A 57,671-nucleotide genomic window follows, 5' to 3' on the forward strand; every position below is an offset into this window, starting at 1 on the left:
TCAGGAGCCGTCGGCCTCCCCCAGAAACACATCGTTTTGACGACACCGACGAGCTTAGCTGCTCTCGCCGAGTGTTTGGCCAACATACAAGGAGCTGGCTTGCCAGCTCCTACAAGGGGAATGTGATCAGGGCTTCACCTTGCGCCCAACCATATGCTTCAAATACCCCACCAGCATGCCCAGATCCTCGTCCGGCAACACCTCGGCCGAGAATCCGGGCATCTTCGCTTGCGGCCACTGGCGCAAACTCTGCGGATCACGGATATAGCGCTTGAGGAAGTCCGCGCCGAAGTACTCGGTCGGATTGTAGGGAATATTCAGGTCCGGTCCGAATTGCGCGTCACCGGCACCATTGAGGCGATGACAGGCCAGGCAGTTTTTCTGAAACAGTGCAAAGCCCTTGTTGACCGGATCGTCCGCCTTCAACGCAGGATCGGGTAGCAGGGCAGGGAAGCGTTCGGCCACCGGAGCCATGCGCTTGATGCTCGCGACTTCGAACGGCCACTGCTCCGGGCTGATATTGCCCGCTTGCGGGTTGGTCCAGACCAGGTAGAACGGCCCGGCGCTGGGCTTGCCTTCGGACAGCGGCGGCCAGGGTTTGGCCGGATCCTCGATCGCCAGCCAGGCGCGCGCGCCTTGGGTATTGAGCAGCGGGGCAGCGGCCATCTCGGCGGCAAAACCGTCCAGGGCCACGGCTTGCAGATGGTCATCCGGCTGAATGCCGGTCAGCAGTACAGACAGGGGCACGGCGCGATAGCTCATGTCCCGTTTATAGGAAACGTCGTTGGTGATCGTGATGGTCTGGGCTTGAGGATGCTTGAGCAGCTCCTCGGTCTGCCAGGTGCGATGGCTCGCGCCCAGCTCAAGGTTCAGCTGTGCGGCATACAGGGGCGTGCTGATGAGCAAGGCCCCGAACAGAATGAGCGTTTTCAAGGGATCGCCGTCCATGTCGTGGAAGTGCCACAAAGGTTGGCACAGCCACGCTGGCCCGGGTAGCGAGCCAGTCACATTTTTTAACGTGGCGATCTAAAACTCTGGTGCCGTATTGTTTGATGACCGACTAGCCGATCACCTTGGTCAGGTTCGGCAAAATCAACAGCAATGTGGTGGCGAAAAGAATGAGCCCGGCTTGACGAACTTTCGATTGTTTGAACATGGCTTGACCGCCTTTTTTGTTATTTCCTGATGCCTGCCTACATATCTCCATGACGGCAAGCGTTGCACTTCCTGTAGGACGAGCGCCTCGGCAAAACCCGACGACAACTTCGTATAACTTCACCTTAGAGCCCGCGTCTCGCTTGATTTAGATCCATTTCGTATGGAAATCCAACTAGATGCTATTAAAAAGGCATGAGGCCTATTGCCAGCTTCTTGGGCGGCCTTTTGCTAGACGCTTGCGTGTCCGCAAGCAGCCAATTGTGTCGCGGACTACCGTCCGTCTGAGCGTGTCCGTCAACGCCAGTGAGCGCTGCGGTCATTGAATCCCTTGCGTCCGGGGACAAGAGTGGGGGCTCTGTGTTTACTCACCTGCACTGCGGTTCGAGGACGTCATGACCCAAGCTTTGATTTTCGACGCGATACGCACGCCCCGTGGCAAAGGCAAGGCAGATGGCGCCTTGCACAGTGTCAAACCGGTGAACCTGGTGGCCGGGTTGTTCACGGCGCTGCAACAGCGAACTGATCTCGATACCAGCCAGGTCGATGACGTGGTGCTTGGCTGTGTGACACCGGTCGGCGATCAAGGTGCCGATATTGCCAAAACCGCCGCTCAGGTGGCCGATTGGGACGTCAGCGTGGCGGGGGTGCAGATCAATCGTTTCTGCGCGTCGGGGCTGGAGGCGGTGAACCTCGGGGCCATGAAGGTTCGTTCCGGTTTTGAAGACCTGGTGGTGGTCGGTGGCGTCGAGTCCATGTCCCGAGTCCCGATGGGCAGCGATGGAGGGGCCTGGGCACTGGACCCGCAGACCAATCTGCACAGCCACTTCACGCCCCAGGGCGTGGGAGCCGATCTGATCGCGACCCTTGAAGGCTTCAGCCGCGTGGACGTCGATGCCTATGCGCTGCATTCCCAGCAAAAAGCCGCGCGGGCGCGGGCCAATGGCTCGTTCAACAAATCGCTGGTGCCGGTTCAGGACCAGAACGGCATCATCCTGCTCGATCACGATGAATTCATCCGTGCCGACTCGACCCTGGAGGGCCTTGGCAAACTCAAGCCCAGTTTCGAGATGATCGGGCAGATGGGCTTCGATGCCACCGCGCTGCGGGTCTACAGCCATGTGGAGCGGATCAATCACGTGCATACACCCGGCAACAGTTCCGGGATCGTCGATGGCGCGGCGTTGATGTTGATCGGCTCGGAGGCCAAGGGCCGGGCGTTGGGCTTGCAGCCCCGGGCGCGGATTGTCGCCACGGCAGTGACCAGTACCGACCCGACCATCATGCTCACCGGCCCCGCGCCCGCCACCCGCAAGGCTCTGGCCAAGGCCGGGCTGCGGGTGGAAGACATTGATCTGTTCGAGGTCAACGAGGCGTTCGCCTCGGTGGTGTTGAAGTTCATCAAGGACATGGCCGTCGACCCGAACAAGGTCAACGTCAATGGCGGCTCCATCGCCATGGGCCATCCGTTGGGCGCCACCGGCTGCGCGATTCTCGGCACTTTGCTCGATGAACTGGAAAGCCGGCGCCTGCGCTATGGCCTCGCGACCCTGTGTGTCGGCGGCGGCATGGGCATTGCCACCATCATCGAACGCCTCTGAGCCCCGAATTCAAGGACAAGTGACATGACCCAAGCCATACGTTACGAAAAAGGCCAGGACCAGATTGTCGTGCTGACCATCGACATGCCGGGCCAGAGCGCCAACACCATGAACGCGGTTTACCGTGAAGCCATGGCAGACTGCGTCGCCCGTCTGGTCGCCGACAAGGACGCCATCGCCGGCGTCATCATCACCTCAGCCAAGAAAACCTTCTTCGCCGGCGGCGATCTCAATGAGCTGATCAAAGTCGGCAAGCCTGAGGCCAAAGCCTTTTACGAAATGGTGCTGACCCTCAAGGGACAACTGCGCACCCTGGAAACCTTCGGAAAACCGGTGGTCGCCGCGATCAACGGCGCGGCATTGGGCGGTGGCTGGGAGATCTGCCTGGCCTGCCATCATCGCGTGGCGCTGGATCATCCGTCGGTCCAACTCGGCTTGCCGGAAGTGACCCTGGGTCTGCTGCCGGGCGGCGGCGGGGTGGTGCGCATGGTCCGCATGCTCGGCCTGGAAAGAGCCCTGCCGTATCTGCTCGAAGGCAAAAAAATACGGCCACAGCAGGCAATGCAGGTGGGGTTGATCGACGAGTTGGCAGCCGATCACGAAGAACTGATGGCCAAGGCGCGAGCCTGGATTGTCGCTAACCCGGTAGCGCTGCAACGCTGGGACGTGAAGGGTTATCAGATTCCCGGTGGCACGCCATCGAACCCGAAAGTTGCGCAGATGCTGGCCATTGCGCCGTCGATCCTGCGCAGCAAGACCCAGGGCTGCCTGCCGGCGCCGGAGAAAATCCTTTGCGCCGCCGTGGAAGGCGCCCAGGTGGATTTTGACACCGCGCATCTGATCGAAACGCGCTACTTCACCGAGCTGACCACCGGCCAGGTCTCGAAGAACCTGATCGGCACCTTCTGGTTCCAGCTCAATGAAATCAATGCCGGTGGCTCGCGGCCCCAGGGCTTTGCCCCGTACGTCACGCAGAAGGTCGGGGTGCTCGGTGCCGGGATGATGGGCGCGGGCATTGCCTTTGTCAGCGCCTCTGCCGGCATCAACGTGGTGCTCAAGGACATCAACCTCGCGGCAGCAGAGAAGGGCAAGGCGCATTCGGCGGCGCTGCTGGACAAGAAAGTCGCACGCGGGCAAATGAGTGCCGAGCAGCGAGAAGGCATTCTGGCGCGCATTCAGACCACTGAAGACGATGCAGATCTGGCCGGTTGCGATCTGATCATTGAAGCGGTGTTTGAAGACCGCGAACTGAAGGCCAAAGTCTCCCTGGCTGCGCAAAAGGTCGTCGGCCCGGACGCGGTGATCGCTTCCAACACATCGACCCTGCCGATCAGCGGCCTGGCCACGGCGGTGCCGGACCAGAGCAAGTTCATCGGCCTGCATTTCTTCAGTCCCGTGGACAAAATGGCCCTGGTGGAAATCATCAAGGGGGCCAACACCAGCGATGAAACCCTGGCTCGCGGGTTTGACTTCGTCCTGCAAATCAAGAAAACCCCGATTGTGGTCAACGACAGTCGTGGTTTCTTCACGTCGCGGGTGTTCGGCACGTTCACCAATGAAGGCATCGCCATGCTCGGTGAAGGCATCAGCGCACCGATGATCGAGACCGAAGCGCGCAAGGCCGGCATGCCCATCGGTCCGTTGGCGATCTCTGACGAGGTTTCCCTCAGTCTGATGAGCCATATCCGCCAGCAAACCGCCAAAGACTTGCAAGCCGAAGGCAAACCGCTGGTCGAGCATCCGGCCTTCGCTGTGATTGACCTGCTGCTCAATGAGTACAAGCGCCCGGGCAAGGCCGCAGGAGGTGGTTTCTACGACTATCCCGCAGGCGGCCAGAAGCATCTCTGGCCAGGGTTGAAAACCCGCTTTGAGAAGATTGACGGACAGATTTCACCCAAGGACGTGCGCGATCGACTGCTGTTCGTGCAGGCCATCGAAACCGTGCGCTGCCTGGAGGAGGGCGTGTTGACGTCGACGGCGGATGCCAATGTCGGCTCGATCTTCGGCATCGGCTTCGCGGCGTGGACCGGCGGGGCACTGCAGTTCATCAATCAATACGGGGTCCAAGACTTTGTCGCCCGTGCCCGGTACCTGGCCGGACAATATGGTGAACGCTTCGCGCCGCCGGCACTGCTGCTGGAGAAAGCCGCCAAGGGGGAGGCGTTTTAAGGGGGGATTGATGCATGCCGGGGCTTGCCTTGCCACTGTGTTTCAAGGCAGGCTCTGGGGTGTGCATTATTCCCATCACGTGTCAGGTATTTTTTATGTCGTTACGCATCTGCATTCTGGAAACCGACATCCTGCGTCCGGAATTGGTTGACCAGTACCAGGGCTACGGGCAGATGTTCAAGCGCCTGTTTTCGCAGCAACCCATCGCCGCCGAGTTCACCGTCTACAACGTGATGCAGGGTGAGTACCCGAGCGATGAGCTGACCTTCGACGCTTACCTGGTCACCGGCAGCAAGGCCGATTCCTTCGGCACCGACCCCTGGATCCAGACCCTCAAGACCTACCTGCTGACCCGCTACGAACGTGGCGACAAGCTGCTGGGCGTGTGCTTCGGTCATCAATTGCTGGCCCTGTTGCTGGGCGGCAAGAGTGAGCGCGCCATCCAGGGCTGGGGCGTCGGCACCCATCAATACAAACTCGCGGCCAAGGCGCCGTGGATGAGTCCGCTGAAGGAAGAGCTGACGTTGTTGATCAGCCACCAGGATCAGGTCACGGCGCTTCCGGAAAACGCCACGGTGATTGCCTCCAGCGATTTCTGCCCGTTTGCCGCGTACCACATCAACGATCAAGTGCTGTGCTTCCAGGGCCACCCCGAGTTCATCCACGACTATTCGCGGGCACTGCTGGAAATTCGCCAGCAAGCGCTGGGAGAAGAGATTTTCTCTAAAGGTATCCAGAGCCTGGAGCATGAACACCACGGCACCACGGTGGCCGAGTGGATGATGCGATTTGTGGCACACAAGCCGGAAAATCAGGCGGTGTAAGACGGCGGCATCACACCTGTGGCGAGGGAGCAACTTCCCTCGCCACAGCGTTTGTCAAAGCCAGCCCGACTTCTTGAAACTCGCCCACAAACCCACACACCCCACCGTAATAAATCCCAGCACCGCGAAATACCCGTAGTGCCAGCTCAGCTCCGGCATGTTCTGGAAGTTCATCCCGTAAATCCCGGCCACTGCCGTCGGGAACGCCAGAATCGCCGCCCATGCCGCGAACTTGCGCTGCACCACGCTCTGGCGTGAAGCCTCCAGCAATACCCCGACCTCGATGGTCTGGCTGGCAATATCGGCCAGGGTCGTCAGGTCTTCCAGCTGTCGGGTGACATGGATTTGCACATCGCGGAAGTACGGGCGCATGTTCTTGTCGATGAACGGGAAGTTCAGCTTTTGCAGTTCCTCACCTATCTCCACCATCGGTGCCGCGTACCGGCGCAGCCGCAATACGTCCCGGCGCAGGCTGTGCAGGTTCTGGATGTCGCGCTCATTCAGCGAGCCGCACAGGACGTTGCGTTCCAACTCATCGATACGGGCATGAATGGCTTCGCCCATCGGTTGGTAGTTTTCAATGACGAAATCGAGGATGGCATAGAGTACGAAATCTTCCCCGTGCTCCAGCAACAGCGGACGCGCCTCACACCGTTGCCGGACATGGGCGTAGGACGCCGAATGTCCGTTGCGGGCCGTGATGAGGTAGCCCTTGCCGGCAAAGATATGAGTCTCGATAAACTTGAGTTTGCCGTCCTCCATGATGGGGGAATAGGTGACGATGAACAGTGCATCGCCGAAGGTTTCCAGTTTCGGCCGGCTGTGTTTCTCCAGGGCATCTTCAATCGCCAGTTCGTGCAGGTTGAACTGGCGTTGCAGGTTATACAGTTCTTTTTCGTTCGGCTCTTCGAGGCCGATCCAGACGAAGTGACCCGGCTTTGCAGCCCAGGCCGCGCCTTCGTCGAGGGTGATATTGGTGACTTTCTTCCCGGCGCTGTAAACCGCAGCAGCAACAACTCTACCCATGATGTTTTTTCACTTCTTATTGGCAGCAATCTATTGGCAAATGGCCGTGGCAGGCAGTGATCAGCTTAATCCTGTCTACTGCTTGAGAGTCAGTGAAATCTGCTGAGTTCGCGAGCAAAAGCAAGCAGGGTAAAAGAAAACCCGCACAAGGCGGGTTTCTGTCAGGCGGCTTGCAGTTGCCGGTCCATCGAGTCGATGCATTCGCGCATCTGCTCGCGGCACCGGGCCATCAGCATCGGCATGTCATCCAGGCTCAAGCCCGCCGTGGGAATGGCCGGTAGCGAGCGAATCAGAATTTTCCCACTGCGCCAGCGGTTCAATCGCATGTGCTTGACGTAACTGCTGACACACACCGGCACGATCGGCACACCGGCAGCGATCGCCATTTGGAAGGCGCCTTTCTTGAACGGCAACAGCTCTTCGCCCAGATTGCGTGTGCCTTCCGGGAAGACCCAAATCGAGGTGTCTTCGTTTTGCAGGGTGTGGGTGGTGGTCAGCATCGATTGGCGTGCCTTCTGCGCATTGCCGCGATCGATCAGCACATTGCCGGCCAGCCAGAACAACTGGCCGAACAGGGGAACCCATTTCAGGCTCTTTTTGCCGATGCATACGGTGCGCCGGGGCACCACGTTGCCAAACACGAACAGATCATAGTTGGACTGGTGGTTGGCGATGATCACGCAGCTGTCGGGTTTGTTCATCAAGGGGCCGACATCGGCTTTAACCCTCAGGCGCAAAATGCACATTGCGGGCCATGCATAGAGGCGCGCGCATAAACGGCTGTTGTCCGGATTGAACGGGCGGCACAGGCCGAGCACCACACCCAACATGCCTGCCAGGATAAAGTGCAGGCCCATCAATGACATACGTAAAGCAAACAGCATTTGCAGGCCCCACCGGGACAAAAGGTGGCGCAGTGTACGGATGTGCACTGTTTTCGGCAATTGCCGTTATATAGGTAGGAGATAGACGATGTTTGAGCGCATGTTTCCGACTGATGGGTCAGACGCATGCCAGAGCGGTTGCAGGCTTTTTCAACGGAGCAGGTGCGAAAAAGCCCGACGCGACGGTCGGGCTCTTCGTTATTGCCGGCTTGGATTAGCCCAGATGTTCCTGGTCCAGGATGATCGCGTTATCCAGGGCTTCCAAAAACGCTTTGCGCACTTTCAGTTTGGTGTTCTTGTGCGCCGTCATGTTGATCTTCTTCAACTGACGAGCCGCGGCCAATGCTGCGCCTTGCAGTTCTTCGGCCGACACCACGACGTCGAGGAAGCCGGCATCCACGGCGCTCTTCGGGTTGAACATCTCACCGTTGATGACCGAACGCGGGAACGCCGATTTGCTCAAGCGATCACGGGCGATCTCGATGCCGGCGTGGTGCATGGTCATGCCGATCTGCACTTCGTTCAGGCCGATGCTGAACGGGCCGTCCGTACCGATACGGTAGTCGGCCGACAACAGCAGGAAGGCACCCTTGGCCACCGCATGACCAGTGCACGCCACAATCACCGGGAATGGGTGCGACAACAGTCGACGGGCCAGCGTCGAGCCGGCAGTCACCAGCGAGACCGCTTCCTTGGGGCCGGACGTCATCACTTTCAGGTCGTAACCGCCCGAGAGAATCCCGGGCGTACCGGTAATGATCACCACCGCACGATCAGTCACCGCCTGATCCAGCGCAGCGTTAAACGCAGCAATCACGTCCGGAGAGATGGCATTCACCTTGCCATTGCTCAAGGTCAGGGTCGCGATACCGTCTTCGAGATGGTAGGAAATCAACTCACTCATGACGCTAGTCCTTTTAATAAAGTTGGGCAGACGTTACCCAGCGTCACAGGCCAGGTAAAGCGCCGTGACTGACCCGCCAGTCACGCTTTGCGTGCCCGGCAAGCAGGCTGCGCCACGCCCGCCATGCATTGCCCTCTATATAGAAGGGCGGCCGGAGCCGGAGAATGGCCGGTTTGCCATTGCCTTCATCGGTTCGAAACCCCCGATCGAGTTAAGCGCATGAAAATTCTCAAAAAAATGTTTGCCAACAGAAAAGCTTTCGACTACATTAGCGCGCCTCGACAGACAGAACATGTTTGAAGAGATACGGTGAAGTGTCCGAGTGGCTTAAGGAGCACGCCTGGAAAGTGTGTATACAGGAAACTGTATCGAGAGTTCGAATCTCTCCTTCACCGCCAAATTCGATGTAAACAAAACCCCTGGTTTCGAAAGAAGCCGGGGGTTTTGTGTTTTTGGCGGGTCAATTTCTGATGGGGCATGGCTTCAAGCAAAGGTGCTTTCGGTTTGATGGAGGACAAGGGGCTGACGTGTGATATGTCAGTTTGGAAAATCGATGCAACTAACGTATCTCTATCGACCCGAAGGCCGAGATGGTGATCGTTCGCTACGCATCGCATCCGGTTGCCAGCAACTCCGCCAACGATCCTGTGACGTTGCCGGCATTCGACGCGCTGGCTCAATACCTGAGCAGGAAGGAAAACCAATGATCACCACCACGACCCACGCCATCGAAGGCCGCCAAATCACCGCCTACCTGGATATCGTCAGCGCCGAGTCGGTACAGGGCGTCAATGTTGTGCGTGATGTCTTTGCCGGGATGCGCGACTTTTTCGGTGGGCGCTCTCAGACCCTGGAACGTGCGCTGCAGGAAGCGCGAATCCAGGCCACTGACGAAATCAAGGGGCGGGCCCGCGCGCTTCAAGCGGATGCGCTGGTGGGGCTCAATTATGAGATCAGCATGCCGGCCGGGAAGGGGGGAATGGTCGTGGTGTTTGTCACCGGTACGGCGGTGAAGCTGAGATGACGCGTGAGCCGTTCGTCGGGCATTTGGCAAGCTGAATAACAAGTCCAGTAATGACCGGCTAGTCTCAAACGCTTGGTGATGGGTATTTTTCAGGCAAAGGGCTTGCCGGTATCGATCACGCATTTGAGAGGGGGTGAAGAGATGGCTGATCCGTATATCGAAGACGACGGGGCAGAGTTTCCGATCAACAATTGCGTGCAGTGTGGACAAACGGTCTATGTGGCGAGTTTCGGTGAAGATCAGACCGAGGTCGACAGGATCAAATCCAGGGCACGCCGAGTGCTGAAAGCCAAATTTTTACCCAGGATAGCGGCACCGGTCAGGAAGTGATTAAACCGCCAGCAGACCCCGTCATTGAACGGGGTTTTTTATGTCTGGCGGATTATTTAACCGTTTGTTTCTGCGAATTATCTTTCACAAAGTTTTCACAGCGCCTTACGTAGGCTCAACTCATCCGTTAGAAAGCAACACCCTGCCCGTTCCCCAGCGGGCTTTTTTTTGTCCGGCATAAAACCTTTTCGATAAATGCTGTCCAACCGTCGCCAATAACGAGGTTGAGCACACGCATGTCTGGACTTTTTCGTCTCTAAAGCATTCAATCTCGCCCCTTTCGATTTACACCCTTTTTGTTGAGGTTTTTGTCATGCGTTTCACTCTGCCTGCTTTGGTTCTGGGTCTTCTGGTTGCTCAAGGTGCAATGGCTGGCGACGGCACTGCTGCCGTTGGTGGCGGTTTGGGCGGCGCGCTGGGTAACGTCGTGGGCCAGAGCATGGGTGGTAGCACTGGCGCAGCGATCGGTGCTGGCGTAGCAGGCGCGGCGGGCAGTGCCGTTGCAGCCAAGAAAGGCCATCGCACCAGCGCCGCTATCGGCGGTGGCGTTGGCGCGGCCGGTGGTTCGGTGATCGGTAACAGCCTGGGCGGCAAGGCCGGTTCGACTATCGGTGCAGGTCTGGGTGGTGCATTGGGCGGCGGCGTTGGCAGCAACCTGGCCAATGGTCACAAGCGTCACTGATTCTGATCGGCGACTCAAAAAAGCCCGGCTCGATGCCGGGCTTTTTCGTTTATGAACGATTTTCTCTGCGTTGCCTCCAAGTGATAAGCCCATTGAATACGAGGCATGCCATGACCCCCATGACTAAAAGCAAGGAAGTGAAGATGTCCGGCCGTTTGACGTTGCCTGCGCTGGTGCTAGGCCTATTGCTCACACCGCTGGCGATGGCGGCCGGTGATGGTACGGCGGGGGTCGGCGGTGGCCTTGGCGGCGCGCTGGGTAATGTGGTCGGCGGACAAATGGGTGGCAGCACGGGTGCCGCGATTGGTGCCGGTGTTGGTGGTGCCGCCGGTAGTGCGGTCGGCGCACCCAAGGGCAGTCGCACGGAAGCCGCGATTGGCGGTGGGCTGGGCTCCGCAGGGGGCTCGGTGATCGGCAACAGCCTCGGTGGGTCTACCGGTTCGACCATCGGCGCAGGCCTGGGCGGGGCAGCAGGTGGTGCGGTCGGCAACAATCTGGGCAGCGACAACGGCGGCTCCCATTCCGGTGGCGGTCATAAACACAAGAATAAACACGGAAACAAACATCACTGACGGGGTGTCGCACTCCACCCAAAACCCGGCCGCGCGCCGGGTTTTTCGTTTCCGTCGGCAGGGCGCTGGAACGTTTGACTGAGCGTCGCCTCGAACGTGATACACCCCCTAGAACAATGCGAGAACTGCCATGACTCCGGAAACCGAAGGCAAGGAAGAAAAGGGCCCAAGTGGACTGCCGTTCATCAATGATCCCGGTAATGAAGATCCGGGTTCTCTGATGGATGACGCCACGGTGCCGCTCAACGATTCGGATGACGCGGGCGACGTGGGCAACACCGAGTTTGAGGATGAGGACGACCAGGATTGAGCGGCGTCGCGATTATCCGTGCATTGAAACATCAGGTGCCCGTTGCCCAGAGCCAGCTGCGCTCGTTATGCTGCTGAAACCTTTAATCAGTCATCGAGCCGGCCGCAATCGAGCCGCCTGGGATGTCGTTGAAAACGGATCAGATGCGATGAGTGCAGCGCTGGATGAGTTCGGCCCGATCAAGGCTGTGATATTCGATATGGACGGCTTGTTGCTGGACACCGAGGGCATCTACACCGAGGTCACGTCGATCATTGCCGAGCGCTATGGGCGCACGTTCGACTGGAGCATCAAGCAGAACATCATCGGTCGTGGCGCGGGTGATCTGGCTCGTTATGTGGTCGAGGCCCTGGACCTGCCCATGAGTGCCGAAGAGTTCCTGGTGATCCGCGAACCCCTGATGCGCGAGCGTTTTCCTACCGCTCAGGCCATGCCTGGCGCACAGGAACTGGTACGGCATCTGAAGGCCAATAACATCCCCATTGCGGTGGGTACCAGCTCTTCGAGCCAGTCGTTCGGCCAGAAAACCACCTTGCACCGCGACTGGTTCGCGCTGTTCGACATCATCGTCACGGCCGATGACCCGGAAGTCGGCGCAGCCAAACCGGCGCCGGATATTTTCCTCACCGCAGCCCGGCGCCTGGGTGTCGCCCCGCAAGATTGCCTCGTGTTCGAAGATTCACCCTTTGGCGTCACGGCGGCGAAAGCGGCGGGGATGACGGCGATTGCAATTCCCGATGCGGCCATGGCTGATGAAAAATACGCACACGCCGATGGCATTCTTCGCACGCTGAAAGCGTTCAAGCCAAGTGCTTGTGGATTGCCGGCCCTCGAATGGGCCTGACAACGGACAATGTGGGAGCAAGCTCCCACATTTGATTGACCTCTAACTCATCAAGCGCCGAAACCACCGTCGATGGTCAGGCTCGCACCGGTGATGTAGCCGGCCTCGGGGCCGACGAGGTAGGCGACGAAGCTGGCGATCTCTTCGGCTTTGCCGTAACGGCCGACGGCCATCAGTGGAATCAGGCTGTCGGCGAAATCACCGTCGGCCGGGTTCATGTCCGTGTCGACCGGCCCCGGTTGCACGTTGTTGATGGTGATGCCTTTCGGGCCAAGATCGCGGGCCAGGCCCTTGGTCAGGCCGACCAGTGCCGACTTGCTCATCGCGTACGGGCCGCCACCGGCGAAGGGCATGCGATCGGCGTTGGTGCTGCCGATGTTGATGATGCGACCGCCTGCGGTCATGTGCCGGGCGGCGGCCTGGGTGGCGATGAACACGCTGCGCACGTTGATGGCCAGTGTCTGGTCGAAGTCTTCGAGCTTGAAATCTTCCAGTGGCGCAACGGCCAGCACGCCCGCGTTGTTGACCAGGATATCCAGTTGGCCAAAGGCTTCTACGGTGGCGGTCACCGCGCCACGAATGGCGTCGGCGTCGGCGCTGTCAGCCTTGATGGCCAGGGCTTTGCCGCCGTTCCCGATGATGCTGTTCTGCAGCTCTTCGGCCTTGGCCGTGGAGCTGACGTAGGTAAAGGCGACTGCCGCGCCTTCAGCCGCCAGGCGCTTGACGATGGCCGCGCCGATGCCGCGGGAACCGCCTTGAATCAAAGCCACTTTGCCGCTGAGGTTCTGAGTAGTCATATCGATCTCCAAAGTCCCGAGGCGAGATTGCCTTGGTTGATGGAGCCTAGTATTGATTCGGGATTACAGGCTGAGTAGACCGCCATTGCGATAGTCTGTGTAAACCAAAAGTTTATAGTGGCGACTATGGAAACCTTCAGCAGTATCGAATGCTTCGTGCGCAGTGCCGAGGTCGGCAGTTTCGCCGAGGCTGCACGGCGCTTGAGCCTGACACCGGCGGCAGTGGGCAAAAGCGTGGCCAAACTCGAAGCCCGGCTGGGCGTCCGGTTGTTCCAGCGCAGCACTCGCCGCCTGACGCTCACCGAGGCCGGTCAGCTGTTTCTCGATGAAGTCAGTGCCAGTCTGCACACCATCCAGAATGCCGTGGCCAATCTGGCCAGTGCCGAGGGGCGACCGGCGGGGACACTGAAAGTCAGCATGGGCACCGTGTTCGGGCGTCTGTATGTCGTACCCTTGCTTGGGGAGTTTCTAAGGCGCTTCCCGGCGATCAACCCCGACTGGCATTTCGATAATCGTCAGGTCGACTTGATCGGCCAGGGTTTCGATGCAGCAATTGGTGGCGGATTCGAGCTGCCCCAAGGCGTGGTGGCACGCAAGCTGACCCCGGCCCACCGTGTGCTGGTGGCGTCTGCCGACTACCTGGCAGCACATGAAGCCATTGCCGGGCCCGACGATCTCAAACTTCACGACGGCATCCTGATTCGCTCGCCGCAGACCGGCCGGGTGCGTTCCTGGCAGTTGACCAGTCGTAGCCAGCAACACAGTCCATTGGTGCTCAAAGCGCGAATGACCATGAGCGATTCTGAGGCGGCCTGCGCAACGGCCACCCAGGGCTTGGGCATTGCGCTGGTGAGCATGCCGTTCGCCTCGGGTTATCTGGAAGCGGGGACCTTGCAGCGGGTGTTGCCGGACTGGTATGTCGACGACGGCAATATTTCCATCTATTACGCCGAGCATAAATTGCTGCCGGGCAAGACTCGGGCGTTTGTGGATTTTATTATTGAGCAGTTTGCCGAGCAGGGGCTGACGCAGAGGTTTAGTGCTTTATGAGCTTGGCCAGGGACCGAGTTGTTTCCATCGCGAGCAGGCTCGCTCCCACACGGGACCTGCGGCTTTCACAAATCTCTTGTGAGGGCAAGCCTGCTAGCGATGAACGATGACGCGGTCTACTGCCCAAACCGCCCCGGCCAGCCAATAATCCTTTTCGGCCGTGGCGTCGCGTAAGTCCGCACTTTCGACGTCGACAACCCCAGACGCACCAGGGATTCGGCAATGGTCACCGCGGCCGTCACACCGTCCACCACCGGCACTCCGGTGCGTCGGCGAATCTGTTCATCCAGCCCGGCCATGCCGCCGCAGCCGAGGCAAATCACCTCGGCCTTGTCCTGGGTCACCGCCAGTTCGGCTTGATGCACGATAGCTTCCAGTGCGCGTTGCGGTTCGTGCTCCAGCTCCAGTACCGCCAGACCACTGGCCCGCACCGACGCGCAACGATCCCAGAGCCCGGAGAGTTTGAGACGATCCTCGATCAGCGGCACCGTGCGGTCGAGGGTCGTGACCACCGAATAGGCATGGCCGAGAAACATCGCGGTGCTCGCCGCCGCATCGGTGATGTCCACCACCGGCACGTTGAGCAGTTCCTGCAGGCCTTCGCGGCCGTGCTCGCCGTAGCCGGCCTGAATGACGGCGTCGAAGGGCTGGTCGTAGGACATCACCCGATCCATCACCGCAATGGCCGCCAGATAGCTTTCAAAGTTGCCTTCGACGGAATCGGCACCGAATTGCGGGGTCAGGCCGACGATTTCCGTGCCCGGGGAGGCAACGGCCTGGGCCGAGCGGGCGATGGCCTGGGTGATGGATTCGGTGGTGTTGACGTTGACCACGAGAATTCGCATGGGGAGTCCTTATTGCGCGGTGATTCGCGGCCCGGGCATGCCGGGCCGCCGGGTGATTAATGACTGACGTTGTCGACCGCGATCGCTTCGCCGCTGACGTCGGCGTAGTGCGGTTGGCGTTTGGCGATGATCAGGTAGAGCATTCCGGCAATCCCGGCGCCGATCAGCCAGGAGAACGGCGACACGAGGTGGAAGCCTGGCACCAGCGCCAGGACGATGGCGATCAGGGCGGCAGGAATGAACGCCGCCACGGCGCGCAGGTTGACCCCGCGGCTGTAGTAATAGGCGCCGTTCGGGTCTTCGCTGTACAACTGCGGCACGTTGACCTGACCTTTTCGTATCAGCCAGTAGTCGACCATGATCACGCCATACAGCGGCCCGAGCAGGGCGCCGAGGCCCGACAGGAAGTACACGATCACCAGCGGGCTGTTGTAGAGGTTCCAGGGCAGGATCAGCACGGCGATGGTCGCGCTGATCAGCCCGGCGCGACGGAACGTCAGGTATTTCGGCGCCAGGTTGCTGAGTACGAAGGCCGGGGCGACGAAGTTGGCCATGATGTTGACCGCGACTGTGACGATGAGGAACGCCAGACAGCCAAGTACCAGGAAGAAGGTGTTGGGGATTGAGGCGATAATTTCTGTAGGGCTTTCAATAATGTGGCCATTGATCTGGAATTGCGCGCCGCACAGCAGCACCGTGATCGAGGCAAACACCAGAATGTTGACCGGCAGGCCCCAGAAATTGCCGACCTTAATGGTCTTGCGGCACGGCGAAGAACGGGCGAAGTCGCAGAAATTCAGGATCAGCGTGCCGTAGATCGCCAGCCACAGCGCGCCACCGGCAAAGATGTTGCGCCACATCTCGCCACCGGTCAGGGGGTCGCGGATCGACCAGGCGATGGTCGCATTGGCCTGGGTGTACATCCACGCGGCGAGTGCCGCGACAGTCAGCAGGATCACCGGCCCGGCAAAGGCCTCGTAGCGTCGCACCATCTCCATGCCATAGGCGAGGATCGCCAGCTGCACGAACCAGATCGCCACGAAGCACACCCAGCCCAGGGTCGACAATCCGAGGATCGAGTTGTGGTCGTAGTCGGCGAATCCGGGGTGGACGGCGGTCAACAAGACGCGGAACACCACCGAGGCCAGGTATGTCTGAATGCCGAACCAGGCAATGGCGATGACGGCGCGGATCAACGCGGGAATCTGCGCACCGTGAATACCGAAACTGATGCGGCTGATGACCGGGAAGGGCACCCCGGTCTTCTGGCCCATGTAGCCGGAAAGGTTCATGAAGCAATACACCAGCGCCGCGCCAATCCCCAGGGACAGCAGAATCTGCCAGCCACCCAGGCCCAGGGCGTAGAGGCCGATGGCGAACGAATAGTTGGCGATGTTGTGAACGTCGTTGGTCCATAGGGCAAAGATGCTGTAGCGACCCCAGCGCCGGCCTTCGGCCTTGGTCGGTGCCAGGTCCTTGTTATGCAGGCGCGGGCTGAGTGCCACGGGGGATTGCAGGGTTGGGTCACCAGGTGCGTGCGTGACGTGGGAGGAGGGTAGATCCAGCGCGATAGTGTTGTTGGAGAGACTTGTACGCATTCCGGCAGGCTCCTGATGCTCGACGCCGCGATGACTGTGCATGAGCGCAAGGGCTCGACAAATCTTCGTCGCGGGTGGCGAATATCATTGGTTACGGGGCATCTGCAGCCTGTACGGGATAGGGCGCTTCAGGCTTGCGGATCTAATGTGTGTGTATGTTTTGAGATGATTGTATACAAAACATGTATGCACCTTTGCCAGATCCATGCCAGCCAGGAATCTATAAAGTCAGCTGCTCATTTCCTTTTGTTATGGGTTGATGCTAAGTGCCTGAAAAAAAGGCGATATAAATTGACCGTTCGAACAGGTATTTATTTTTCGACAGGCTTTGTGGGAAGAGTCGACCCAGGTGGTCGGAAAGGCAGGATGTAACTTTTTCGGGCGAGGAAACTAAAAGTGCACACATAAATGGCACCGATGGTGACATTCCTGTGTACACATTTTTGGGTGGGTCACGAACCCTGCAGGAGCGAGCCTGCTCGCGATGAACCCGAGAACGCCGCGGGGTGTCAGGTTCCCAGCGTTATCGTTAACGACCATCGCGAGCAGGCTCGCTCCTACGGTGGGTTTACGCTTTGGACTTGCTGATGATATTGCCCGCGTGCAGCCCGCATTCCTTCTGCGTGGCTTCTTCCCACCACCAGCGGCCTTCGCGTTCGTGCTGGTTCGGCAGTACCGGGCGGGTGCAGGGTTCGCAGCCGATGCTGATGAACCCGCGCTCGTGCAGGCTGTTGTATGGCAGCTCCAGCATGCGGATGTAGCCCCAGATCTCTTCGCTGGTCATTTGTGCCAGCGGGTTGAATTTGTACAGGGTGCGCTCCGGGGTGGAAAACGCGCCGTCGATTTCCATTACCGCGACCGCGCTGCGAGTGCCGGGGCTCTGATCGCGGCGTTGGCCGGTGGCCCAGGCTTTCACGCCTGACAGCTTGCGGCGCAGCGGTTCGATCTTGCGGATGCCGCAGCATTCGCCATGGCCGTCCTTGTAGAAACTGAACAGGCCCTTTTCCTTCACGAACGGTTCAAGTCTGGTGTAGTCCGGCGACACCAGTTCGATGTCGATCTTGTAGTGCTCGCGCACTTGATCGATGAAGCGGTAGGTCTCGGGGTGCAAGCGACCGGTGTCGAGGCTGAACACCTTGACGTTCTTGTTCAGCTTCCAGGCCATGTCCACCAGCACCACATCCTCGGCGCCGCTGAAAGATATCCACAGGTCATCGCCAAACTCGGCGAACGCGAGTTTCAGGATGTCCTGGGCGGATTTGTTGGCATAGGTCGTGGCGAGTTCCACGACGTCGAACGTTGGGCTCATCAGGGCGGCTTCCTACAGGTCATTGGCGCTGGGCGCTCTATATTGGGCCGATGGTAACAAAAAGCTGCGCCGGTCGGGGTGTCCTCTGCGTTGCGCGGTGGGGGAGTAATCGCTAGAGTTCGGGCTCGCTCGACTCAATAAACAATACAAATGGGAGTGTCTTGTGGAAATTGCCTGTCTGGACCTTGAAGGTGTGCTGGTCCCGGAAATCTGGATCGCCTTCGCCGAAAAAACCGGGATCGAATCCCTCAGGGCCACCACCCGGGACATTCCCGACTACGACGTGTTGATGAAGCAGCGCCTGCGGATTCTCGACGAACACGGCCTGAAGCTCGCTGATATCCAGGAAGTGATCGCCACGCTCAAGCCGCTGGACGGCGCGATCGAATTCGTCAACTGGCTGCGTGAGCGCTTCCAGGTGGTGATTCTGTCGGACACCTTCTACGAATTTTCCCAGCCGCTAATGCGCCAGCTGGGCTTCCCGCCCCTGCTGTGCCATCGCCTGATTACCGACGATGCCGGACGGGTGACGAGCTATCAGTTGCGTCAGAAAGACCCGAAGCGCCAGTCGGTATTGTCCTTCAAGAGCCTGTACTACCGGGTCATTGCCGCCGGTGATTCCTACAACGACACCACGATGCTGGGCGAGGCCGATGCCGGCATTCTGTTCCATGCACCGGACAACGTGATCCGTGAGTTCCCGCAGTTCCCGGCGGTGCACACCTTTGAAGACCTGAAGCAGGAATTCATCAAGGCCTCCAACCGCGCCCTGAGCCTGTAACGCGCCCCCCTGTAGGAGCAAGCCTGCTCGCGATGGACGTCAACGATCACGCGTTCAGTCTGAAAGCGAGCGGGGTCTTCAAGTTCATCGCGAGCAGGCTCATTCCCACAGGGAGCGGTGTTAATCAGAGGTTTTGCAGGGTATCGAGCAGCACCTTCACCTTGGTGATCGATTCCTGATACTCGGCCTGCCACTGCGAATCCGCGACAATCCCGCCACCGCCCCAGCAACACACCTGCCCATCTTTGATCAGCAAACTGCGAATGGCGATGGAGCTGTCCATCTCGCCGCGCACGTCCAGGTACAACAACGAACCGCAATACAGCCCGCGCCGGGTCGGTTCCAGCTCATCGATGATCTGCATCGCGCGAATTTTCGGCGCCCCGGTAATCGAGCCGCCCGGGAAGCTGCCGGCGATCAAGTCCAGCGCATCGCGATCATCGGCCAATTGGCCGGTCACGCTGCTCACCAGGTGATGCACGTTGGGGTAGCTTTCCAGGCTGAACAATTCCGGTACCCGTACCGAACCGGTTCTGCAGGTCCGACCGAGGTCGTTGCGCAGCAGGTCGACGATCATCAGGTTTTCCGCGCGATCCTTGGGGCTGGCCAACAGTTCGGCGGCGTTGGCCGCGTCTTCGGCGGGTGTGACACCGCGAGGGCGAGTGCCTTTGATCGGCCGGGTTTCAACCAGCCGCTCGCTGACTTTGACGAAGCGCTCCGGCGACAGGCTCAGCACGGCGGCGCCGTCGGGCAAGCTCTGGAAGCCGGAAAAGGGTGTCGGGCACGCCGCCCGCAACGCGCAGTACGCGGTCCATGGATCACCCTGGCAAGGGGCGCGGAAGCGCTGGGCGAAGTTGACCTGATAGCAGTCGCCGGCCTGGATGTATTGCTGAATGCGCTCGATGGCGTGGCGATATTGATCGGCGCTCAGGTCGGCATTCATCGGCGCTTGCAGTTTGAAAGCCTCCACCGATTCAACCGCCGGCTGCTCGAACAGCTGAATCAAACGCTCGCGCTCGCTGTCCGGCAGCGCCGGATGAAACACCAACTGAGTGGTCTGCCGCTGGTGATCGCTGATCAATGCCCAGTCGTAAAGGCCGAAGCGCGCATCCGGCAATTGCAGGTCGTCCAGGGCCTGGCTCGGCAGGTGTTCCAGATGACGGCCGAAATCGTAGCTCAGGTAACCGATCAAGCCGCCGGCAAAGGGCAGTTCACAGTTGTCAGGCATGGCGGCATCGCCGAGACGCGTCAGGTTTTCCCGCAGGCGTTGCAGGAAATCAGCGCCGCTTTCGTCGGGCAATACCGTCAGTTGTTCCAGCGGCCAGGCGCTGAGCAAGTCATAGCGCCCGCGTTCGGCGCTCGGTCGGCCGCTGTCGAGCAGCACGGCACCGGGGGCATGGCGGATGGCCGCGAAGTAATCGGCGGGGTTGGCACGATAGGGAAGCGGGTGTACGGAACAGGTCAACATGGGTGAGGGCGATCGGCCGTTGAGGCGGGGTGGGGATTGTAGTCCCCTGCAGGATTTGGTCCTAGAGGGGATGTCGGAAAATGGCTGGTTGGAGTCCGTTACGCGAAACCTGTGGCGAGGGAGCTTGCTCCCGTTGGGTTGCGAAGCAGCCCCCCTTGGTTTCTTCAGTCCCACCGAGTGTTCTGGTTTTGCGACTGCTTCGCAGCCGAGCGGGAGCAAGCGCCCTCGCCACAAAAGCAATGAATATCCCTGAGGGAGTGGGAATCAGCCCTCGACGGTCGGGACATGCCCGAACATCTCCTGCACAAACGCCACGCGCTCTTCGACGGTTTCGGTCACGCCGCGAGCCTTGAGGTCTTCCAGTCGCGCTTCGACCGCATGGGTGCGCAGGGTCAAACCGCAGTGGTTGGCAATCTGGATGTTCAAGCCCGGCCGGGCGTTGAGCTCCAGGATCAGCGGACCTTTTTCCTGGTCCAGCACCATGTCGACACCGATGTAACCCAGGCCGCACAGCTCATGGCAACCGGCGGCGAGTTTCATGAAACCGTCCCAGTAAGGCAATTGCACGCCGTCAACGGCGTTGGTGGTGTCGGGGTGTTTGTTGATGATGTTGTTCAGCCAGGTGCCGCGCAGGGTCAGGCCGGTGGCCAGGTCGACACCGACGCCGATGGCGCCCTGGTGCAGGTTGGCCTTGCCGCTGGACTGGCGGGTCGGCAAGCGCAGCATGGCCATGACCGGATAACCCATCAGCACGATGATGCGGATGTCCGGTACGCCTTCGTAACTGATGCTTTTGAAGATCTGGTCCGGGATCACCCGGTATTCGATCAGCGCCCGGTCGCGATGGCCGCCCAGCGAGTACAGGCCGGTGAGGATGCTGGAAATCTGATGCTGGATTTCCTCCCGGCTGATGATTTTTCCGGACACCGTGCGAAAACGACCCTCGAAGCGGTCAGCGACCACCAGGATGCCGTCGCCGCCCGCGCCCTGGGCCGGCTTGATCACGAAGTCGTTGCGATCGCCGATGATTTTGTCGAGGTTGTCGATTTCTTTCTCGGTGGAGATCACGCCATACATTTCCGGCACGTGGATGCCGGCGGCGATGGCGCGTTCCTTGGTAATGATCTTGTCGTCGACGATCGGGTACAGGCTGCGCTTGTTGTACTTGAGCACGTAGTCCGCATTGCGCCGATTGATGCCCATGATGCCGCGGGCTTCCAGGGCCTTCCAGGTCTTCCAGAAGCCGAACATCAGCTGTCAGCCTTGTTCAGGAAGGCCTTGAAACGCACCAGTTCGGTCAGGCGATAGCCGCGATAACGCCCCATTGCCAGCATGAAGCCCACCATGATCAGCAGGACTGCCGGGAAGGTGAAGACGAAGTACACCAGCTCCGGCACGGTCATGATCAAGTGGGCCAAGGAGGCCGCGAACAGCGTGCCGATCGCCACTTTCATGGCGTGGCTGGCACCGCGTTCTTCCCAGGTGATCGACAGGCGCTCGATGGTCATGGTCAGGATCACCATCGGGAACAGCGCCACCGACAACCCGCGCTCCAGGCCAAGCTTGTGGCTGAACAGGCTGATTGCGGCGATCAACACCACTACGAATGTCAGCACCACGGACAGCCTTGGCAGCATCTGCAGCTTCAAGTGCTCAAGGTAGGAACGCAGCGACAGCCCCAACGCCGTGATGATGGTAAACAGCACGATGCCGAAACCGAGCTGGGTCTCGCGGAAGGCCAGGGCGATCAGCACCGGGGTAAAGGTACCCAGCGTCTGCAGGCCGACCAGGTTGCGCAGGATCAGGATCACCAGCACGCCGATCGGGATCATCACCATGATCATGAAGGTCTGCTGGGTTTGCAGCGGCAGGCCGTACAACGAGTATTCGAGGAAGTTGGCGTCGGTGTTTTCGTCGGTCAGCTTCGCCAGGCGAATGGCGTTCATTTCGCTGTTGTTCAGGCTGAAGGTCACGTTGGCCTTCTTGCCGCCATCGACGGTGATCAGGTTTTCGTCACCCGTCCACCACAGCAGGCGGTCGGTCGGCAGGCCTTGTTCACCGGTTTCCGGGTTGAAGTACAACCAGTCGGTGCCGTTGAAGCTGCGCAGCCAGAGTTCCGGGGTTTGTGGCTGATCGGCTACCAGGCGAATGGTGTGGACTTTCTCGATGGGCACGTGGGCGATGGACAGCAGCAGTTCGACGATCCGGGCCTTGTGCACGGTGGATGGATCACCGGCCAGCAGCAACTTCACGTTGTCATCGTTGAGATTGTTGACACGTTTGATGGCTTCGCCGATGAACGTCTCGACGTCGGCCGAGTGTTGGCGGATCGGTGCGAGCAGGGCTTCGGCGGCGATTTTTTCCGGGCCTTCGATGGCGATGCTGTCGCGGAAAGTCGGGCCCTTGACCTTGGACTTTTCGCCGGAATAGCGCTTGGTCAGCACCAGGCGGTAATACAGGGTCTGGTTGCCCTTGGCGCGGCGCGCGGACCAGGTGACCTTGCGGTTGCCGTCGACGCGGTTCACCGCCACGCCGTAGTTGTTAGAGATGAAGCTCTCATTGAGGCTGACGAAGTCGCGGCTCAGGGGCGGCACGAACATCTGGATCTTGACCGGGTCCTTGGCATTGGCGACGAACTCGACCTTGGCGTCGATGTTCCACAAGTCGTCGGTGGCGTCTTCGGTCACGGGAATGCCGAGCACGAAGATCTGATAGGCCGTAACTGAAATGCCCAGCACCACCAGAATGGCGATCAGCAGTTTCAGGTGAAGGGTAAGAGAGCGCATTTAAATTACTCTGCGGTATGAGCGTCGGTGGTGCAGGCGGGTTTGCCGGCAGCATATTTGAGGCTGGGGTCGACCAGCGCGTCGAAGCGTTTGAGTGCTTCGGAGCCAATCAGGAGCGGGTATTGAAAAGCGCTGCGGTCGGTCAGGTTCACTTCGATGCTGCGCAGGGCCGAGCCCATGCAGATATCCAGTTCGATCACCGGGCGGGCGGTGTATTTCTTGCCTTCTTCGGGGTCGTAGTCGCCGGCCCGACGCTTGATCTTGCTGACCCGGGCCAGCGGTCGTTCGATCGGGTGCGAATGGGCAGCGTCGATGGCCAGATAGAAACGCACCCACGACTCGCCGTTGCGTTTGAAGCGTTTGATGTCGCGGGCACTCAGGGACGCGGTTTTCGCCCCGGTGTCGAGTTTGGCCGCCACTTCCAGGTCGATACCGCCCAGGGATGCGTATTCATTGAGGCCGTACACGGTCTTTTCCCCCGCTGCGGCAAAACCGGGCAGACAGAGAAAATAAAGGAGTGTGGGGAAGGGCTTGAGTCTCATAAATCCTGGTGCGCAGCGGTCCGTACTTCGATTCAAGGCCCTGGCATCGCTGCGCAAGCTCCCTCGTATGCCTATCAGCTATTTATGACAAGCCGTGCAGATGTGGCAAACAAATGCGGGCGGCATTCTAGCACGGTGGTTTTATGGCGCCAGCGCTGGCCGGCGGCTATAAACAGAGGTTTCTGCTTTGTTATGGTGCAGACGGTTATTAGACGATTGTCGACAATATCTAATTATCCTTTGACTAAGGCGCCTTGATTCGCTAGTTTTTGCGGCATTGGCTTTCAAGGTGTCGACAATATGCTGGATCAACTCGATCCCCCGCTCATTGCCCAGGACGATTCGGAAACACTTTCCGAGAACGTCTTCCGGCGCATTCAGGCGGCCATCGTCAAGGGCGAGATCGCCCCGGGCAGCAAAATCTCCGAACCCGAGCTGGCGCGCACCTACGGCATCAGCCGTGGTCCGTTGCGCGAAGCCATCCACCGCCTCGAAGGCCAGCGCCTGCTGGTGCGCGTGCCGCACGTCGGTGCGCGGGTGGTGTCGCTCAACCATGCCGAGCTGCTGGAGCTCTACGAAATCCGTGAGTCCCTCGAAGGCATGGCCTGTCGCCTGGCCGCCGAGCGCATGACCCTCGAAGAAATCGACGAGCTGCGTCGGGTCCTCGAAACCCACGAGCGCGACGAGGCGTTTCAGGCGGGTCGGGGCTACTACCAGCAGGAAGGCGATTTCGACTTCCACTACCGAATCATCCAGGGCAGCGGCAACCGTACGCTGACGCAAATGCTCTGCGGCGAGCTGTATCAATTGGTGCGCATGTATCGCATCCAGTTCTCCACCACGCCCAATCGCCCACACCAGGCATTCGCCGAGCACCACCGAATTCTCGATGCCATCGCCGACCGTGACGGTGAACTGGCCGAGTTGTTGATGCGCCGCCACATCGGCGCTTCCAAACGCAATATCGCCCGTCATTACCAGGACGGCGCCAACCCGACAGCCAAACGAGGTGAGTCATGAGTTTGAACAAGAGCACTCCAGGCCAGCGTTTCCGCGATGCGGTCGCCAGCGAGCATCCATTGCAAGTGGTCGGCGCAATCAACGCCAACCACGCGCTGCTGGCCAAGCGCGCCGGTTTCAAGGCGATCTACCTGTCGGGTGGTGGGGTGGCTGCGGGCTCCCTCGGCGTGCCGGACCTGGGCATCACCGGCCTGGATGACGTGCTGACCGACGTGCGTCGCATCACCGACGTCTGCGACCTGCCGCTGCTGGTGGACGTGGACACCGGTTTCGGCTCCTCGGCGTTCAACGTCGCCCGTACCGTCAAGTCGATGATCAAGTTCGGCGCGGCGGCGATTCACATCGAAGACCAGGTCGGCGCCAAGCGTTGCGGCCACCGTCCTAATAAAGAAATCGTCTCGCAGCAGGAAATGGTCGACCGCATCAAGGCCGCCGTCGATGCCCGTACCGATGACAGCTTCGTGATCATGGCCCGTACCGACGCCCTGGCAGTGGAAGGTCTGGAATCTGCCCTGGATCGCGCCGCCGCGTGCATCGAGGCCGGCGCCGACATGGTGTTCCCGGAAGCCATCACCGAACTGGAGATGTACAAGCTGTTCGCCAGCCGCGTGAAAGCGCCGATCCTGGCCAACATCACCGAATTCGGCGCGACGCCGCTGTACACCACCGAGCAACTGGCAGGCGCCGATGTGTCGCTGGTGCTGTACCCGCTGTCGGCCTTCCGCGCCATGAACAAGGCTGCCGAGAACGTTTACACCGCGATCCGCCGCGACGGTACGCAGCAGAACGTCATCGACACCATGCAGACTCGCATGGAACTTTACGATCGCATCGACTACCACACCTTCGAGCAGAAGCTCGATGCGTTGTTTGCGCAAAAGAAAGGCTGAATCAAACCCTGTAGGAGCGAGCCTGCTCGCGATGGTCGCCAACGATAACGCGGGACATCTGATACCCCGCGGTGTGCGACCCGCCATCGCGAGCAAGCTCGCTCCCACAGGAGGTGGGATCTATCCCGACCAATGTATTTGCCGATTCCCTAACAAATTCAAGAAGACTGGAGACAGCAATGGCCGAAGCAAAAGTACTCAGTGGCGCCGGGCTCCGTGGCCAGGTGGCCGGACAAACCGCACTGTCCACCGTGGGCCAGTCGGGCGCAGGCCTGACCTATCGCGGCTACGACGTTCGCGAACTGGCGGCTGACGCACAATTCGAAGAAGTCGCCTACCTGCTGCTGTACGGCGAACTGCCGACCAAGGCGCAGCTGGCGGCTTACATCACCAAGCTGAGCAAGCTGCGTGATCTGCCGCAAGCCTTGAAAGAAGTGCTCGAGCGCATCCCCGCCGATGCTCACCCGATGGATGTGATGCGCACCGGTTGCTCGTTCCTGGGTAACCTGGAACCAGAGCTGGATTTCTCCGAGCAACACGACAAGACCGACCGTCTGCTGGCCGCGTTCCCGGCGATCATGACCTACTGGTATCGCTTCAGCCACGAAGGCAAGCGCATCGATTGCGTGAGCGACGAGCCGTCCATCGGCGGCCACTTCCTGCACCTGCTGCACGGCAAGAAGCCGAGCGAGTTGCATGTCAAAGTGATGAACGTGTCGCTGATCCTTTACGCGGAGCACGAATTCAACGCCTCGACCTTCACCGCACGGGTTTGCGCATCGACCCTGTCCGACCTGTATTCCTGCATCACCGCAGCCATTGGTTCGCTGCGCGGTCCGCTGCACGGTGGCGCCAACGAAGCGGCGATGGAAATGATCGAGCGCTTCTCCTCGCCTGAAGAGGCGGTCGAAGGCACGCTCGGCATGCTGGCGCGCAAGGACAAGATCATGGGCTTCGGCCATGCGATCTATAAGGACAACGATCCGCGTAACGAAGTGATCAAGGGTTGGTCGAAAAAACTCGCCAACGAAGTGGGCGACAAGGTGCTGTTCCCGGTTTCCGAAGCCATCGACGCCACCATGTGGGAACAGAAGAAGCTGTTCCCGAACGCCGACTTCTACCATGCCTCGGCGTACCACTTCATGGGCATCCCGACCAAGTTGTTCACACCGATTTTCGTCTGCTCGCGCCTGACCGGCTGGGCCGCCCACGTGTACGAACAACGCGCCAACAACCGCATCATCCGCCCGAGCGCCGAGTACATCGGCGTCGAACAGCGCAAGTTCGTGCCAATCGAACAACGCTGAATGGTCGGGGCGACGCAGGGATCTGAATAGCGCATCGATCCCTGTAGGAGCGAGCCTGCTCGCGATGGAATGTCATTCACATTGGTGTCGACTGACACACCATCGCGAGCAGGCTCGCTCCCACAGTGGACAGTGTTTACTTCATGCCCGGTGCCAGCCCCACCCTTTGTAATTACCGTGACCGAGTCCTGACGATGAACACAGAATTTCGCAAATCGCTGCCTGGCAGCCATCTGGATTACTTCGACGTCCGTGCGGCTGTCGAAGCCATTCAGCCGGGCGCCTACGACACCCTGCCGTACACCTCCCGCGTGCTGGCGGAAAACCTTGTGCGTCGCTGCGACCCGGCCACGCTCACCGAATCCCTGAAGCAATTCATCGAGCGCAAGCGCGACCTCGACTTCCCGTGGTTCCCGGCCCGCGTGGTGTGCCACGACATTCTCGGCCAGACCGCGCTGGTCGACCTCGCCGGCCTGCGTGACGCCATCGCCCTGCAAGGCGGCGACCCGGCGCAAGTGAACCCGGTGGTGCCGACCCAATTGATCGTCGACCACTCCCTGGCCGTCGAGCGCGGCGGCTTCGATCCGGAAGCGTTCGAAAAGAACCGCGCCATCGAAGATCGTCGCAACGAAGACCGTTTCCACTTCATCAACTGGACCAAGAAGGCGTTCAAGAACGTCGACGTGATTCCGCCGGGCAACGGCATCATGCACCAGATCAACCTGGAGAAAATGTCTCCGGTGATCCAGGTCCGTGATGGCGTGGCGTTCCCCGACACCTGCGTCGGCACCGACAGCCACACCCCGCACGTCGATGCGCTGGGCGTGATCGCCATCGGCGTCGGTGGTCTGGAAGCGGAAAGCGTCATGCTCGGTCGCGCATCGTGGATGCGTCTGCCGGAAAGCGTCGGCGTTGAACTCACTGGCAAGCTGCAGCCGGGCATCACCGCCACCGACATGGTGCTGGCGCTGACCGAGTTCCTGCGCAAGCAAAAAGTCGTCGGCGCATGGCTGGAGTTCTTCGGCGAAGGCGCCGCCGCGCTGACCCTCGGCGACCGCGCGACCATCTCCAACATGGCCCCGGAATACGGCGCCACGGCAGCGATGTTCTACATCGACCAGCAGACCATCGACTACCTCAAGCTGACCGGCCGTGAAGACGAGCAGGTGCAGTTGGTGGAGAACTACGCCAAGACCACGGGTCTCTGGGCTGACAGCCTGAAAGGCGCGCAATACGAGCGCGGCCTGACGTTTGACCTGTCCTCGGTGGTGCGCAACATGGCCGGCCCGAGCAACCCGCACGCCCGTGTCGCGGTGTCGGATCTGGCGGCCAAAGGCATCTCCGGCCAGTGGGACGATGTACCGGGCCAAATGCCTGACGGCGCGGTAATCATCGCGGCCATCACCAGTTGCACCAATACCAGCAACCCACGCAACGTGATCGCTGCCGGCCTGCTGGCGCGCAACGCCAACAAGCTCGGCCTGACCCGCAAGCCATGGGTCAAGTCGTCCCTGGCCCCGGGTTCGAAAACCGTGGCGCTGTACCTCGACGAAGCCGGCCTGACCAGCGAACTGGAACAACTCGGTTTCGGCGTCGTCGCCTTTGCCTGCACCACGTGCAACGGCATGTCCGGTGCGCTGGACCCGGTGATCCAGCAAGAGATCATCGACCGCGACCTGTACGCCACCGCTGTGCTGTCCGGTAACCGCAACTTCGACGGCCGGATCCACCCGTACGCCAAGCAAGCGTTCCTCGCTTCGCCGCCGCTGGTGGTCGCCTACGCCATCGCCGGCACCATCCGCTTCGACATCGAGAAGGATGTGTTGGGCGTGGTCGACGGCAAGGAAATTCGCCTGAAAGACATCTGGCCGAGCGACGAAGAAATCGACGCGGTGGTCAAGGCTTCGGTGAAGCCGGAGCAGTTCCGTCAGGTGTACATCCCGATGTTCGCCATCCACGAAGACACCGGGCCGAAAGTCGCACCGCTGTATGAGTGGCGCGAGATGAGCACCTACATCCGCCGTCCGCCGTACTGGGAAGGCGCGCTGGCCGGCGCCCGTCCGCTCAAGGGCATGCGCCCGCTGGCCGTGCTGCCGGACAACATCACCACCGACCACCTGTCGCCGTCGAACGCGATCATGCTCGACAGCGCCGCCGGTGAATACCTGGCGAAAATGGGCCTGCCGGAAGAGGACTTCAACTCTTACGCGACTCACCGTGGCGACCACCTCACCGCGCAGCGCGCGACCTTCGCCAACCCGAAACTGTTCAACGAAATGGTTCAGGAAAACGGCAAGGTCAAGCAGGGCTCGCTGGCTCGCGTGGAGCCGGAAGGCAAGGTCATGCGCATGTGGGAAGCCATCGAAACCTACATGGACCGCAAGCAGCCGCTGATCATCATCGCCGGTGCCGACTACGGTCAAGGCTCGTCCCGCGACTGGGCGGCGAAGGGCGTGCGCCTGGCGGGCGTGGAGGCGATTGCCGCTGAAGGTTTCGAGCGCATCCACCGCACCAACCTGGTGGGCATGGGCGTGTTGCCGCTGGAGTTCAAGCCGGGCACCAACCGCCACACCCTGGCCATCGACGGCAGCGAAACCTACGACGTCGTCGGTGACCGTACACCGCGCGCCGAGCTGACGCTGGTGATCCATCGCAAGAACGGTGAGCGCGTCGAAGTGCCGGTGACTTGCCGTCTTGATACCGCCGAAGAAGTGTCGATCTACGAGGCCGGCGGCGTGCTGCAACGCTTCGCCCAGGACTTCCTCGAAGAATCGGCGGTTGCCGTTTAACACGCGCTGCACGGACACGGGACTTTGAGTCCCGTGTCTTTTTCCAGATCAGGAGTAATGAGCACCATGGCTCACGCACCGCAAATCAAGATTCCCGCCACCTACATGCGTGGCGGCACCAGCAAAGGCGTGTTCTTCAGCCTGCAAGACTTGCCTGAAGCCGCACAGGTTCCAGGTCCGGCCCGCGACGCCTTGCTGCTGCGCGTGATCGGCAGCCCCGACCCGTACGACAAACAAATCGACGGCATGGGCGGCGCGACGTCGAGCACCAGCAAAACCGTGATCCTGTCGAAAAGCATCAAGGCCGATCACGACGTCGACTACTTGTTCGGCCAAGTCTCCATCGACAAGCCTTTCGTGGACTGGAGCGGCAACTGCGGCAACCTGTCGGCGGCGGTCGGTTCGTTCGCCATCAGCAACGGTCTGGTGGACGCCAGCCGCATTCCGCACAACGGCGTGGCCGTGGTGCGCGTATGGCAGGCCAACATCGGCAAGACCATCATTGCCCACGTGCCGATCACCAACGGCGAAGTGCAGGAAACCGGCGATTTCGAACTCGACGGCGTGACCTTCCCGGCCGCTGAAGTGCAAGTCGAATTCATGGATCCGGCTGCGGAAGAAGAGGGCGGTGGCGGGTCGATGTTCCCGACCGGCAACCTGATCGATGATCTGGAAGTGCCCGGCGTCGGCACCCTCAAGGCGACCATGATCAATGCCGGCATCCCGACGATTTTCGTCAATGCCGAAGACATCGGCTACAAGGGCACCGAGTTGCAGGGCGCGATCAACGGCGATCCAAAGGCTTTGCTGATGTTCGAAACCATCCGTGCCTACGGCGCGCTGCGCATGGGCCTGATTGCCAACATCGACGAAGCCGCCAAGCGCCAGCACACGCCGAAAGTGGCGTTCGTGGCCAAGCCGGCTGACTACGTGTCGTCCAGCGGCAAAACCGTTGCGGCGGGTGATGTGGACCTGCTGGTGCGTGCGTTGTCGATGGGCAAGTTGCACCACGCGATGATGGGCACGGCGGCTGTCGCCATTGGTACCGCGGCGGCGATTTCCGGCACCCTGGTCAACCTTGCGGCGGGCGGCGTGGAACGCAATGCGGTGCGCTTCGGTCACCCGTCCGGCACCTTGCGCGTCGGCGCCGAAGCCAGTCAGGTGAATGGTGAGTGGACCGTGAACAAAGCCATCATGAGCCGCAGTGCGCGGGTGTTGATGGAAGGTTACGTTCGCGTACCGGGTGATTCGTTCTGACGTAAATCTCGATATCACCGCAAACCCTGTGGGAGCGAGCTTGCTCGCGATGAGGCCTTCGCTTTCAGCCTCCTTGTTGGCTGACTCAGCGCTATCGTCGGAACGCCGCCCGGAGCAAGCTCACTCCCACAGTTGATCGAATTTCAGAACAACAAAGCAGTAATCGACCGAGATTGCCCTGAACCGAGGCCCCCTCAACGAAACCAGTGCGGAGTGAAATCGAACATGAGCGCCAACGTTGACCTCAATAATCGCCCGGACTACGACCAGGTTCTGCAGGACATCGCCGATTACGTACTGACCTACACAATCGAGTCCGAGGAAGCCCTCGATACCGCCCGCAACTGCCTGATGGACACCCTCGGCTGCGGGTTGCTGGCCCTGCGTTTTCCCGAATGCACCAAACACCTGGGGCCAATCGTCGAAGGCACCGTCGTGCCGTTTGGCGCTCGCGTGCCCGGTACCAGCTACCGCCTCGATCCGGTCAAGGCCGCCTGGGACATTGGCTGCATCGTCCGCTGGCTGGACTACAACGACACCTGGCTCGCGGCCGAGTGGGGCCATCCGTCGGACAACCTCGGCGGCATACTCGCGGTGGCCGATCACGTGTCGCAAAAGCGCCTGGCCCAGGGTGACGCGCCGTTGACGGTTCGCACGGTGCTGGAAGCGATGATCATGGCCCATGAGATACAAGGCGTGATGGCGCTGGAAAATTCGTTCAATCGCGTAGGCCTCGACCACGTCATTCTGGTGAAAGTCGCCTCGACGGCGCTCACCGCCAGGCTCATGGGCGCCAATCGCGAGCAGTTGCTCTCGGCGTTGTCCCACGCCTTCGCCGACGGCCAGGCGCTGCGCACCTATCGCCATGCACCGAATGCCGGCTCGCGCAAATCCTGGGCGGCGGGGGATGCGTCCAGTCGTGGTGTTCGTCTGGCGGACATCGCCATGCGCGGCGAGATGGGCATTCCTGGTGTGTTGAGTGCCAAACAATGGGGCTTTTACGACGTGTTGTTCAGTCACACCAACAACGATCTGGCGCTCAAGCCCGCAGACAAACGGGCTTTCGGTTTCTCGCGGGCATACGGCAGTTATGTGATGGAAAACGTGCTGTTCAAGATCAGTTTTCCCGCCGAGTTCCACGCACAAACAGCCTGTGAAGCCGCGGTGACCCTGCATCCGCAGGTGCGAAACCGCCTGCACGAAATCGACCGGATCGTCATCACCACCCACGAATCTGCAATACGCATCATTTCCAAGGTTGGCCCCTTGGCCAATGCCGCCGACCGCGATCACTGCCTCCAGTACATGACCGCGGTGCCACTGGTCTTCGGCAACCTGGTGGCCGAGCATTACGAAGATGACTTCCACAAGGCACATCCGATCATCGATGTGTTGCGCGAGAAAATGGTCATCGTCGAAAACCCGGTGTACACCCGTGAGTACCTGGAGGCCGACAAGCGTTCGATCGCCAATGCCATTCAGGTGTTTTTCAAGGACGGCACCAGCACCGAGAACGTGGTGGTGGAGTACCCGATTGGGCATCGGCGGCGCCGTGTCGAGGGTATTCCTTTGTTGGAGGACAAATTCAGGGCGAACCTGCTGACACGATTCACGGGGCAGCGCAGTGGGGAGATTTTCGCGTTGTGCAAGGATCAGGCGAGGCTTGAAGCAACGCCTGTGAATCGGTTTGTGGATTTGTTTGTTATCTAGGAGACCGCGTTATCGTTCAATCGCGAGCAGGCTCGCACACAGGGTTTTGTTGTGAATGCAAAATCTGCATACATCAGATAACCCTGTGGGAGCGGGCTTGCCCGCGAAGGCGTCAGATCAGACGCCGCATGATTATTTGAAGCGTCGCTCGACGCCTTTTTCCACGAGGATCTTCGCCGAAATCTCTTCAACGGAAAAATGCGTGGAGTTGATGTGCGGAATGTTCTCGCGGCGGAACAGGTTCTCCACTTCGCGCACTTCGAACTCGCATTGGGCGTAGCTCGAATAGCGGCTGTTGGGCTTGCGCTCGTTACGGATCGCGGTGAGGCGATCCGGGTCGATGGTCAGGCCGAACAGCTTGTGCTGGTGGGCACGCAGGGCACTTGGCAGTTGCAGGCGCTCCATGTCGTCCTCGGTCAGCGGGTAGTTGGCGGCGCGGATACCGAACTGCATGGCCATGTACAGGCAGGTGGGTGTCTTGCCGCAGCGCGACACGCCCACCAGGATCAGGTCGGCCTTGTCGTAATAATGCGTGCGGGCGCCGTCGTCGTTGTCGAGGGCGAAGTTCACTGCCTCGATCCGCTCCATGTAATTGGTGTTGGAGCCGATGGAGTGGGATTTGCCGACGGTGTAGGAAGAATGCTCGGTCAGTTCCTGTTCGAGAGGCGCCAGGAAGGTCGAGAAGATGTCGATCATGAAACCATTGGAAGTCGCGAGGATCTCACGAATGTCCTGATTGACGATGGTGTCGAAGATAATCGGACGGAAGCCGTCGGTTTCGGCGGCTTTGTTGATTTGTTGTACCATGGCCCGGGCTTTATCCGCGCTGTCGATGTACGGCCGCGTGAATTTGCTGAAGGTAATGTTTTCGAACTGCGCCAGGAGGCTTTGACCCAGGGTTTCGGCGGTAATGCCGGTGCCATCGGAGATAAAGAAAGCAGATCGTTTCATTTGCACCTTGGGCCTTAAGCTAGTGACGAATCTTGGATATGATAGGCGCGATTTGTCGGCCGCCAATGGCCCGCATTCTCACTTATTTTCCAGGTCCAGGCCATACAGCTGGCAAACGCTCTTCCGAGCAGCCGGCTTCTGAGCTTTTCCAACACAGTTAGTGGAGAGATCACCTTGGTAGAGTACGTAGTTTCCCTCGATAAGCTCGGCGTCCATGATGTGGAGCATGTGGGGGGCAAGAACGCATCCCTGGGCGAGATGATCAGCAACCTTGCGGGTGCCGGTGTATCGGTGCCCGGTGGCTTCGCCACGACCGCTCAGGCTTATCGTGATTTCCTGGAACTGAGCGGCCTGAACCAGCAGATTCACGACGCCCTTGATGCCCTGGACGTCGACGACGTGAATGCCCTGGCCAAGACCGGTGCCCAGATCCGTCAATGGATCATGGAAGCCGAGTTCCCTGAAAAACTGAATACCGAAATCCGCACGGCGTTCGCCGCGTTGTCCGCGGGCAATCCTGACATGGCCGTGGCCGTGCGTTCTTCCGCGACCGCCGAAGACCTGCCGGACGCTTCCTTCGCCGGCCAGCAGGAAACTTTCCTGAACATCCGGGGCGTCGAAAACGTCATTCGCGCCGCCAAAGAGGTGTTCGCCTCGCTGTTCAACGACCGCGCCATTTCCTATCGCGTGCACCAGGGCTTCGACCACAAGCTCGTTGCCCTGTCGGCCGGCGTGCAGCGCATGGTCCGTTCCGAAACCGGCACTGCCGGCGTGATGTTCACCCTCGATACCGAATCGGGTTTCCGTGACGTGGTGTTCATCACCGGCGCCTACGGCCTGGGTGAAACCGTCGTGCAAGGCGCGGTGAACCCGGATGAGTTCTACGTGCACAAGGGCACGCTGGCCGCCGGTCGTCCGGCAATCCTGCGCCGCAACCTGGGCAGCAAGGCCATCAAGATGATCTACGGCGACGAGGCCAAGGCCGGTCGTTCGGTCAAGACCGTCGATGTCGACAAGGCCGATCGCGCGCGTTTCTGCCTGACCGACGCCGAAGTCAGCGAACTGGCCAAGCAGGCGATGATCATCGAGAAGCACTACAAGTGCCCGATGGACATCGAATGGGCCAAGGATGGTGACGACGGCAAGCTGTATATCGTGCAGGCCCGTCCGGAAACCGTGAAGAGCCGCACCCAGGCAAACGTCATGGAACGTTACCTGTTGAAAGAAACCGGCACCGTGCTGGTGGAAGGTCGTGCCATCGGCCAGCGCATCGGCGCCGGCAAGGTCCGCATCATCAAGGACGTGTCCGAGATGGACAAGGTCCAGCCAGGCGACGTGCTGGTTTCCGACATGACCGACCCGGACTGGGAACCGGTCATGAAGCGTGCCAGCGCCATCGTCACCAACCGTGGCGGTCGTACCTGCCACGCGGCGATCATCGCCCGTGAACTGGGTATCCCGGCCGTGGTCGGTTGCGGTAACGCCACCCAGCTGCTGAAAGACGGCCAGGGCGTGACCGTTTCCTGCGCAGAAGGCGACACCGGTTTCATCTTCGAAGGCGAACTGGGCTTCGACATCAAGAAGAACTCCGTGGACGCCATGCCGGAGCTGCCGTTCAAGATCATGATGAACGTCGGCAACCCGGACCGTGCCTTCGACTTCGCACAGCTGCCGAACGCCGGTGTGGGCCTGGCCCGTCTGGAGTTCATCATCAACCGCATGATCGGCGTGCACCCCAAGGCACTGCTGAACTACGCCGGTCTGCCGCTGGACATCAAGGAAAGCGTCGACAAGCGTATCACCGGTTACAACGATCCGGTCGGTTTCTATGTCGAGAAACTGGTTGAAGGCATCAGCACCCTGGCGGCGGCGTTCTGGCCGAAGAAGGTCATCGTGCGTCTGTCGGACTTCAAGTCCAACGAATACGCCAACCTGATCGGCGGCAAGCTCTACGAACCGGAAGAAGAAAACCCGATGCTGGGCTTCCGTGGCGCTTCGCGTTACATCAGCGAATCGTTCCGTGACTGCTTCGAACTCGAATGCCGTGCTCTCAAGCGCGTTCGCAACGAGATGGGCCTGACCAACGTCGAAATCATGGTGCCGTTCGTCCGTACCCTGGGCGAAGCGAGCCAGGTTGTGGACCTGCTGGCGGAAAACGGCCTGGCCCGTGGCGACAACGGTCTGCGCGTCATCATGATGTGCGAACTGCCGTCCAACGCCATCCTGGCTGAAGAGTTCCTCGAGTTCTTCGACGGGTTCTCCATCGGCTCCAACGACCTGACCCAGCTGACCCTGGGCCTGGACCGCGACTCCGGGATCATCGCGCACCTGTTCGACGAGCGTAACCCGGCGGTCAAGAAGCTGCTGGCCAACGCCATTGCCGCGTGCAACAAGGCCGGCAAGTACATCGGCATTTGCGGTCAGGGCCCTTCGGACCACCCGGACCTGGCCAAATGGCTGATGGAACAAGGCATCGAAAGCGTGTCGTTGAACCCTGATTCCGTACTGGAAACCTGGTTCTTCCTGGCTGAGGGTCAGGCGCAAGCTTGATCCGGTGTAAACGGGCCGCTCTCTGTCGGAGCGAGCCTGCTCGCGATGGTCGTAAACGATAACGCGTGTTTACTCGATAAACGCGTTGTTCTGGAGTCCATCGCGAGCGGGCTCGCTCCCACCGGGGGCGGTGCCTTTAAGATTCAAGTAGGGCGGGCTCCTCCGGATGCCGCCCTTTTTTGTGCAAGAGCTTATGCAAAGCAGCAGCAACCTATTTCCTGTCGCCCTGATCAGCGCCGAGCGGCGCGGTGATCTGAGCGAAGATGTTTATCGTTTAAAACCCGGCAACAGCCCCGACGGCACCGTCGAAATCGCGGTGACTCGCCTCGGCATGGCCGATGAGCCGGCGGTGCGTGGCGTGCCGGTTATCCTGCTGCACGGCAGTTTTTCCAATCGACGCTTCTGGTTTTCTCCGAAAGGGCTGGGTCTCGGTGCCTATCTGACGCGCCTGGGCTTCGACGTGTGGATTCCGGAGATGCGTGGTCACGGCTTGTCCCAGCGCAACCGCAACTACCGCAAGAACCGCGTCGCCGACTACGCTCGTTACGATCTTCCGGCCATCGGCGCGTTTGTGCGTGAGCAAAGCGGCCAGGTGCCGCACTGGATCGGTCACTCGCTGGGTGGCATCACCCTGGCGGCAGCGCTGGGCGGTGAATACATCGGTGAGCCCGTGGTCGCGTCAGCGGCGTTCTTTGGCACTCAGGTCAGCCGGACCTACTGGCCACTGAAGATTCCACCGGTGGAGTGGAGTGGGCGCTTCATTCTCAAGCGTTTTGCCCAGCTGTCGGGTTCGCGGCTCAAGCGCGGCCCGGAGGACGAGCCGATTGGCCTGGCCCTGGAAAGCATGCGCTGGTACGGCCTGTTCGGGCGCTTTGGTGATGCCGACAAGAACTGGTGGGCGGGTCTGGCCGAGGTTAAATTGCCGGTACTGGCGGTGAGTGCCGCCGGTGATCATCAGGACCCGGCCTGGGCTTGTCGCAAGCTGTTCGATCAGCTGGGTTCAGAGCACAAGCAATTTATCAACCTGGGTCGCGAGCAGGGCTTTGCCGACAATTTTGGCCACGTGGAAATGTTGGTCAGCAAAGCCGCGCAGGCTGAAGTCTGGCCGCTGGTGGCCCGTTGGCTGGCGGATCAGCAAACCCCTCTGCCGGGTGCAGAAGCGGATTTGGCTGCGGTGATTTGAATTGGCCGCTCTATCAAGGGCATTTCGCTCTGATCGGCTAGCGGCTAAGATATGACGCATTGAGCTGTTCTGGTCATTTTCGATGACTGAGTCATCAGTGATGTTCGTGCTGTCTTCCTCTTAACAGGAGTTTCTCGATGAATCATTACCTCACGCCTGACCTGTGCGACGCCTATCCGGAGCTGGTGCAGGTGCTGGAACCGATGTTCAGCAATTTCGGTGGTCGGGATTCCTTCGGCGGCGAAATCGTGACCATCAAATGCTTCGAAGACAACTCGCTGGTCAAGGAGCAAGTCGAGCTCAAAGGTAATGGCAAGGTGCTGGTGGTCGATGGCGGAGGCTCCCTGCGTCGTGCATTGCTGGGTGACATGCTGGCCGAGAAAGCCGCGAACAACGGCTGGGAAGGGCTGGTGATCTACGGTTGCATCCGTGACGTCGACGTGATCGCGCAAACCGATCTGGGGGTTCAGGCTTTGGCCAGCCACCCGATGAAAACCGACAAGCGCGGTATCGGCGATCTGAACGTGGCCGTGACCTTTGCTGGCGTGACCTTCCATCCGGGCCATTACATCTATGCGGACAACAACGGCGTGATTATCTCGCCTAGTCCGCTGAAAATGCCTGAGTAAGCTTTGACCGAAGGAATGCGGATGTTTGAGGAAGAAAACGCGCAATGGGGGCTGGTTCATGCCCTGGTACTGGATGGTAAAGGTGGCGCGCGTTCGATAGCCCGGACTGAACTCGATGAATTGCAGCTGCAGGCCCATGAAAGCCTGTGGCTGCATTGGGATCGCAGTCATCCGCAGACCCAGACCTGGCTGCGCAAATCCAGTGGTCTGAGTGAGTTCAGCTGTGATCTGCTGCTGGAAGAAAACACCCGACCGCGTCTTTTACAGCTTTCGGACAGCGAACTGCTGCTATTTTTGCGCGGGGTCAATCTGAATCCGGGTGCCGAGCCTGAAGACATGGTCTCGGTGCGGATCTTCGGGTCTGCCCAGCGCGTCATTTCCTTGCGTTTGCGCCCATTGCGCGCCACGGATGAGTTGCTGGTGCAACTGGCGGATGGCAAAGGACCAAAAACGGCCTCCGAACTCATCCTGTATATGGCGCAGTACTTGACCAACAAGGTGCAGGATCTGGTCAGCGACCTCTCGGAAGTGGTCGATGAGGAAGAAGAAAAACTCGATGCCGACGAACGGTACACACCCGAGCATGGAGCGATTTTACAGATCCGTCGGCGAGCGGCTGCGTTGAAGCGGTTTCTCGCTCCGCAGCGGGATATTTTTGGTCAGCTGACACGGATCAAATTGCCCTGGTTCGTCGACGACGATGGTGATTACTGGAACGAATTGAACAACAGCCTGACCCGCTATCTGGAAGAGCTGGAATTGACCCGGGAGCGGGTGGGGCTGGTCCTGGAGGCTGAAGACCGGCGTTTGAGCGTGCGCATGAACCGCACGATGTACCGCTTCGGGATCATCACCGGGATTTTTTTGCCGATGAGTTTTCTGACCGGTCTGCTGGGAATCAACGTCGGTGGAATCCCGTTCTCGGGGAACCCTTACGGGTTCGTGATTGCCTGCCTGATAATGGTCGTGGTGGCCTTGGGGCAGTGGTGGTTGTTCCGCCGTTTGCGCTGGGTTTGAACGTGAGCCATGTGACCTGGGCAAATTTGATCGCGTCTTTCACAGACATCACGAGAGGTGCGTATGCACGATCCGTTTGAACAGTCTTTGCGTGACATGCTCAAGGCGTCTCCGTCCACCCGGGACGACGATGCTTGCCTTGGTCGTGTACTGAAAACCGCCAATCGCCAGGTCGGCGCCGGTGATTTGTTCAGCCTGCTGGGCCGTTGGTTGCCCGCCCTGATGATTGCCCTTAATAACGGATCGGCCCATGTGGCGCCCGTATCCCGCCTACGTAAACCTACCGCCCGCACTGCTGATAAGGCTGATTGAATATGGAACTTGATCTCTGGACTCAGAGCCTCGTCACTGCAATGACTGCGTTATGGACCAAGGTTGCGAACTTCATTCCGAACCTGTTTGGCGCACTGGTCGTGCTGCTGTTGGGTTTTGTCGTGGCCAAATTGCTGGACACGCTGCTCTCCAAGTTGCTGGCCAAACTGGGCCTCGATCGCCTGATGGGCGGCACCGGTCTGACCAAGTTGCTGTCTCGGGCAGGCCTTCAGGTACCGATCTCGACGCTGATCGGCAAGATCGTCTATTGGTTCGTTTTGCTGATTTTTCTGGTTTCTGCCGCAGAATCCCTTGGACTTGAGCGAGTTTCAGCTACGCTGGACATGCTCGCGTTGTATTTGCCGAAAGTGTTTGGCGCAGCGCTGGTGTTGCTGGTGGGAGTCTTGCTGGCGCAACTGGCCAACGGGCTGGTGCGCGGCGCGGCGGAAGGCGTGGGCCTGGACTACGCTTCCGGCCTGGGGCGAATTGCCCAGGGACTGGTCATCATCATCAGTATTTCGGTCGCGATCAGCCAGTTGGAGGTCAAGACTGACCTGCTCAACCATGTGATTGTGATTGTTTTGATTACCGTTGGTCTGGCGGTTGCGCTGGCCATGGGATTGGGAAGCCGGGAAATTGCCGGTCAGATTCTTGCGGGAATCTATGTGCGTGAGTTGTACCAGGTTGGGCAACAAGTACGTGTTGGCGAGGTCGAAGGCCAGATCGAAGAGATCGGCACGGTTAAAACCACATTGCTGACCGATGAGGGTGAGCTAGTCTCTCTTTCCAATCGGATCCTGCTTGAGCAGCATGTGAGTAGCCGCTAACCCGGCAAACCCTGCTAATGTATGCCGCCGCAAAATGCCCGCTGATGCTGGCTGCGGCGGACATTGACCTGACTGTCGGCCCGACTTGTTTTGAATAAAGCCCAATCGCTATCCATGCGCTACGACCCCCGCGAGCTCTCTGATGAGGAGTTGGTCGCGCGCTCGCACACCGAGCTGTTTCACGTGACGCGCGCCTACGAAGAGTTGATGCGGCGTTACCAACGAACATTATTTAACGTCTGCGCACGATATCTCGGGAACGATCGCGACGCAGACGATGTCTGTCAGGAAGTGATGTTGAAGGTGCTGTACGGCTTGAAGAACTTCGAGGGCAAATCGAAGTTCAAGACATGGCTATATAGCATCACTTACAACGAATGCATCACACAGTATCGGAAGGAACGGCGAAAGCGTCGCTTGATGGACGCCTTGAGTCTTGACCCCCTTGAGGAGGCGTCCGAAGAAAAGGCGCCGAAACCCGAGGAAAAGGGTGGACTCGATCGCTGGCTGGTGTATGTGAACCCGATTGACCGCGAAATTCTGGTGCTACGATTTGTCGCAGAGCTGGAGTTTCAGGAGATCGCAGACATCATGCACATGGGTTTGAGTGCAACAAAAATGCGGTACAAACGCGCTCTAGATAAATTGCGTGAGAAATTTGCAGGCATTGCTGAAACTTAGTTCAGCGCAAATATCTCTTACGTGTAGGCAAGTTCTGTTAGACTTGCCGCCGAGTTGTCCCCCGGTTTGCGGGACTGCTTCACAATCACCAGATGGGGATTTAACGGATGAAACTGAAAAACACCTTGGGCTTGGCCATTGGTACTCTTATTGCCGCTACTTCGTTCGGCGCTCTGGCACAAGGCCAAGGCGCAGTTGAAGGCGAGCTCAACTACGGGAAAAAGTACAACGACAGCGTCAAGAACGTTGAAGATGGCTACACTCCTGGCGCTTCCATCGGTTACTTCTTGACCGACGACGTGTCGTTGAACGCGACCTACAACGCCGATGACTACACCCGTTCGAACAACGGCACTGGCCATCAGAAAATCGAAGGCGACCAGTTCGGTCTGAACGCTCAGTACCACTTCAACAACGCTGGCGACGCTCTGCGTCCTTACGTTCAAGGTGGTGTTAAGCACGGCAGCATGACCAACGTAGCCGCTGATGGCCACACCGGTCGTGACCAGTCGACTTTCCTGACCGCTGGCGGTGGTGTTAAGTACTACTTCCTCGAGAACGTTTACGCCCGTGCTGGCGTAGAAGCTGACTACAAGCTGGACAACGGCAAGTGGGACTACATCCCGTCCGTAGGTCTGGGCGTGAACTTCGGTGGCGGCAACAAGCCTGCTCCAGCTCCAGTTCCAGCACCGGCTCCAGAGCCAGCGCCAGTTGCAGAAGCTCCAGTTGCTGAGGTTGTTCGTGTTGAGCTGGACGTCAAGTTCGACTTCAACAAGTCGGTCGTTAAGCCAAACAGCTACGCTGACATCAAAAACCTGGCTGACTTCATGAAGCAGTACCCATCGACCACCACTACTGTTGAAGGTCACACCGACAACGTCGGTCCTGACGCTTACAACCAGAAACTGTCCGAGCGTCGTGCAAACGCCGTTAAACAAGTTCTGACCAACCAGTACGGTGTTTCGCCATCCCGCGTTCAGTCGGTTGGCTACGGCAAATCCCGCCCAGTTGCTGACAACAGCACTGAAGCTGGTCGCGCTGTTAACCGTCGCGTAGAAGCGAAGGTTGAAGCTCAAGCTCAGTAATTAGCTTGCAGCTCTGAAAAGCCCGGCTTAGGCCGGGCTTTTCTTTGTCTGCGATTTGATGAAGCAACGGGCAATCAGGCAGATCAGGCGGTTTGATCGGCCACCATCGCGGGCAAGCCGCGCTCCCACTGAGAAGACGTTGCACAGGCCGCTACTGTGCCGATGACCAGAATGGCCGGGCTCTTGAGCTCGAAGGCGCAGGCATCTTCCTCCATCGCCGTCAGGTCACTCCGACATTCCCGTTGATGGGGCAAGGACGCGTTTTCAATCATCGCCACTGGCGTATCCGTCGCCATTCCACCGGCAAGCAGCTGTTCGCGGATTTCGCCGAGCTTGGCCACCCCCATGTAGATCACCAGGGTCGTTCCGCTCTGGGCCAGCGCCTGCCAGTTCAGGTGGCTGCCGTCCTGGGTATGGGCCGTGACCAGCGTCACGCCACGCGCAACACCGCGCAGGGTCAACGGAATAGCGCATTGGGTCGCGCCCGCGAGTCCGGCCGTGATGCCGTTGACCAGTTCAACCTCGACCCCGCGCTCACGCAGCCACGCTGCCTCTTCGCCGCCGCGCCCGAATATGCAGGGATCGCCACCCTTGAGTCGCACCACGCATTTGCCTTGGCGCGCGTAACGCAGCATCAGCCGATGAATGAACGCTTGCGGGGTAGAGCGACATCCGCCGCGTTTGCCCACGGGGATGATCCGCGCACCAGCGCAATGTTCCAGTACGGCGCCATTCACCAGGTCATCGATCAGGACGACATCAGCCTCTCTCAACGCCCGAACGGCCTTGAGGGTCAGCAATTCCGGATCGCCAGGTCCCGCGCCTACCAGCCAGACTTTTGCGTTCATAGTATTTTCCTCACGAGGTGACCGCGACCGGGCGCGCAGCGGCGACCAGCAAACGCTTGATTTCCGGGACGCACGAGCCGCATTGCGTGCCGCAGCCCAATTGCTCTTTCAGCCCCTGCAAGTCCAGCCCTCGGGTAATCCCGGCGCAGACCGCGCTTTGACTGACGTTCTTGCAGTTGCACAGGGTTTTATTGCCGGCAACCGACGTAGCCCCGTGGCCCGGTGGCGTGCTCAGTGGCGCCAATAGCCAGCGTCGCAGCTGTTCGTCGGCACGACCTTCCAGCCACAGGTTTTGCAGCCAGTGCTGGGCGAGGGTCTCGCCGGCCAGGCGAATCGCGGTAATTCGGCCGTTGTCGATCCGCACGCGCTTACCGATGGAGCGCTGCGGGTCGTCGTAGGCCAATACCGTACCTTCATGCAGCCCCAGGCATTGATCGATCTCCCGCAGCAAGCTTGGGTCCGCTGCTGAGGCGCTGGCGGCGCGTATAAGCAATGCTGGGCGTTCGCGGCCTGCCAGGCTAAGGCTTGCGTAGGAAAACGCCTCGCAGAGGGTGCGTAGCGTCTCAAAATGCTGTTGAACATCGCCTTCGATCAATGCGAACAGACGCCAAGGCAACTGCACCGGCTCCAGGCGCACGCCGCTGTGCTTGAGTTCGGGTTGTTTGGACAGTGGATCAAAGTCGGGAAGGGTGAGGCTGTTCACGCCGCCCTTGAGAAAGCGATCGCCCCAATGCATCGGCAGGAACGCTTGGCCGGGACGCACGTTGTCGTCGCTGCTGACCGGCACAATCACTTCACCGCGCCGGCTTTTCAGGCTGACCAGGTCGCCCGGTTGCAGGTCATGTTGGCGCAGCTCCTGCGGATGCAGGCTCAATACCGCTTCGCCCACATGGCCGAACAGTTGTGCGGCAGTGCCGGTACGGCTCATGCCATGCCATTGATCACGCAGGCGGCCGGTGATCAGCGTCAGCGGGAACTGTGCATCGCGCTGCTCCTTGGCGGCGCGGAATGGTTCGGCGACGAATTGTGCGCGACCGTTGGCGGTGGGGAAGACGCCGTCGCCGTACAGGCGGGCGGTGCCTGCGCTGGCATTCGTAGGGAAGGGCCATTGTTGCGGGCCGATCCGGTCGATCAGGCCATGGCTGATGCCGGACAGGTCCAGATCTCGACCGCGGGTCAGTTGTTTATATTCGTCGAAGAGCTGCGTCGGGGATTCAAAGGCAAACAGGCTGGGTTGTCCGGGGCGCAGATGTTTTTCCAGGCGTTGTGCGAAATCTACGGTGATCGCCCAATCGGGCCGCGCTTCACCAGGTGCGACGATGGCCTGGCGGACGTGGGAAATGCGTCGTTCGGAGTTGGTCACCAGGCCGTCTTTTTCGCCCCAACTGGCGGCGGGTAATAGCAGGTCGGCGAACGCCGCTGTTTCGGTGGTGCGAAACGCTTCCTGCAACACCACGAACGGACAGTTTTGCAATGCAGCGCGCACGGCGTTTTGGTCCGGCATCGATTGCGCCGGGTTGGTGCAGGCGATCCACAATGCCTTGATCTTGCCGCTGCGCACCTGCTCGAACAGTTCGATGGCGGTAAGCCCGGTACTGGCCGGGAGCTGTTCGACGCCCCAGTAAGCAGCCACTTCAGCGCGGTGGTCGGCACTGGCGGCCTCACGATGCCCGGGCAACAGGTTCGACAGGCTGCCGGTTTCACGGCCGCCCATGGCATTGGGCTGACCGGTCAGGGAGAAAGGCCCTGCGCCAGGGCGGCCAATTTGCCCGGTGGCCAGGTGCAGATTGATCAATGCGCTGTTTTTGGCGCTGCCAGCGGTCGACTGATTCAACCCCATGCACCACAGCGACAGAAAACTTGGGGTAGTGCCGACCCATTCAGCACACTGCTGCAGTTGTTCAATGCTGATGCCGCACAGCTGCGCAACCATGGACGGCGTGTAGTCGTGTACCAGGTGCTTGAGTTCCGTCAGACCTTGGGTGTGCGCCTCGATGAAGTCGCGGTCGACCCGGTTTTCCCACAGCAGCAAGTGCAAAATCCCATGGAACAAAGCGACATCGGTGCCCGGCAGAATCGCCAGATGCAGGTCAGCCAAATCACAGGTGTCGGTGCGGCGCGGGTCGATGACGATGACTTTCATCTGCGGACGGCGGGATTTGGCTTCCTCCAGGCGACGAAACAGCACCGGATGGGCGTAGGCCATATTGCTGCCGACGATCATCACGCAATCGCTCAATTCAAGGTCTTCGTAGCTGCACGGTGGTGCGTCGGCGCCGAGGCTGCGTTTGTAGCCCACCACCGCAGACGACATGCACAGCCGGGAGTTGCTGTCGATGTTGTTGGTGCCCACCAGCGCTCGCGCCAGTTTGTTGAAGGCGTAGTAGTCCTCGGTGAGCAGCTGTCCGGATATGTAGAACGCGACACTGTCCGGGCCATGTTCGGCGATGGTGCGGGCAAACACGCTGGTGGCGTGATCGAGGGCGGTGTCCCAGTCGGTGCGACTGCGGGCCAGGCCTTTGCCCAGGCGCAGTTCGGGATACAACGCTCGCGCGCTCAGGTCTCCGGTCAAATGCAGGGTCGAGCCCTTGCTGCACAGCTTGCCGAAGTTGGCAGGATGGGCTGGATCGCCGCTGACGCCGAGGATGCGCTCGCCGTCATGCTCGATCAGCACGCCGCAGCCGACTCCGCAGTAACAACAGGTGGACGCAGTGATCTGGCGGTTCATCAGGCGACTTCCCGCGTTGGTCCGACGTCAGCCAAGGCCTGTTCCAGGTTAAAGGAATGGCCGAACATCAACTGATCGCGGATTTCGCCGATGACCTGATGCTCAAGGATTTGCCGAAAGTACCAGCCACCGTCGGCCGTATCGCCGTAGAGGCAGGCCCCGACCAGTACGTCATCCTTGATCACCAGTTTTTTGTAAACGCCGCCGATGGGGTCGGTGAGGGTGATGGTTTCAGTGCCTTCACCGCCCATGTAGTCGCCGGCGGAAAACAGGTCGATGCCGGTGACTTTCAATTTGGTCGAGGTCACCGAGCCTTTGTAGCTGGCGAAGCCCAGTTGTGCGAGATGATTGGCGCAAACCTTGGCCTGGTCGAACAACGGCGCCACCAGGCCATAGGCGATGCCGCGATGGCTGGCGCATTCGCCGATGGCGTAGACCCGTGGGTCGTAGGTTTGCAGGGTATCGTTGACCAGAATCCCGCGGTTGCAAGGGAGGCCGGATTGTTCCGCGAGTTCGATGTTGGGGCGGATGCCGGCGGCCATTACCACCAGATCGGCGGGAATAATGTCGCCGTTCCTGAACTCCACCGAGCCAACCCGGCCATTACCGGCATCGTGCAGCGCCTGGGTTTGCTCGCAGAGGCGAAAGTGCAGGCCGCGGGCCTCCAGGGCATTTTGCAGCAGCTGCCCGCTGGTCTTGTCCAGTTGCCGATCCAGCAGCCATTGGCCGAGGTGCACGACGGTGACGTGCATGCCCCGCAGCATCAGGCCGTTGGCCGCCTCCAGCCCCAGCAGTCCACCACCGATGACCACCGCGTGTTTATGGGTTTTGGCGGTGTCGATCATGACCTGGGTGTCGGCGATGTCACGGTAGCCGATCACGCCCTGCAGCGTGTTGCCGGGAATCGGCAGGATGAATGGGCTGGAGCCTGTGGCGATCAACAGGCGATCGTATTCGGCCACGGTGCCGTCTTCGGCAATGACCCGGCGCCTGACCCGGTCGATTTCCACGACTTTGCGGTTGAGCAGCAACTTGATGTCGTTTTCCAGGTACCAGTCCAGGTCGTTGAGTACGATCTCTTCGAAGGTCTGCTCGCCAGCCAGCACCGGCGACAGCAGGATACGGTTGTAATTGGTATGGGGTTCGGCGCCGAAGACCGTGATGTCGTACAGCTCGTTGCTCAGTTTCAGCAGTTCTTCGAGGGTACGAACGCCGGCCATGCCGTTGCCGATCATCACCAGTTTGAGTTTTTTCATCAGGTCCTCCGGGGAACACAGACCCGCCTCTTCAGGCTTTCCAGGTCTGGCTCGACAATTTCGCGCAAACAAAAAAAGGCGTCCCGCCAGTTGCCTGACGGGGACGCCTTTGTCCGGTCCCGTTCTCTCGGGAAGCACAGTCTTCGTCGTTGAAGCCTGCACGTTATGTGTGATGAGAAGGCTAATGCAGTGGTTGTGCCAAGTCGTTCTGACCCATGGTTCGGCGTGTGTGCAGGCGTTCGCCATGGGCCAATGACGTTTTGATGCACCGATTCAACGCGCGGCGCCCATTAATGGAGCGCCAACACCAGTAGCACCAGATTCACCACCAGCGAAATCAGCGCCAGGGTCCGCCACACCTTCAACGGTTCGCGCTCCAGCAATGGCCGGGGGCGTACGCTCAAGCTGCGGCGCTCGCCCTGTTCCATCAGCAACAACCACTCTTCTGCGGTTTCAAAACGTTGAACCGGATCCGCCGCGACCGCGCGTTCCAGGGTTTGTATCAGCCATTCCGGGAGGTCGGGACGATAGCGGCTGGGACTCACCGGAACGCCGAACCGTGGGCGCTGGAAAGCTTCAATTTCGCCATAGGGAAAATGTCCGGTGAGCAGGACATACAGGGTCACGCCGACCGAGTACAAATCCTGTTGCGCACTCGGCGGGTCTCCGCGAAACGCTTCCGGCGCAATGTAGCTGGGGGTACCGGGCAGGGCAGAGGGTTCGTCGAGGGACAAGCCAGGGCAATAGGCGAGGCCGAAATCGAGCAGCCGCAACTCGCCGTCGTCCCCGAGCAGCAGGTTCTCCGGTTTGATATCGCGGTGCAGAATCTGCCGCCGATGCAGCATGCCCACCGCTCGCAACAGGCGTTCGGCCAGGTCTTGCCATTGCGCCAGCGGCAAGGGGCCGGCTTGTTCATGCAGTTGTGCCAGGGTCGATCCCGAATATTCGCGCATCACGTAGTACACATGCTGACGCTGACTGGCGGCATGCACTTCAGGGAAATGCCGCCCAGCGACACGCTTCAGAAACCATTCTTCCGACAACAACGCTTGCCCGGCCGGGTGATCGTCGCGCAAGTGAGCGGGCAGGGTTTTCAGCAACCAGGTTTGCCGCTGACTGTCACGCACGCGATAGAGCAGGGATTGCTGGCTCTGGCCGACTATCCCTTCGACCTGCCAGCCCTCGAAGTCCTGACCCGGTTTCAGTGCGGGCGGCAGTGGCCATTGCTGCAGTTGAATCAACGCGTCGCCGATGCTGGTTTCACCGAGGGCGTCGACCCGCACCAGCAAGGCGCTGGCATTGTCCTGGCTGCCGGCCAGGTGCGCGGCATTGACCAGGGTTTGTGCGGCGCTGTGCAGATCCGGTTGGTCACGCAGAATCGCGGCAATGGCCGTGTCACCCAGGACCGCCCAGACCCCGTCGCTGAGCAGTACAAAGCTTTCATCAAGACGCAATTCGCCGTCGAGAAAGTCCAGCACCAGGTGCTGATCGAGCCCCATCGCTCGTTTGAGCACATGCTGCATCCCCGGCTGGTCCCAGACGTGATCCTCGCTGATGCGCTGCAACTGATCGGCATGCCAGCGATACACCCGGCAATCGCCCACATGGGCCAGGGTGAAACGCCGGCCGCGCATGACCAATGCGCTGATCGTGGTCAGCAGCGGTTGTCCACCGCCGTTGGCCTGCAGCCAGCGGTTTTGCGCCAGCAGCAGACGATCCAGCGCCTGGGCGACGCCCCAGGTTTCCGGGGTGGCGTAGTAATCCAGTGCCAGCGCCTGCAGGGTAGAGCGAGCGGCCAGCCCACCGTCGGCGCACTGACTGACGCCGTCGGCGATGGCGAACAGGTAACCCTTGCTCGCCGCCAGCGCCGGGGCTGGTGTGACCAGCCGCAACGCATCCTGGTTTTCTTCGCGCGGGCCGATGGCGCTGGCTTCGGCGAAGCTCAGTTGCAGGCTCATCGCCGACTCAGACCCGCGCAGCGGTCACAGCGGCCGAACCCCAGGTGGTTCTCCAGCGACGTTTCACCCCGTGCAGGCCGAACCAGGCGAGGACGCCAAGGCTGGCGAACAGCCACAGGGCCATTTGGTAGCTGCCGGTGCTTTGCTTGATCGCACCCATGCCGGCCGCCAGGGCAAAACCGCCGATGCCGCCAGCCATGCCGATCAGACCGGTCATCACGCCGATTTCACGACGAAAACGCTGTGGTACCAACTGGAACACGGCGCCGTTGCCCGCACCGAGACCGAGCATGGTGCAGACGAAAAGTGCCAGCGCGGCGTAGGAACTCGGCAGGTTGAAGCCGACCGCGGCAATGCAGATCGCGGCCACGGTGTACATCGCCAACAGGGTGCGAATGCCGCCGAAACGGTCGGCCAGGGCACCGCCCAACGGGCGCATCAGGCTGCCACCGAACACGCAGGCGGCGGTGTAGTAGCCGGCAGTCACCGGGCTCAGGCCGTATTGATCGTTGAAATAGCCGGGCAGGGCGCTGGCCAGGCCGATGAAGCCACCGAAGGTCACGCTGTAGAAAAACATGAACCACCAACTGTCGCGGTCGCCCAAGGCCTTGAAGTAGTCGGCCATCGACTTGGCTTTCGGCCGTTCAGGCGCGTTTTTGGCCAGCCAGGCGAAAACGATCAACGACAGGATCAGTGGAATGAGGGCAAAACCGAACACGTTGCTCCAGCCATACGCCGCCGCCAGAACCGGCGCGATCAACGCCGCGAACACGGTGCCCGAGTTGCCGGCACCGGCGATGCCCATGGCTTTGCCTTGATGCTGCGGCGGATACCATTGCGATGCCAAAGGCAGGGCCACCGCGAAAGATGCGCCGGCCATGCCGAGGAACAAGCCCAGGACCAGAGCTTGCTCGTAGCTGTGAATGCCGAGCTTCCAGGCCCCGAACAGCGCGCAGATAACGATCACCTGGCCAATCAGGCCAGCGGTTTTCGGTGACAGGCGATCAGCCAGCATGCCCATGATGAAACGCAATACCGCGCCGGCGAGAATAGGCGTGGCCACCACCAGCCCGCGTTGTTGGGTGGTCAGGTGCAGGTCGGCGGCGATTTGCACAGCCAGGGGGCCAAGCAGGTACCAGACCATGAAGCTCAGATCGAAATAGAGGAAGGCGGCAAACAGGGTTGGGGTATGGCCGGATTTCCAGAAGCTTGAATTCATCGCGCACCTCAGCTGATAGGAGTCTCGAACGGGAGTCATGCAGGTGGGGCGCCTTGAGGGCTGCTCCACCAGCCCCGGGCAATGGGGCCAAAACAAAAAAACGCCGCCACCTGATTCGCCATGGGGCAAATGAGGTGAGCGACGTCTTTGTCGTAGGTGGGGCAACCGCCGTTGGTTACCGGTGTGGATTACGTAGCGAGATTTGTGCCAACCGTCGGTATTGGTTGGCTGAGGAAATTATTGTGGCGAGGGAGCTTGCTCCCGCTTGGGTGCGCAGCACTCACAAAGCAGGCAAGGCTGCCGGATTTTGGGGCGGCTTCGCAGCCCAGCGGGAGCAAGCTCCCTCGCCACAGGGGGGTGTCAGCCCAGCAGTTCACTCATCGCGATGATCTGCTCCGCCACCTGAATCAGCTTCTGCTGGCGGCTCATGGCCTGGCGGCGCATCAAGGTGTAGGCCTCTTCTTCATTGCAGTCCTTCATTTTCATCAGCAGCCCTTTGGCCAGCTCGATGCGCTTGCGCTCGGCCAGCTGCTGGTCGCGGGCGTGCAGTTGCGCGCGCAGGGCCTGGTCGCTTTCGAAGCGCGCCATGGCCACGTCGAGAATCGGCTGCAAGCGTTGGGCGTGAATACCTTCGACGATGTAGGCACTGACCCCGGACTTGATCGCCTGGCGCATCACGTCCGGATCGTGTTCATCGGTGAACATCACGATCGGTCGTGGTTGGTCGCGACTGACCAGTACCACTTGCTCCATCACATCGCGGCTCGGTGACTCGGTATCGATCAGAATCACATCCGGACGCACCGTTTCGACGCGCTCGGGCAGGTCGATGGTCAGTCCCGACTCGTCGATCACCTCGAACCCGGCCTCGGTCAGGGCCGCCTTCAGGCGTCCGACTTTTTTGGCGGTGTCGTTGATCAGCAGAATACGCAGCATGTTTGTAATCTCCTGTCAGCGGCTGGCCAGTCGGTACGAGCTGTCGCTCATGGCGTGCAGTTTGAAACTGCGGGCATAACCGGCAGGGTCCGAGCCGTCCCAGACCTTGCCGTCGATCAACTGGCTGCTGCGCATTTCCTTGTCCGGTGCGGCGACGCCAACGGCGCTGGCGGCCTCACGATACAAGCCCAGTTGTTGAACCTGGCGGGCCACCGCGAGGTAATCCGGATCGTCGCGCAGCAGGCCCCAGCGCCGGAACTGGGTCATGAACCACATGCCATCGGACAGGTACGGCAGATTGACTTCACCCTCGCCGTGGAAGCGCAAGGCGTGCGGATCCTGCCAGCGATTGCCGAGACCGTCGTCGTAGTCGCCCAGCAAACGCGGTTCAATGCATTCGAGCGGCGCATCGAGGTATTGCGCGGCACTGAGCAATTGCGCGGTGCTGCGACGATTTTCGCTACTTTGCTCGATGAAACGGCTGGCCTGCAGAATCGCCATCACCAACGCGCGGGCGGTGTTCGGGTATTGCTCGACGAAGGCGCGGGTGCAGCCCAGGACTTTTTCCGGGTGATCGGGCCAGAGGGTCTGGCTGGTCGCCATCGTAAAACCGAGGTTCTGTTGCACCGCGCTGGCCGCCCAGGGCTCGCCGACGCAGAAACCGTCGATGCGTCCCGCTTGCAGGTGCGCGACCATTTGCGGCGGCGGCACCACTACGCTGTCGACGTCCTGCAACGGATGAATGCCCTGGCTGGCGAGCCAGTAATACAGCCACATGGCGTGTGTGCCGGTGGGGAAGGTCTGGGCAAAGGTGAGTTTTGGGCGACTTTGGTGCACATGCCGGTCCAGTGCTTCAGGACTGGTCACGCCCAGCGCCTGCAAACCGTGGGAGAGGTTGATGCTCTGGCCGTTCTGGTTCAGTCCCATCAGTACGGCCATGTCTGTGGGCGCCACACCGCCGATGCCCAGGTGTACCGCGTAGATCAGGCCGTAGAGGCTATGGGCGGCGTCGAGTTCACCGCTGACCAGTTTGTCCCGCAGGTTGGCCCAGGATGGCTGGCGCTTGAGGTTCAAGGTCAGGCCGTAGGGCTGGGCGAAGCCCTGGGTGGCAGCGACCACGACTGAGGCGCAGTCGCTCAGGGCCATGAAGCCGAGGTTGATTTCGGACTTTTCCGGGGCATCGCTGCCATTTACCCAGGCCAGCGGGCCGGCTGATGGTTCGTTCATCGCGTCTTCACCTTGCAAAAAAAAGCGCCGTCCCGCGTCCTTGCACGCGCAAGGCCGGATGACGACGCCATTGTCCTTGCACTCATCCCGCCGTTGGCACGAGTGCTGATGACTGGAGCGGTGCAAGGCATATGCCATCGTCGATTGATTGAGTCGCGCGCCTCGCCTGTGGGCCTCTTGCCCGGCTATAATCGCCGCCACTTTTCATAGCCCAGAGTCAAAGCCGCCCATGTACACCCTGGCCCGTCAGCTGTTGTTCAAACTTTCCCCGGAAACCTCCCACGATCTGTCCCTGGACCTGATCGGCGCGGGCGGGCGTCTGGGGCTCAACGGCTTGTTGTGCAAGGCGCCGGCGAAGTTGCCGGTGACGGTCATGGGCCTGGACTTCCCGAACCCGGTGGGCCTGGCGGCCGGTCTGGACAAGAACGGCGCGGCCATTGACGGTTTTGCCCAGCTGGGTTTCGGCTTTGTCGAAATCGGCACCGTCACCCCGCGCCCTCAGCCGGGTAACCCTAAGCCACGGCTGTTTCGCCTGCCGGAGGCCGAGGCGATCATCAATCGCATGGGTTTCAACAACCTCGGCGTCGATCACCTGCTGGCCCGCGTCGCTGCGGCCAAGTACAAAGGTGTGCTGGGCATCAATATCGGCAAGAACTTCGATACCCCGGTCGAGCGTGCGGTCGACGATTACCTCATTTGCCTGGACAAGGTTTACGCCCATGCCAGCTATGTGACGGTCAACGTCAGCTCGCCGAACACGCCGGGGCTGCGCAGCCTGCAGTTCGGTGACTCGCTCAAGCAACTGCTGGCCGACCTGGCCACGCGCCGGGCGGAACTGGCGCTACGCCACGGCAAGCATGTGCCCCTGGCGATCAAGATCGCGCCGGACATGAGCGACGAGGAAACCGCGCAGGTCGCGCAGGCGTTGATCGAAACCGGAATGGACGCGGTCATCGCCACCAACACCACCCTGAGCCGCGTAGGCGTCGAAGGCATGGAGCACGGTGACGAGGCGGGTGGTTTGTCCGGCGCACCGGTTCGCGACAAGAGCACCCACACCGTGAGAGTGCTGGCGGCAGAGCTGGCGGGTCGCTTGCCGATCATCGCCGCGGGCGGTATCACCGAAGGCAGGCACGCAGCGGAGAAAATCACCGCCGGGGCGAGCCTGGTGCAGATCTACTCGGGCTTCATCTATAAAGGCCCGGCGCTGATTCGTGAGTCGGTAGACGCCATCGCAGCCCTGCGCTGATCCTTTGTAGGAGCAAGCTCGCTCCTAGAGAACGAACAGGCATAAAAAAGGGCTCCTCGAAGGAGCCCCTGGGCCGGAGCCCGCCGTCCGGATGGGACGTGCGTGGTTAATTCGTTACGTAATCAGATTGTCGTGTCGGAGTGTGTGCCCTGTGTTAGCCGACGGCGTGAAGTTCGTTGAGTCTGTGGATTCCCGCAGTGCCGGTCATACCGTCCCAGTGGTCGCCGCGTCCTTCTCGCCAGCCGTTAATCCAGGCTTGGCGTACCGACGGTAGAGTAAATGGGCAAAGCTCACGGGATTTGCCACCAACGCCATATTGATATCCGCGCAAAAACGCTCTTTCCAACGGATCACGCTTAAGTCTTCTCATAGGGTGTAGCCCTCACTTGTTGACTGTTTTCATCGCGTCGACCTCAATCGAGGTCAGGCAGAAAAACTCTGCCGTTGGGGGGCTCGCTGCCGGCGTGGCGAGCCAAGGTGTTGGCGTCATTGCGGCGCCAACCTGAGTTGAGTTCTAACCAATGCGTCACATCGAGGGAATGATCGTTTTGTCATAAGGACGTAACCATAAAGATGCTATGGCCATAAGTAACACGATGTTTGTCGCGTATTTATTGATCAAAGCCCTGTATGATCGGCCCCCCGCCGGATGCCGGGGTTAATCCTTTGGTGAGAATGCCTCGCGTTGCAGCGCGGGATTATTCGACGAAGGGTCGAGTTATGACATTTTGTTGCATCAACTTTTTTATCTGTCCTTGCATCTAAGCTCTTTTAACCCGAGCAGCAGGGGTGGAACGGCACACCTTCGTGCCACGCGGGCGCTCTTCGAGAAAAGCGCCTGATTGAAAACCGGGCCGGCAATGCGTTGCCGGCTCACTCAGCTAAAGGCTCTGGAACTCCCATGTCCGATCGTTTCGAACTCTTCCTCACTTGCCCCAAAGGCCTTGAAGGCCTGCTCATCGAGGAAGCCGTCGGGCTTGGCCTTGAGGAAGCGCGGGAGCACACCTCTGCCGTGCGCGGCATGGCCACCATGGAAACCGCTTATCGCCTGTGCCTGTGGTCGCGTCTGGCGAACCGCGTGCTGCTGGTGCTCAAGCGCTTCCCGATGAAGGACGCCGAAGACCTCTATCACGGCGTGCTCGATATCGAGTGGCAAGACCACATGCTCAACGACGGCACCCTGGCCGTCGAGTTCAGCGGTCACGGCTCGGGCATCGACAACACCCACTTCGGCGCCTTGAAGGTCAAGGATGCCATCGTCGACAAACTGCGCACCCCGCAAGGTGACCGCCCGTCCATCGACAAGCTCAACCCGGACCTGCGCATCCACCTGCGCCTGGACCGTGGCGAAGCGATCCTCTCCCTCGACCTGTCCGGCCACAGCCTGCACCAGCGCGGTTACCGCCTGCAGCAGGGCGCGGCGCCGCTGAAGGAAAACCTCGCGGCCGCCATCCTGATCCGTTCCGGCTGGCCACGCATTGCAGCCGAAGGCGGGGCGCTGGCGGACCCGATGTGCGGTGTTGGTACATTCCTCGTCGAAGCAGCAATGATCGCCGCCGACATGGCGCCGAACCTGCGCCGCGAGCAGTGGGGCTTCACCGCGTGGCTCGGTCACGTGCCGGCGCTGTGGAAAAAACTGCATGAAGAAGCCGTCGAGCGTGCCGCGGCCGGGCTGGCCAAGCCGCCGCTGTGGATTCGCGGTTACGAAGCCGACCCGCGTCTGATTCAGCCGGGCCGCAACAACGTCGAGCGTGCCGGCCTGAGCGAGTGGATCAAGATCTACCAGGGCGAAGTCGCGACCTTCGAGCCGCGCCCGGACCAGAACCAGAAAGGCCTGGTGATCTGCAACCCGCCGTACGGCGAGCGTCTGGGCGACGAGGCGAGCCTGCTCTACCTCTACCAGAACCTCGGCGAACGCCTGCGCCAGGCCTGCCTGAACTGGGAAGCGGCGGTGTTCACCGGCGCGCCGGACCTGGGCAAGCGCATGGGCATCCGCAGCCACAAGCAGTATTCGTTCTGGAACGGCGCCTTGCCGTGCAAATTGCTGCTGATCAAGGTGCTGCCGGACCAGTTCGTCACCGGTGAGCGTCGTTCCCCGGAACAGCGTCAGGCCGAGCGTGAGCAAGCGATCTATGATCAGGCGCCGACCGAGCCGCAAGAGCGCAAGTACAACAAAAACGGCAATCCGATCAAACCGGCGCCGGCACCGGCTCCGGTGATCGAGCAGCCGCGCCTGAGCGAAGGCGGGCAGATGTTCGCCAACCGCCTGCAAAAAAATCTCAAGGCGCTGGGCAAGTGGGTCAAGCGTGAGGGCATCGATTGCTACCGCGTCTACGATGCCGACATGCCGGAATACTCCATGGCCATCGACCTGTATCACGATTGGGTCCACGTTCAGGAATACGCTGCGCCGAAATCCATCGACCCGGAAAAGGCTTCGGCGCGCATGTTCGATGCCCTGGCGGCGATTCCGCAGGCCTTGAACATCGACAAGAGCCGTGTGGTGGTCAAGCGCCGCGAGCGTCAGAGCGGCACCAAACAGTACGAGCGTCAGGCTGCGCAGGGCAAATTCGTCGAGGTCAACGAAGGCGGCGTGAAGCTGCTGGTGAACCTCACCGATTACCTCGACACCGGGCTGTTCCTCGATCACCGGCCGATGCGCATGCGCATTCAGAAAGAGGCGGCCGGCAAGCGCTTCCTCAACCTGTTCTGCTACACCGCGACGGCCAGCGTTCATGCGGCCAAGGGCGGCGCGCGCAGCACCACCAGCGTCGACCTGTCGAAAACCTACCTGGACTGGGCGCGTCGCAACCTGTCGCTGAACGGATTTTCCGACAAGAACCGCCTGGAGCAGGGCGATGTGATGGCCTGGCTGGAAAATGCCCGTGAAGAGTACGACCTGATCTTCATCGACCCGCCGACCTTCTCCAACTCCAAGCGCATGGAAGGGATCTTCGACGTGCAACGTGACCAGGTGCAGTTGATTGACCTGGCCATGGCACGTCTGGCGCCAGGCGGGGTGCTGTACTTCTCCAACAACTTCCGCAAGTTCGAGCTCGAACCCAACCTCAGCGAGCGTTATGCGGTCGAGGAAATCACCGCCCAGACCATCGATCCGGATTTTGCCCGTAACGGCAAGATTCACCGTGCCTGGAAAATCATGGCCCGCTGATACGCGGATCCACTCGTAGGATCGAGCTTGCTCCGGGCGGCGCTCCGACGATGGTCGTCAACGATAACGCGTGCATTATTGAATGCACGCGGTACATCGGAGTCCATCGCAAGCCGGCTCGCTCCTGCGGGGGCACTGGTCAAATTAGTGGCTAATAGCTATAACTCCACTCAGGGCCAAAGGGCTTTCCTGCACCTGGCGTTTTGAGTCGCGTTTATGTCGTTGCACGCCGTGCGCCCAAAAATCCTGGGTTTTATCAGCGAAGACGTTTCGGCCTGGCTGGTCGCGCTTCTGGTATTGCTCGTCGGCGGGATCCTCACGGGATTGCTGGCCTGGTCGACGCTGAATGTGTTTCAGCATCAACTGCGGCAACGTTTCCAGCTGCTGGCCAGCGAGCGTTACAGCCGTATCGAAGAACGTTTCCAGGATCAGGAGCAGCGCCTCGATGGCCTGCGCCGCTTCTTTACCAATTCCGATGCGGTCTCCCGTGCAGAATTCAACGGCTATACACAGCCTCTGTTACGCCGTACCCAGGCCTATTCGTTCGCCCAGCGGATAAGGGGCGACCAGCGGGAGGCTTTCGAGCGTCGAGTGCGGGATGAGGGCCTGACGAATTTCACCGTGCGCGAGCTCAACGCTGATGGTCAACTGCAACCGGCCGGCGAGCGTGAAGAGTACGTGGTGGTGCTGTACAGCCAGACGCAAAGCAAGCTCGGTGCGCCGTTTGGCTATGACTTGCTGGCCCAGCCCTTGCGGCGCGCGACCCTGGAGAGGGCCGATCAGCATCGCGGCATGGCGGTGTCGCAACCCATGCATCTGGTCAGTATCGAACCCGCCTATGCGCGGGGCGTGCTGCTGGTCGCGCCAGTCACGTTGCGCGATGACCCCGATGCGGTGAACAACAAACCCTTCGGTTATGTCATGGCGGTGATCAGCATGCGCCAGTTGCTGGCCGACGGATTGCCCGAGGCCGAGCGTGACTACCTGTCGGTGCGCATTCTCGATTTATCCACAGACGATCAGCATGAAGTGCTGTTCGAATCGCCCAATGCACCGGCACTCAGTGAATTGTCGACGACTCGCCTGTTACGCCTGGCTGACCATGATTATCAGGTCGATATCCAGCCCAGCGAGGCCTTCCTGTTGGCCAATCATTCGTCAGTGACCACGCTGGTGGTGCTCGGCGGTTTGCTCAGTGTGCTGCTCAGTGCCTTGCTGTATGTGCTGGTCAGTCAGCGTCAGCGCGCGTTGAAGCTGGTTGAGCAGCGCACCGGTGAACTGCGCGCCCGCGAGCAGGAATTACGCGGCACCCACGGCCAACTGCGCGGCGTGCTGAATGCCGCGACCCAGGTAGCGATCATCGCCACGG

48 protein-coding genes, 1 tRNA gene and 2 pseudogenes (1 of these 51 running past the window's edge) are annotated in these 57,671 nt (G+C 60.3%); 30 read left to right on the forward strand and 21 right to left on the reverse strand.

Going from position 1 to position 57,671, the window contains the following annotated elements:
• Positions 1-126: 126 nt before the first annotated feature.
• The gene (locus tag ACVWYU_RS20510; protein WP_247256135.1) at positions 127-948 is read right to left on the reverse strand and encodes a c-type cytochrome; all 822 of its coding nucleotides are present in this window, start codon (positions 946-948) and stop codon (positions 127-129) included.
• Between the two features lie 602 nt (positions 949-1,550).
• Here ACVWYU_RS20510 and ACVWYU_RS20515 point away from each other — a divergent pair.
• The 3 genes from ACVWYU_RS20515 (at position 1,551) to ACVWYU_RS20525 (ending at position 5,749) form a co-directional block, all read left to right on the forward strand.
• Positions 1,551-2,756 (forward strand): acetyl-CoA C-acetyltransferase, encoded by a 1,206-nt coding sequence (locus ACVWYU_RS20515; protein WP_457373547.1) that lies wholly within the window; start codon positions 1,551-1,553, stop codon positions 2,754-2,756.
• Positions 2,757-2,780: 24 nt separating this feature from the next.
• Entirely contained in the window at positions 2,781-4,925 is a 2,145-nt protein-coding gene (locus ACVWYU_RS20520) for a 3-hydroxyacyl-CoA dehydrogenase NAD-binding domain-containing protein (RefSeq protein WP_457373548.1), read from the forward strand.
• Positions 4,926-5,020: 95 nt separating this feature from the next.
• Positions 5,021-5,749 (forward strand): amidotransferase, encoded by a 729-nt coding sequence (locus ACVWYU_RS20525; protein ID WP_090324007.1) that lies wholly within the window; start codon positions 5,021-5,023, stop codon positions 5,747-5,749.
• A 54-nt stretch (positions 5,750-5,803) separates the two neighbouring features.
• Here the strand turns inward: ACVWYU_RS20525 and ACVWYU_RS20530 are convergent, their stop codons facing one another.
• The 3 genes from ACVWYU_RS20530 to ACVWYU_RS20540 form a co-directional block, all read right to left on the reverse strand.
• Positions 5,804-6,775 carry a magnesium and cobalt transport protein CorA gene (locus ACVWYU_RS20530; RefSeq protein WP_390956869.1) on the reverse strand — a complete coding sequence of 324 codons (972 nt, stop codon included), beginning with the start codon at positions 6,773-6,775 and terminating at the stop codon, positions 5,804-5,806.
• Between the two features lie 161 nt (positions 6,776-6,936).
• The gene (locus tag ACVWYU_RS20535; RefSeq protein ID WP_390956868.1) at positions 6,937-7,659 is read right to left on the reverse strand and encodes a lysophospholipid acyltransferase family protein; all 723 of its coding nucleotides are present in this window, start codon (positions 7,657-7,659) and stop codon (positions 6,937-6,939) included.
• A 214-nt stretch (positions 7,660-7,873) separates the two neighbouring features.
• Positions 7,874-8,563 carry a crotonase/enoyl-CoA hydratase family protein gene (locus tag ACVWYU_RS20540; protein ID WP_247256130.1) on the reverse strand — a complete coding sequence of 230 codons (690 nt, stop codon included), beginning with the start codon at positions 8,561-8,563 and terminating at the stop codon, positions 7,874-7,876.
• Positions 8,564-8,871: 308 nt separating this feature from the next.
• On the opposite strand from ACVWYU_RS20540, the gene ACVWYU_RS20545 reads away from it, so the two are divergent.
• The 8 genes and pseudogenes from ACVWYU_RS20545 to ACVWYU_RS20580 all read left to right on the forward strand — a co-directional run bounded on the left by ACVWYU_RS20545 (position 8,872) and on the right by ACVWYU_RS20580 (position 12,325).
• A tRNA-Ser gene (locus tag ACVWYU_RS20545) sits at positions 8,872-8,961 on the forward strand.
• 165 nt (positions 8,962-9,126) lie between these two features.
• Positions 9,127-9,270, forward strand: a pseudogene (locus ACVWYU_RS20550) (6-aminohexanoate hydrolase); the annotation flags it as partial.
• Positions 9,267-9,587 (forward strand): YbjQ family protein, encoded by a 321-nt coding sequence (locus tag ACVWYU_RS20555; protein ID WP_457373549.1) that lies wholly within the window; start codon positions 9,267-9,269, stop codon positions 9,585-9,587. The pseudogene ACVWYU_RS20550 and the gene ACVWYU_RS20555, both read left to right, overlap by 4 nt.
• A gap of 141 nt (positions 9,588-9,728) precedes the next feature.
• Entirely contained in the window at positions 9,729-9,917 is a 189-nt protein-coding gene (locus ACVWYU_RS20560) for a hypothetical protein (protein WP_090327475.1), read from the forward strand.
• Between the two features lie 313 nt (positions 9,918-10,230).
• Positions 10,231-10,599: a bacteriocin gene (locus tag ACVWYU_RS20565; protein WP_090323999.1), complete on the forward strand. Its 369-nt coding sequence runs from the start codon at positions 10,231-10,233 to the stop codon at positions 10,597-10,599.
• A gap of 203 nt (positions 10,600-10,802) precedes the next feature.
• Positions 10,803-11,171, forward strand: a complete 369-nt coding sequence (locus ACVWYU_RS20570) for a glycine zipper domain-containing protein (RefSeq protein WP_457373600.1) — start codon at positions 10,803-10,805, stop codon at positions 11,169-11,171.
• 130 nt (positions 11,172-11,301) lie between these two features.
• Positions 11,302-11,481, forward strand: coding sequence for a hypothetical protein (locus ACVWYU_RS20575; RefSeq protein WP_090323996.1), 180 nt, complete (start codon positions 11,302-11,304; stop codon positions 11,479-11,481).
• Positions 11,482-11,629: 148 nt separating this feature from the next.
• On the forward strand, positions 11,630-12,325 hold the full coding sequence (locus ACVWYU_RS20580; protein ID WP_247256122.1) for an HAD-IA family hydrolase: 696 nt from the start codon (positions 11,630-11,632) through the stop codon (positions 12,323-12,325).
• Between the two features lie 50 nt (positions 12,326-12,375).
• Here the strand turns inward: ACVWYU_RS20580 and ACVWYU_RS20585 are convergent, their stop codons facing one another.
• Positions 12,376-13,122 (reverse strand): 3-oxoacyl-ACP reductase family protein, encoded by a 747-nt coding sequence (locus ACVWYU_RS20585; protein ID WP_248914702.1) that lies wholly within the window; start codon positions 13,120-13,122, stop codon positions 12,376-12,378.
• Positions 13,123-13,248: 126 nt separating this feature from the next.
• Here ACVWYU_RS20585 and ACVWYU_RS20590 point away from each other — a divergent pair, with 126 nt between their 5' ends.
• Positions 13,249-14,172: a LysR family transcriptional regulator gene (locus tag ACVWYU_RS20590; RefSeq protein WP_390956864.1), complete on the forward strand. Its 924-nt coding sequence runs from the start codon at positions 13,249-13,251 to the stop codon at positions 14,170-14,172.
• A gap of 116 nt (positions 14,173-14,288) precedes the next feature.
• Here ACVWYU_RS20590 and ACVWYU_RS20595 read toward each other — a convergent pair whose 3' ends face one another.
• From ACVWYU_RS20595 to ACVWYU_RS20605, 3 genes are all read right to left on the reverse strand, one after another.
• Entirely contained in the window at positions 14,289-15,017 is a 729-nt protein-coding gene (locus ACVWYU_RS20595) for an aspartate/glutamate racemase family protein (RefSeq protein WP_457373550.1), read from the reverse strand.
• A gap of 56 nt (positions 15,018-15,073) precedes the next feature.
• Positions 15,074-16,615, reverse strand: a complete 1,542-nt coding sequence (locus tag ACVWYU_RS20600; protein ID WP_390956862.1) for an NCS1 family nucleobase:cation symporter-1 — start codon at positions 16,613-16,615, stop codon at positions 15,074-15,076.
• 568 nt (positions 16,616-17,183) lie between these two features.
• Positions 17,184-17,924 (reverse strand): phosphoadenylyl-sulfate reductase, encoded by a 741-nt coding sequence (locus ACVWYU_RS20605; protein ID WP_047531543.1) that lies wholly within the window; start codon positions 17,922-17,924, stop codon positions 17,184-17,186.
• A 163-nt stretch (positions 17,925-18,087) separates the two neighbouring features.
• Here ACVWYU_RS20605 and thrH point away from each other — a divergent pair, with 163 nt between their 5' ends.
• Complete coding sequence (thrH, locus tag ACVWYU_RS20610; RefSeq protein WP_457373551.1) at positions 18,088-18,705, forward strand: bifunctional phosphoserine phosphatase/homoserine phosphotransferase ThrH; 618 nt, start codon at positions 18,088-18,090, stop codon at positions 18,703-18,705.
• Between the two features lie 124 nt (positions 18,706-18,829).
• Here the strand turns inward: thrH and pabB are convergent, their stop codons facing one another.
• The 4 genes from pabB to rloA form a co-directional block, all read right to left on the reverse strand.
• Positions 18,830-20,173 (reverse strand): aminodeoxychorismate synthase component I, encoded by a 1,344-nt coding sequence (gene pabB, locus ACVWYU_RS20615; RefSeq protein WP_247256117.1) that lies wholly within the window; start codon positions 20,171-20,173, stop codon positions 18,830-18,832.
• Positions 20,174-20,437: 264 nt separating this feature from the next.
• On the reverse strand, positions 20,438-21,424 hold the full coding sequence (locus ACVWYU_RS20620; RefSeq protein ID WP_248914697.1) for an alpha-L-glutamate ligase-like protein: 987 nt from the start codon (positions 21,422-21,424) through the stop codon (positions 20,438-20,440).
• A complete protein-coding gene (gene rloB / locus ACVWYU_RS20625) occupies positions 21,424-22,959 on the reverse strand; it encodes an osmotic stress tolerance membrane protein RloB (RefSeq protein ID WP_090323983.1) in 1,536 nt (511 codons plus the stop codon). The genes ACVWYU_RS20620 and rloB overlap by 1 nt, the downstream gene beginning before the upstream one ends.
• A gap of 5 nt (positions 22,960-22,964) precedes the next feature.
• A complete protein-coding gene (gene rloA, locus ACVWYU_RS20630; RefSeq protein ID WP_090323981.1) occupies positions 22,965-23,501 on the reverse strand; it encodes a retropepsin-like aspartic peptidase RloA in 537 nt (178 codons plus the stop codon).
• A 303-nt stretch (positions 23,502-23,804) separates the two neighbouring features.
• Here rloA and ACVWYU_RS20635 point away from each other — a divergent pair, with 303 nt between their 5' ends.
• The 6 genes from ACVWYU_RS20635 to prpD all read left to right on the forward strand — a co-directional run bounded on the left by ACVWYU_RS20635 (position 23,805) and on the right by prpD (position 32,474).
• The gene (locus ACVWYU_RS20635; protein ID WP_247256151.1) at positions 23,805-24,521 is read left to right on the forward strand and encodes a GntR family transcriptional regulator; all 717 of its coding nucleotides are present in this window, start codon (positions 23,805-23,807) and stop codon (positions 24,519-24,521) included.
• Positions 24,518-25,411 carry a methylisocitrate lyase gene (gene prpB, locus ACVWYU_RS20640; protein WP_047531524.1) on the forward strand — a complete coding sequence of 298 codons (894 nt, stop codon included), beginning with the start codon at positions 24,518-24,520 and terminating at the stop codon, positions 25,409-25,411. Before ACVWYU_RS20635 ends, prpB begins: the two co-directional genes overlap by 4 nt.
• Positions 25,412-25,590: 179 nt before the next feature.
• Positions 25,591-26,718, forward strand: a complete 1,128-nt coding sequence (gene prpC, locus ACVWYU_RS20645; protein ID WP_247256114.1) for a bifunctional 2-methylcitrate synthase/citrate synthase — start codon at positions 25,591-25,593, stop codon at positions 26,716-26,718.
• A gap of 194 nt (positions 26,719-26,912) precedes the next feature.
• Complete coding sequence (gene acnD, locus ACVWYU_RS20650) at positions 26,913-29,507, forward strand: Fe/S-dependent 2-methylisocitrate dehydratase AcnD (protein WP_090323973.1); 2,595 nt, start codon at positions 26,913-26,915, stop codon at positions 29,505-29,507.
• A 66-nt stretch (positions 29,508-29,573) separates the two neighbouring features.
• Complete coding sequence (gene prpF, locus ACVWYU_RS20655) at positions 29,574-30,764, forward strand: 2-methylaconitate cis-trans isomerase PrpF (protein WP_247256113.1); 1,191 nt, start codon at positions 29,574-29,576, stop codon at positions 30,762-30,764.
• 225 nt (positions 30,765-30,989) lie between these two features.
• Positions 30,990-32,474 carry a 2-methylcitrate dehydratase gene (gene prpD, locus ACVWYU_RS20660; RefSeq protein ID WP_457373552.1) on the forward strand — a complete coding sequence of 495 codons (1,485 nt, stop codon included), beginning with the start codon at positions 30,990-30,992 and terminating at the stop codon, positions 32,472-32,474.
• A gap of 132 nt (positions 32,475-32,606) precedes the next feature.
• Here prpD and ppsR read toward each other — a convergent pair whose 3' ends face one another.
• Positions 32,607-33,425, reverse strand: a complete 819-nt coding sequence (gene ppsR, locus ACVWYU_RS20665) for a posphoenolpyruvate synthetase regulatory kinase/phosphorylase PpsR (protein ID WP_090323970.1) — start codon at positions 33,423-33,425, stop codon at positions 32,607-32,609.
• A gap of 174 nt (positions 33,426-33,599) precedes the next feature.
• On the opposite strand from ppsR, the gene ppsA reads away from it, so the two are divergent.
• The 8 genes from ppsA (at position 33,600) to ACVWYU_RS20705 (ending at position 41,709) form a co-directional block, all read left to right on the forward strand.
• Positions 33,600-35,975, forward strand: coding sequence for a phosphoenolpyruvate synthase (ppsA, locus tag ACVWYU_RS20670; protein WP_457373553.1), 2,376 nt, complete (start codon positions 33,600-33,602; stop codon positions 35,973-35,975).
• A 193-nt stretch (positions 35,976-36,168) separates the two neighbouring features.
• A complete protein-coding gene (locus ACVWYU_RS20675; protein ID WP_090323967.1) occupies positions 36,169-37,158 on the forward strand; it encodes an alpha/beta fold hydrolase in 990 nt (329 codons plus the stop codon).
• Between the two features lie 137 nt (positions 37,159-37,295).
• Positions 37,296-37,787 carry a ribonuclease E activity regulator RraA gene (rraA, locus tag ACVWYU_RS20680; RefSeq protein WP_090323966.1) on the forward strand — a complete coding sequence of 164 codons (492 nt, stop codon included), beginning with the start codon at positions 37,296-37,298 and terminating at the stop codon, positions 37,785-37,787.
• Between the two features lie 21 nt (positions 37,788-37,808).
• Positions 37,809-38,804: a zinc transporter ZntB gene (locus tag ACVWYU_RS20685; RefSeq protein WP_247256110.1), complete on the forward strand. Its 996-nt coding sequence runs from the start codon at positions 37,809-37,811 to the stop codon at positions 38,802-38,804.
• 63 nt (positions 38,805-38,867) lie between these two features.
• Positions 38,868-39,116 (forward strand): hypothetical protein, encoded by a 249-nt coding sequence (locus ACVWYU_RS20690; RefSeq protein WP_020801096.1) that lies wholly within the window; start codon positions 38,868-38,870, stop codon positions 39,114-39,116.
• Positions 39,117-39,118: 2 nt separating this feature from the next.
• On the forward strand, positions 39,119-39,943 hold the full coding sequence (locus ACVWYU_RS20695; protein WP_008048604.1) for a mechanosensitive ion channel family protein: 825 nt from the start codon (positions 39,119-39,121) through the stop codon (positions 39,941-39,943).
• Between the two features lie 90 nt (positions 39,944-40,033).
• A complete protein-coding gene (gene sigX / locus ACVWYU_RS20700; protein ID WP_075949123.1) occupies positions 40,034-40,624 on the forward strand; it encodes an RNA polymerase sigma factor SigX in 591 nt (196 codons plus the stop codon).
• Between the two features lie 107 nt (positions 40,625-40,731).
• Complete coding sequence (locus ACVWYU_RS20705) at positions 40,732-41,709, forward strand: OmpA family protein (protein WP_247256109.1); 978 nt, start codon at positions 40,732-40,734, stop codon at positions 41,707-41,709.
• An 83-nt stretch (positions 41,710-41,792) separates the two neighbouring features.
• Here the strand turns inward: ACVWYU_RS20705 and cobA are convergent, their stop codons facing one another.
• The 7 genes and pseudogenes from cobA to ACVWYU_RS20740 form a co-directional block, all read right to left on the reverse strand.
• Positions 41,793-42,557: a uroporphyrinogen-III C-methyltransferase gene (cobA, locus tag ACVWYU_RS20710; protein WP_390956854.1), complete on the reverse strand. Its 765-nt coding sequence runs from the start codon at positions 42,555-42,557 to the stop codon at positions 41,793-41,795.
• Positions 42,558-42,567: 10 nt separating this feature from the next.
• Positions 42,568-45,285: a nitrate reductase gene (locus ACVWYU_RS20715; RefSeq protein ID WP_457373554.1), complete on the reverse strand. Its 2,718-nt coding sequence runs from the start codon at positions 45,283-45,285 to the stop codon at positions 42,568-42,570.
• Positions 45,286-45,305: 20 nt separating this feature from the next.
• Positions 45,306-46,541: pseudogene (locus ACVWYU_RS20720) on the reverse strand (NAD(P)/FAD-dependent oxidoreductase); the annotation flags it as partial.
• A gap of 290 nt (positions 46,542-46,831) precedes the next feature.
• Positions 46,832-48,499: a protein kinase domain-containing protein gene (locus ACVWYU_RS20725; protein WP_457373555.1), complete on the reverse strand. Its 1,668-nt coding sequence runs from the start codon at positions 48,497-48,499 to the stop codon at positions 46,832-46,834.
• 7 nt (positions 48,500-48,506) lie between these two features.
• On the reverse strand, positions 48,507-49,718 hold the full coding sequence (locus ACVWYU_RS20730) for a nitrate/nitrite transporter (protein ID WP_103402625.1): 1,212 nt from the start codon (positions 49,716-49,718) through the stop codon (positions 48,507-48,509).
• A 360-nt stretch (positions 49,719-50,078) separates the two neighbouring features.
• Positions 50,079-50,654: an ANTAR domain-containing response regulator gene (locus ACVWYU_RS20735; RefSeq protein ID WP_008056396.1), complete on the reverse strand. Its 576-nt coding sequence runs from the start codon at positions 50,652-50,654 to the stop codon at positions 50,079-50,081.
• Positions 50,655-50,669: 15 nt separating this feature from the next.
• The gene (locus ACVWYU_RS20740; RefSeq protein WP_457373556.1) at positions 50,670-51,881 is read right to left on the reverse strand and encodes a CmpA/NrtA family ABC transporter substrate-binding protein; all 1,212 of its coding nucleotides are present in this window, start codon (positions 51,879-51,881) and stop codon (positions 50,670-50,672) included.
• A 229-nt stretch (positions 51,882-52,110) separates the two neighbouring features.
• On the opposite strand from ACVWYU_RS20740, the gene ACVWYU_RS20745 reads away from it, so the two are divergent.
• Entirely contained in the window at positions 52,111-53,130 is a 1,020-nt protein-coding gene (locus ACVWYU_RS20745) for a quinone-dependent dihydroorotate dehydrogenase (protein ID WP_457373557.1), read from the forward strand.
• Positions 53,131-53,284: 154 nt separating this feature from the next.
• On the opposite strand, the gene rmf is transcribed toward ACVWYU_RS20745, so the two are convergent.
• Positions 53,285-53,500, reverse strand: coding sequence for a ribosome modulation factor (gene rmf, locus ACVWYU_RS20750; protein ID WP_457373558.1), 216 nt, complete (start codon positions 53,498-53,500; stop codon positions 53,285-53,287).
• A gap of 531 nt (positions 53,501-54,031) precedes the next feature.
• Between rmf and rlmKL the strand changes: the two genes are divergently transcribed.
• Together rlmKL and ACVWYU_RS20760 are read left to right on the forward strand one after the other, a co-directional pair.
• Entirely contained in the window at positions 54,032-56,302 is a 2,271-nt protein-coding gene (gene rlmKL, locus ACVWYU_RS20755; protein ID WP_090323950.1) for a bifunctional 23S rRNA (guanine(2069)-N(7))-methyltransferase RlmK/23S rRNA (guanine(2445)-N(2))-methyltransferase RlmL, read from the forward strand.
• A gap of 216 nt (positions 56,303-56,518) precedes the next feature.
• Positions 56,519-57,671: the beginning of a sensor domain-containing diguanylate cyclase gene (locus tag ACVWYU_RS20760; protein WP_457373559.1), read on the forward strand. Its footprint extends 1,259 nt past the window's final position; 1,153 of the gene's 2,412 nt are visible here — the first part of the coding sequence; its start codon is at positions 56,519-56,521; the stop codon falls past the right edge of the window.

Source organism: Pseudomonas sp. TE12234, from assembly GCF_054061835.1.

Excerpts from the sequence above, each read along its gene's own strand:
- ACVWYU_RS20740 (WP_457373556.1), bottom strand. The coding sequence starts at position 51,881 with ATGAACGAACCATCAGCCGGCCCGCTGGCCTGGGTAAATGGCAGCGAT.
- ACVWYU_RS20690 (WP_020801096.1), top strand. The coding sequence starts at position 38,868 with ATGCACGATCCGTTTGAACAGTCTTTGCGTGACATGCTCAAGGCGTCT.
- ppsR (WP_090323970.1), bottom strand. The coding sequence starts at position 33,425 with ATGAAACGATCTGCTTTCTTTATCTCCGATGGCACCGGCATTACCGCC.
- rraA (WP_090323966.1), top strand. The coding sequence starts at position 37,296 with ATGAATCATTACCTCACGCCTGACCTGTGCGACGCCTATCCGGAGCTG.
- ACVWYU_RS20560 (WP_090327475.1), top strand. The coding sequence starts at position 9,729 with ATGGCTGATCCGTATATCGAAGACGACGGGGCAGAGTTTCCGATCAAC.
- ACVWYU_RS20725 (WP_457373555.1), bottom strand. The coding sequence starts at position 48,499 with ATGAGCCTGCAACTGAGCTTCGCCGAAGCCAGCGCCATCGGCCCGCGC.
- ACVWYU_RS20575 (WP_090323996.1), top strand. The coding sequence starts at position 11,302 with ATGACTCCGGAAACCGAAGGCAAGGAAGAAAAGGGCCCAAGTGGACTG.
- ACVWYU_RS20565 (WP_090323999.1), top strand. The coding sequence starts at position 10,231 with ATGCGTTTCACTCTGCCTGCTTTGGTTCTGGGTCTTCTGGTTGCTCAA.
- ACVWYU_RS20605 (WP_047531543.1), bottom strand. The coding sequence starts at position 17,924 with ATGAGCCCAACGTTCGACGTCGTGGAACTCGCCACGACCTATGCCAAC.
- ACVWYU_RS20675 (WP_090323967.1), top strand. The coding sequence starts at position 36,169 with ATGCAAAGCAGCAGCAACCTATTTCCTGTCGCCCTGATCAGCGCCGAG.
- ACVWYU_RS20585 (WP_248914702.1), bottom strand. The coding sequence starts at position 13,122 with ATGACTACTCAGAACCTCAGCGGCAAAGTGGCTTTGATTCAAGGCGGT.
- ACVWYU_RS20735 (WP_008056396.1), bottom strand. The coding sequence starts at position 50,654 with ATGCTGCGTATTCTGCTGATCAACGACACCGCCAAAAAAGTCGGACGC.
- ACVWYU_RS20535 (WP_390956868.1), bottom strand. The coding sequence starts at position 7,659 with ATGCTGTTTGCTTTACGTATGTCATTGATGGGCCTGCACTTTATCCTG.
- ACVWYU_RS20530 (WP_390956869.1), bottom strand. The coding sequence starts at position 6,775 with ATGGGTAGAGTTGTTGCTGCTGCGGTTTACAGCGCCGGGAAGAAAGTC.
- ACVWYU_RS20555 (WP_457373549.1), top strand. The coding sequence starts at position 9,267 with ATGATCACCACCACGACCCACGCCATCGAAGGCCGCCAAATCACCGCC.
- ACVWYU_RS20745 (WP_457373557.1), top strand. The coding sequence starts at position 52,111 with ATGTACACCCTGGCCCGTCAGCTGTTGTTCAAACTTTCCCCGGAAACC.
- ACVWYU_RS20705 (WP_247256109.1), top strand. The coding sequence starts at position 40,732 with ATGAAACTGAAAAACACCTTGGGCTTGGCCATTGGTACTCTTATTGCC.
- rmf (WP_457373558.1), bottom strand. The coding sequence starts at position 53,500 with ATGAGAAGACTTAAGCGTGATCCGTTGGAAAGAGCGTTTTTGCGCGGA.
- ACVWYU_RS20540 (WP_247256130.1), bottom strand. The coding sequence starts at position 8,563 with ATGAGTGAGTTGATTTCCTACCATCTCGAAGACGGTATCGCGACCCTG.
- ACVWYU_RS20695 (WP_008048604.1), top strand. The coding sequence starts at position 39,119 with ATGGAACTTGATCTCTGGACTCAGAGCCTCGTCACTGCAATGACTGCG.
- prpC (WP_247256114.1), top strand. The coding sequence starts at position 25,591 with ATGGCCGAAGCAAAAGTACTCAGTGGCGCCGGGCTCCGTGGCCAGGTG.
- rlmKL (WP_090323950.1), top strand. The coding sequence starts at position 54,032 with ATGTCCGATCGTTTCGAACTCTTCCTCACTTGCCCCAAAGGCCTTGAA.
- prpB (WP_047531524.1), top strand. The coding sequence starts at position 24,518 with ATGAGTTTGAACAAGAGCACTCCAGGCCAGCGTTTCCGCGATGCGGTC.
- ACVWYU_RS20730 (WP_103402625.1), bottom strand. The coding sequence starts at position 49,718 with ATGAATTCAAGCTTCTGGAAATCCGGCCATACCCCAACCCTGTTTGCC.
- ACVWYU_RS20620 (WP_248914697.1), bottom strand. The coding sequence starts at position 21,424 with ATGTTCGGCTTCTGGAAGACCTGGAAGGCCCTGGAAGCCCGCGGCATC.
- ACVWYU_RS20590 (WP_390956864.1), top strand. The coding sequence starts at position 13,249 with ATGGAAACCTTCAGCAGTATCGAATGCTTCGTGCGCAGTGCCGAGGTC.
- ACVWYU_RS20580 (WP_247256122.1), top strand. The coding sequence starts at position 11,630 with ATGAGTGCAGCGCTGGATGAGTTCGGCCCGATCAAGGCTGTGATATTC.
- pabB (WP_247256117.1), bottom strand. The coding sequence starts at position 20,173 with ATGTTGACCTGTTCCGTACACCCGCTTCCCTATCGTGCCAACCCCGCC.
- rloA (WP_090323981.1), bottom strand. The coding sequence starts at position 23,501 with ATGAGACTCAAGCCCTTCCCCACACTCCTTTATTTTCTCTGTCTGCCC.
- ACVWYU_RS20520 (WP_457373548.1), top strand. The coding sequence starts at position 2,781 with ATGACCCAAGCCATACGTTACGAAAAAGGCCAGGACCAGATTGTCGTG.
- ACVWYU_RS20715 (WP_457373554.1), bottom strand. The coding sequence starts at position 45,285 with ATGAACCGCCAGATCACTGCGTCCACCTGTTGTTACTGCGGAGTCGGC.
- ACVWYU_RS20685 (WP_247256110.1), top strand. The coding sequence starts at position 37,809 with ATGTTTGAGGAAGAAAACGCGCAATGGGGGCTGGTTCATGCCCTGGTA.
- ACVWYU_RS20510 (WP_247256135.1), bottom strand. The coding sequence starts at position 948 with ATGGACGGCGATCCCTTGAAAACGCTCATTCTGTTCGGGGCCTTGCTC.
- rloB (WP_090323983.1), bottom strand. The coding sequence starts at position 22,959 with ATGCGCTCTCTTACCCTTCACCTGAAACTGCTGATCGCCATTCTGGTG.
- ACVWYU_RS20570 (WP_457373600.1), top strand. The coding sequence starts at position 10,803 with ATGGCGGCCGGTGATGGTACGGCGGGGGTCGGCGGTGGCCTTGGCGGC.
- cobA (WP_390956854.1), bottom strand. The coding sequence starts at position 42,557 with ATGAACGCAAAAGTCTGGCTGGTAGGCGCGGGACCTGGCGATCCGGAA.
- prpD (WP_457373552.1), top strand. The coding sequence starts at position 30,990 with ATGAGCGCCAACGTTGACCTCAATAATCGCCCGGACTACGACCAGGTT.
- acnD (WP_090323973.1), top strand. The coding sequence starts at position 26,913 with ATGAACACAGAATTTCGCAAATCGCTGCCTGGCAGCCATCTGGATTAC.
- ACVWYU_RS20595 (WP_457373550.1), bottom strand. The coding sequence starts at position 15,017 with ATGCGAATTCTCGTGGTCAACGTCAACACCACCGAATCCATCACCCAG.
- prpF (WP_247256113.1), top strand. The coding sequence starts at position 29,574 with ATGGCTCACGCACCGCAAATCAAGATTCCCGCCACCTACATGCGTGGC.
- ACVWYU_RS20600 (WP_390956862.1), bottom strand. The coding sequence starts at position 16,615 with ATGCGTACAAGTCTCTCCAACAACACTATCGCGCTGGATCTACCCTCC.
- ACVWYU_RS20525 (WP_090324007.1), top strand. The coding sequence starts at position 5,021 with ATGTCGTTACGCATCTGCATTCTGGAAACCGACATCCTGCGTCCGGAA.
- ACVWYU_RS20515 (WP_457373547.1), top strand. The coding sequence starts at position 1,551 with ATGACCCAAGCTTTGATTTTCGACGCGATACGCACGCCCCGTGGCAAA.